The organism is Paenibacillus pasadenensis DSM 19293 (assembly GCF_000422485.1).
In the GTDB taxonomy this organism is placed as follows: Bacteria; Bacillota; Bacilli; order Paenibacillales; family Paenibacillaceae; genus Paenibacillus_O; species Paenibacillus_O pasadenensis.
This window is the reverse complement of the sequence record NZ_AULW01000052.1, coordinates 1-56,208: the sequence shown is the minus strand read 5'-3', so window position 1 is coordinate 56,208 and position 56,208 is coordinate 1. Positions and strand designations below refer to the sequence as shown.

Annotated in this window: 53 protein-coding genes (1 of these 53 only partly in view); 31 read left to right on the top strand and 22 right to left on the bottom strand. The window is 65.6% G+C overall.

Features of this window, described 5'->3' with window-relative positions; translation table 11 throughout:
- Positions 1–1,418 carry the 3' portion of a glycosyltransferase family 2 protein gene (locus H582_RS32775; protein WP_240478967.1) on the top strand. 247 nt of this gene lie to the left of the window's left edge, so the window shows 1,418 of its 1,665 coding nt (coding positions 248–1,665); its start codon lies beyond the left edge, outside the window; it ends in the stop codon at positions 1,416–1,418.
- A gap of 47 nt (positions 1,419–1,465) precedes the next feature.
- Here H582_RS32775 and H582_RS0107865 read toward each other — a convergent pair whose 3' ends face one another.
- Positions 1,466–2,356: an AraC family transcriptional regulator gene (locus H582_RS0107865; protein ID WP_028598101.1), complete on the bottom strand. Its 891-nt coding sequence runs from the start codon at positions 2,354–2,356 to the stop codon at positions 1,466–1,468.
- A 126-nt stretch (positions 2,357–2,482) separates the two neighbouring features.
- Here H582_RS0107865 and H582_RS0107860 point away from each other — a divergent pair, with 126 nt between their 5' ends.
- Together H582_RS0107860 and H582_RS0107855 are read left to right on the top strand one after the other, a co-directional pair.
- The gene (locus tag H582_RS0107860) at positions 2,483–3,304 is read left to right on the top strand and encodes a phytanoyl-CoA dioxygenase family protein (protein ID WP_028598100.1); all 822 of its coding nucleotides are present in this window, start codon (positions 2,483–2,485) and stop codon (positions 3,302–3,304) included.
- Between the two features lie 47 nt (positions 3,305–3,351).
- Positions 3,352–4,134, top strand: a complete 783-nt coding sequence (locus tag H582_RS0107855) for a sugar phosphate isomerase/epimerase family protein (protein WP_028598099.1) — start codon at positions 3,352–3,354, stop codon at positions 4,132–4,134.
- 113 nt (positions 4,135–4,247) lie between these two features.
- Here the strand turns inward: H582_RS0107855 and H582_RS0107850 are convergent, their stop codons facing one another.
- The gene (locus H582_RS0107850; RefSeq protein WP_028598098.1) at positions 4,248–4,916 is read right to left on the bottom strand and encodes a class I SAM-dependent methyltransferase; all 669 of its coding nucleotides are present in this window, start codon (positions 4,914–4,916) and stop codon (positions 4,248–4,250) included.
- A 142-nt stretch (positions 4,917–5,058) separates the two neighbouring features.
- Here H582_RS0107850 and gpmA point away from each other — a divergent pair, with 142 nt between their 5' ends.
- The 6 genes from gpmA to wsfD all read left to right on the top strand — a co-directional run bounded on the left by gpmA (position 5,059) and on the right by wsfD (position 11,648).
- Positions 5,059–5,811, top strand: a complete 753-nt coding sequence (gpmA, locus tag H582_RS26560; protein WP_052333065.1) for a 2,3-diphosphoglycerate-dependent phosphoglycerate mutase — start codon at positions 5,059–5,061, stop codon at positions 5,809–5,811.
- A 242-nt stretch (positions 5,812–6,053) separates the two neighbouring features.
- Positions 6,054–7,097 carry an ABC transporter substrate-binding protein gene (locus tag H582_RS0107840; protein WP_028598097.1) on the top strand — a complete coding sequence of 348 codons (1,044 nt, stop codon included), beginning with the start codon at positions 6,054–6,056 and terminating at the stop codon, positions 7,095–7,097.
- A 23-nt stretch (positions 7,098–7,120) separates the two neighbouring features.
- A complete protein-coding gene (locus tag H582_RS0107835; protein ID WP_043111090.1) occupies positions 7,121–8,071 on the top strand; it encodes an ABC transporter permease in 951 nt (316 codons plus the stop codon).
- Between the two features lies 1 nt (position 8,072).
- Positions 8,073–8,867 (top strand): ABC transporter ATP-binding protein, encoded by a 795-nt coding sequence (locus H582_RS0107830; protein WP_028598095.1) that lies wholly within the window; start codon positions 8,073–8,075, stop codon positions 8,865–8,867.
- Between the two features lie 270 nt (positions 8,868–9,137).
- Positions 9,138–10,187 carry a glycosyltransferase family 2 protein gene (locus tag H582_RS26555; RefSeq protein WP_052333064.1) on the top strand — a complete coding sequence of 350 codons (1,050 nt, stop codon included), beginning with the start codon at positions 9,138–9,140 and terminating at the stop codon, positions 10,185–10,187.
- 12 nt (positions 10,188–10,199) lie between these two features.
- Positions 10,200–11,648, top strand: a complete 1,449-nt coding sequence (gene wsfD, locus H582_RS26550) for a glycan biosynthesis hexose transferase WsfD (protein ID WP_052333063.1) — start codon at positions 10,200–10,202, stop codon at positions 11,646–11,648.
- Between the two features lie 162 nt (positions 11,649–11,810).
- On the opposite strand, the gene H582_RS0107815 is transcribed toward wsfD, so the two are convergent.
- Complete coding sequence (locus tag H582_RS0107815; protein ID WP_028598094.1) at positions 11,811–13,505, bottom strand: PucR family transcriptional regulator; 1,695 nt, start codon at positions 13,503–13,505, stop codon at positions 11,811–11,813.
- Positions 13,506–13,694: 189 nt separating this feature from the next.
- Between H582_RS0107815 and ald the strand changes: the two genes are divergently transcribed.
- Entirely contained in the window at positions 13,695–14,807 is a 1,113-nt protein-coding gene (gene ald / locus H582_RS0107805) for an alanine dehydrogenase (RefSeq protein WP_028598093.1), read from the top strand.
- A 324-nt stretch (positions 14,808–15,131) separates the two neighbouring features.
- Here the strand turns inward: ald and H582_RS0107800 are convergent, their stop codons facing one another.
- The 4 genes from H582_RS0107800 to H582_RS29905 all read right to left on the bottom strand — a co-directional run bounded on the left by H582_RS0107800 (position 15,132) and on the right by H582_RS29905 (position 19,413).
- Entirely contained in the window at positions 15,132–15,554 is a 423-nt protein-coding gene (locus H582_RS0107800) for a DUF948 domain-containing protein (RefSeq protein WP_028598092.1), read from the bottom strand.
- A 3-nt stretch (positions 15,555–15,557) separates the two neighbouring features.
- Positions 15,558–16,307 carry a general stress protein gene (locus tag H582_RS29910; protein WP_084136843.1) on the bottom strand — a complete coding sequence of 250 codons (750 nt, stop codon included), beginning with the start codon at positions 16,305–16,307 and terminating at the stop codon, positions 15,558–15,560.
- A 128-nt stretch (positions 16,308–16,435) separates the two neighbouring features.
- Positions 16,436–17,854, bottom strand: coding sequence for an aspartate ammonia-lyase (gene aspA / locus H582_RS0107790; protein WP_028598091.1), 1,419 nt, complete (start codon positions 17,852–17,854; stop codon positions 16,436–16,438).
- 173 nt (positions 17,855–18,027) lie between these two features.
- Entirely contained in the window at positions 18,028–19,413 is a 1,386-nt protein-coding gene (locus tag H582_RS29905; RefSeq protein ID WP_052333061.1) for a GNAT family N-acetyltransferase, read from the bottom strand.
- Positions 19,414–19,537: 124 nt separating this feature from the next.
- Here H582_RS29905 and H582_RS0107780 point away from each other — a divergent pair, with 124 nt between their 5' ends.
- A complete protein-coding gene (locus H582_RS0107780) occupies positions 19,538–19,969 on the top strand; it encodes a hypothetical protein (protein WP_028598090.1) in 432 nt (143 codons plus the stop codon).
- Between the two features lie 102 nt (positions 19,970–20,071).
- Here H582_RS0107780 and H582_RS0107775 read toward each other — a convergent pair whose 3' ends face one another.
- The 4 genes from H582_RS0107775 to H582_RS0107760 all read right to left on the bottom strand — a co-directional run bounded on the left by H582_RS0107775 (position 20,072) and on the right by H582_RS0107760 (position 24,160).
- On the bottom strand, positions 20,072–21,304 hold the full coding sequence (locus tag H582_RS0107775; protein WP_028598089.1) for a cation:proton antiporter: 1,233 nt from the start codon (positions 21,302–21,304) through the stop codon (positions 20,072–20,074).
- A 2-nt stretch (positions 21,305–21,306) separates the two neighbouring features.
- A complete protein-coding gene (locus H582_RS0107770) occupies positions 21,307–21,801 on the bottom strand; it encodes a cation:proton antiporter regulatory subunit (RefSeq protein ID WP_028598088.1) in 495 nt (164 codons plus the stop codon).
- Between the two features lie 142 nt (positions 21,802–21,943).
- Positions 21,944–22,345, bottom strand: a complete 402-nt coding sequence (locus H582_RS0107765; RefSeq protein WP_028598087.1) for a hypothetical protein — start codon at positions 22,343–22,345, stop codon at positions 21,944–21,946.
- Positions 22,346–22,462: 117 nt separating this feature from the next.
- Positions 22,463–24,160, bottom strand: a complete 1,698-nt coding sequence (locus H582_RS0107760) for a M3 family oligoendopeptidase (protein WP_373864120.1) — start codon at positions 24,158–24,160, stop codon at positions 22,463–22,465.
- 184 nt (positions 24,161–24,344) lie between these two features.
- Here H582_RS0107760 and rbsK point away from each other — a divergent pair, with 184 nt between their 5' ends.
- A complete protein-coding gene (gene rbsK, locus H582_RS0107755; protein WP_255309728.1) occupies positions 24,345–25,376 on the top strand; it encodes a ribokinase in 1,032 nt (343 codons plus the stop codon).
- Positions 25,377–25,589: 213 nt separating this feature from the next.
- Here rbsK and H582_RS29900 read toward each other — a convergent pair whose 3' ends face one another.
- Positions 25,590–26,213: a TetR/AcrR family transcriptional regulator gene (locus tag H582_RS29900; protein WP_052333060.1), complete on the bottom strand. Its 624-nt coding sequence runs from the start codon at positions 26,211–26,213 to the stop codon at positions 25,590–25,592.
- A 241-nt stretch (positions 26,214–26,454) separates the two neighbouring features.
- Here H582_RS29900 and H582_RS0107745 point away from each other — a divergent pair, with 241 nt between their 5' ends.
- A complete protein-coding gene (locus H582_RS0107745) occupies positions 26,455–27,930 on the top strand; it encodes a DHA2 family efflux MFS transporter permease subunit (RefSeq protein ID WP_028598084.1) in 1,476 nt (491 codons plus the stop codon).
- A 151-nt stretch (positions 27,931–28,081) separates the two neighbouring features.
- Here H582_RS0107745 and H582_RS26530 read toward each other — a convergent pair whose 3' ends face one another.
- Both H582_RS26530 and H582_RS0107735 read right to left on the bottom strand, forming a co-directional pair.
- Positions 28,082–28,534 (bottom strand): DoxX family protein, encoded by a 453-nt coding sequence (locus H582_RS26530; protein ID WP_228551270.1) that lies wholly within the window; start codon positions 28,532–28,534, stop codon positions 28,082–28,084.
- Between the two features lie 30 nt (positions 28,535–28,564).
- Complete coding sequence (locus H582_RS0107735; RefSeq protein WP_028598083.1) at positions 28,565–29,536, bottom strand: aldo/keto reductase; 972 nt, start codon at positions 29,534–29,536, stop codon at positions 28,565–28,567.
- A 101-nt stretch (positions 29,537–29,637) separates the two neighbouring features.
- Between H582_RS0107735 and H582_RS26525 the strand changes: the two genes are divergently transcribed.
- Complete coding sequence (locus H582_RS26525) at positions 29,638–30,276, top strand: hypothetical protein (protein ID WP_052333059.1); 639 nt, start codon at positions 29,638–29,640, stop codon at positions 30,274–30,276.
- Positions 30,277–30,343: 67 nt separating this feature from the next.
- On the opposite strand, the gene H582_RS0107725 is transcribed toward H582_RS26525, so the two are convergent.
- Both H582_RS0107725 and H582_RS29895 read right to left on the bottom strand, forming a co-directional pair.
- Entirely contained in the window at positions 30,344–31,786 is a 1,443-nt protein-coding gene (locus tag H582_RS0107725; RefSeq protein ID WP_028598082.1) for a hypothetical protein, read from the bottom strand.
- A 475-nt stretch (positions 31,787–32,261) separates the two neighbouring features.
- Positions 32,262–34,016 carry a C40 family peptidase gene (locus H582_RS29895; RefSeq protein ID WP_084136837.1) on the bottom strand — a complete coding sequence of 585 codons (1,755 nt, stop codon included), beginning with the start codon at positions 34,014–34,016 and terminating at the stop codon, positions 32,262–32,264.
- A gap of 417 nt (positions 34,017–34,433) precedes the next feature.
- Here H582_RS29895 and H582_RS26515 point away from each other — a divergent pair, with 417 nt between their 5' ends.
- From H582_RS26515 to H582_RS0107700, 4 genes are read left to right on the top strand one after another with little or no spacing between them, the layout of a single operon-like run.
- Complete coding sequence (locus H582_RS26515; RefSeq protein WP_084136834.1) at positions 34,434–35,612, top strand: ABC transporter ATP-binding protein; 1,179 nt, start codon at positions 34,434–34,436, stop codon at positions 35,610–35,612.
- Positions 35,612–36,415 (top strand): ABC transporter permease, encoded by an 804-nt coding sequence (locus H582_RS0107710; RefSeq protein WP_028598081.1) that lies wholly within the window; start codon positions 35,612–35,614, stop codon positions 36,413–36,415. Before H582_RS26515 ends, H582_RS0107710 begins: the two co-directional genes overlap by 1 nt.
- Entirely contained in the window at positions 36,412–37,260 is an 849-nt protein-coding gene (locus tag H582_RS26510) for an ABC transporter permease (RefSeq protein ID WP_052333057.1), read from the top strand. The genes H582_RS0107710 and H582_RS26510 overlap by 4 nt, the downstream gene beginning before the upstream one ends.
- Complete coding sequence (locus H582_RS0107700; RefSeq protein WP_028598080.1) at positions 37,257–38,333, top strand: ABC transporter substrate-binding protein; 1,077 nt, start codon at positions 37,257–37,259, stop codon at positions 38,331–38,333. Before H582_RS26510 ends, H582_RS0107700 begins: the two co-directional genes overlap by 4 nt.
- Positions 38,334–38,509: 176 nt before the next feature.
- Here H582_RS0107700 and H582_RS0107695 read toward each other — a convergent pair whose 3' ends face one another.
- Together H582_RS0107695 and H582_RS0107690 are read right to left on the bottom strand one after the other, a co-directional pair.
- Entirely contained in the window at positions 38,510–39,229 is a 720-nt protein-coding gene (locus H582_RS0107695; RefSeq protein WP_028598079.1) for a GH12 family glycosyl hydrolase domain-containing protein, read from the bottom strand.
- Positions 39,230–39,562: 333 nt separating this feature from the next.
- A complete protein-coding gene (locus tag H582_RS0107690; RefSeq protein ID WP_028598078.1) occupies positions 39,563–40,138 on the bottom strand; it encodes a GbsR/MarR family transcriptional regulator in 576 nt (191 codons plus the stop codon).
- Between the two features lie 248 nt (positions 40,139–40,386).
- On the opposite strand from H582_RS0107690, the gene H582_RS0107685 reads away from it, so the two are divergent.
- The 3 genes from H582_RS0107685 to H582_RS32570 are packed head-to-tail and all read left to right on the top strand — an operon-like array spanning position 40,387 to position 43,342.
- Entirely contained in the window at positions 40,387–41,607 is a 1,221-nt protein-coding gene (locus tag H582_RS0107685; RefSeq protein ID WP_028598077.1) for a quaternary amine ABC transporter ATP-binding protein, read from the top strand.
- Positions 41,582–42,427, top strand: a complete 846-nt coding sequence (locus tag H582_RS32575) for an ABC transporter permease (protein ID WP_028598076.1) — start codon at positions 41,582–41,584, stop codon at positions 42,425–42,427. Before H582_RS0107685 ends, H582_RS32575 begins: the two co-directional genes overlap by 26 nt.
- Before the next feature lie 3 nt (positions 42,428–42,430).
- Positions 42,431–43,342: a glycine betaine ABC transporter substrate-binding protein gene (locus H582_RS32570; RefSeq protein WP_028598075.1), complete on the top strand. Its 912-nt coding sequence runs from the start codon at positions 42,431–42,433 to the stop codon at positions 43,340–43,342.
- A gap of 88 nt (positions 43,343–43,430) precedes the next feature.
- On the opposite strand, the gene H582_RS0107670 is transcribed toward H582_RS32570, so the two are convergent.
- Positions 43,431–44,327 (bottom strand): LysR family transcriptional regulator, encoded by an 897-nt coding sequence (locus H582_RS0107670; protein ID WP_028598074.1) that lies wholly within the window; start codon positions 44,325–44,327, stop codon positions 43,431–43,433.
- Positions 44,328–44,457: 130 nt separating this feature from the next.
- Between H582_RS0107670 and H582_RS0107665 the strand changes: the two genes are divergently transcribed.
- From H582_RS0107665 to H582_RS26495, 7 genes are all read left to right on the top strand, one after another.
- The gene (locus H582_RS0107665; RefSeq protein WP_028598073.1) at positions 44,458–45,543 is read left to right on the top strand and encodes a polysaccharide deacetylase family protein; all 1,086 of its coding nucleotides are present in this window, start codon (positions 44,458–44,460) and stop codon (positions 45,541–45,543) included.
- A 32-nt stretch (positions 45,544–45,575) separates the two neighbouring features.
- Positions 45,576–46,793 (top strand): YbfB/YjiJ family MFS transporter, encoded by a 1,218-nt coding sequence (locus H582_RS0107660; protein WP_043111078.1) that lies wholly within the window; start codon positions 45,576–45,578, stop codon positions 46,791–46,793.
- A 207-nt stretch (positions 46,794–47,000) separates the two neighbouring features.
- Positions 47,001–48,356 carry an outer membrane protein assembly factor BamB family protein gene (locus H582_RS0107655; RefSeq protein WP_084136831.1) on the top strand — a complete coding sequence of 452 codons (1,356 nt, stop codon included), beginning with the start codon at positions 47,001–47,003 and terminating at the stop codon, positions 48,354–48,356.
- Between the two features lie 208 nt (positions 48,357–48,564).
- Positions 48,565–48,774, top strand: a complete 210-nt coding sequence (locus H582_RS26505) for a type II toxin-antitoxin system Phd/YefM family antitoxin (RefSeq protein ID WP_043111072.1) — start codon at positions 48,565–48,567, stop codon at positions 48,772–48,774.
- On the top strand, positions 48,731–49,162 hold the full coding sequence (locus H582_RS33325) for a type II toxin-antitoxin system VapC family toxin (protein ID WP_084136828.1): 432 nt from the start codon (positions 48,731–48,733) through the stop codon (positions 49,160–49,162). Before H582_RS26505 ends, H582_RS33325 begins: the two co-directional genes overlap by 44 nt.
- A gap of 38 nt (positions 49,163–49,200) precedes the next feature.
- On the top strand, positions 49,201–50,439 hold the full coding sequence (locus tag H582_RS26500) for a multidrug effflux MFS transporter (protein ID WP_052333056.1): 1,239 nt from the start codon (positions 49,201–49,203) through the stop codon (positions 50,437–50,439).
- Between the two features lie 401 nt (positions 50,440–50,840).
- Positions 50,841–52,148, top strand: a complete 1,308-nt coding sequence (locus H582_RS26495; protein ID WP_052333055.1) for an MFS transporter — start codon at positions 50,841–50,843, stop codon at positions 52,146–52,148.
- Positions 52,149–52,203: 55 nt separating this feature from the next.
- Here H582_RS26495 and H582_RS31675 read toward each other — a convergent pair whose 3' ends face one another.
- Positions 52,204–52,455, bottom strand: a complete 252-nt coding sequence (locus H582_RS31675) for a hypothetical protein (RefSeq protein WP_127464482.1) — start codon at positions 52,453–52,455, stop codon at positions 52,204–52,206.
- Positions 52,452–53,468, bottom strand: a complete 1,017-nt coding sequence (locus H582_RS0107630) for a nucleotide-binding protein (protein ID WP_028598070.1) — start codon at positions 53,466–53,468, stop codon at positions 52,452–52,454. The genes H582_RS31675 and H582_RS0107630 overlap by 4 nt, the downstream gene beginning before the upstream one ends.
- Before the next feature lie 255 nt (positions 53,469–53,723).
- Between H582_RS0107630 and H582_RS0107620 the strand changes: the two genes are divergently transcribed.
- The 3 genes from H582_RS0107620 (at position 53,724) to H582_RS0107610 (ending at position 55,908) form a co-directional block, all read left to right on the top strand.
- On the top strand, positions 53,724–54,137 hold the full coding sequence (locus tag H582_RS0107620; RefSeq protein ID WP_028598068.1) for an acyl-CoA thioesterase: 414 nt from the start codon (positions 53,724–53,726) through the stop codon (positions 54,135–54,137).
- 23 nt (positions 54,138–54,160) lie between these two features.
- Positions 54,161–54,940: a Cof-type HAD-IIB family hydrolase gene (locus tag H582_RS0107615; RefSeq protein WP_028598067.1), complete on the top strand. Its 780-nt coding sequence runs from the start codon at positions 54,161–54,163 to the stop codon at positions 54,938–54,940.
- A 635-nt stretch (positions 54,941–55,575) separates the two neighbouring features.
- A complete protein-coding gene (locus tag H582_RS0107610; protein WP_127464483.1) occupies positions 55,576–55,908 on the top strand; it encodes a hypothetical protein in 333 nt (110 codons plus the stop codon).
- A gap of 72 nt (positions 55,909–55,980) precedes the next feature.
- Here the strand turns inward: H582_RS0107610 and H582_RS32565 are convergent.
- Positions 55,981–56,208: hypothetical protein (locus tag H582_RS32565; RefSeq protein ID WP_043111070.1), on the bottom strand; the 228-nt coding region annotated here is incomplete at its 5' end.

Below are 56,208 nucleotides of genomic sequence, written 5' to 3'. Positions count from 1 at the left end.
TGCTCGTCGACGAGCATAGCGAGGAGGCGCTGCTCTTTTTCGGCCTGACGGAGGAGGACTTCCAGGGAGGCTATCGCTACTCGATCGCCGAGCTGGTCGCCCTTTATCGCTGCCGCACGGAATATCTGCTCCATTATGCGGGCGACTGCATGCTGGAGGAGCCGACCGACTGGCTGCGGCCGTGCCTGGAGCGGATGCGGCTGCAGCGGTCGATCGTCGCGGCGAATCCGGTGCCGAACGGGCGGATGGACGAAGCGGCGCGGGAGGCGCTGCTGACCGACGGCGACTTCCATCTCGGCTATGGCTTCTCCGACCAGTGCTACCTCGTGCGGACGCTCGATTTTCGCGCGCGCATCTACGGGGAGCGCCATCCGGCATCGGAGCGGTACCCGGCTTACGGCGGAGAGCTGTTCGAAAAAAGGGTCGATGCCTGGATGCGCGTATCGGGCTTCATGCGGCTTACGTGGAGGAGGGGCAGCTACTGGCATCGCACGCTGCGCAGCTCCGAGCCGGAGCTGGACCTGTCGGCCCCGGCCTTGGCCTGCTACCGCGCCGGAGCGAAGGCGATGGAGGAGCTTGACTACGAGAGCGCGTCGGTCTGGCTCCGTCTCGCCGAGCTCGCCGTCTCCTGCGAGCGCCAGCTCGGAAGACGGCTGGATCCGGATCTGCGCTGGCTGCCGAGGCTTCAGCTGGCGGTCTGCGACGACCGACTCGGCCGGCCGGAGCTGGCCTGGCTCAGCAACGAAGCGGCGGCGGTCCACGCGCCGCCGGGGCAGCGCAGCATCGAGGCCAATCGGGAGATGATGGCGGAGCGCATGAGCGGGGGCGGCTCGGAGCAGCCGCTGCTGTCCGTGCTGATTCCCTCGCTGCCGGAGCGGAGCGCCTCGCTGTCCGTCCTGCTGGAGCGGCTGCGGGCCCAGGCGCACGGACGTCCGGTGGAGCTGCTGGCGCTGACGGACAACCGGCTGCGGACGACCGGAGCCAAGCGCAACGCGCTGCTGGAGCTCGCCCAAGGGAAGTTCGTCGCCTTCGTCGACGACGACGACCGGATCGCCGACGGCTATGCCGAGCGGCTGCTCGCGGCGATCCGCAGCGAGCCGGACGCGGACTGCATCGTGTTCGACGTGCGGGTGCACGCGGACGGATCGCCTTCCCGCCTATGCCGGTACGGAATCGAGCTGGATCATGGCAGCGACGCGGAGGGGTATACCCGCAAGCCCAACCATCTGATGGCCTACCGCCGGGAGCTGGCGCTGCGGCATCGGTACCTGGACATCGGCTACGGCGAGGATGACGAATGGGCTGCGCGCGCCAGCGCCGACATCGTGGTCCAGCATCGGATCGAGGCGGTGCTCTACGAGTACGATTGGGCGCCCAAGCCGCTGTCCTGGTACGGAGCCGCCCGCTCGCCGTCTTGAGCGCGCGGCCTCGGTCCGGGCCGTATGCTGGCGCCCCTCGGCGCTCCTCATTCCGGCGGGCCGGCTTTTCGGCTCTGCTCGCGGTAAGCGCCGGGCGAGGCGCCCATCCGCGCCCGGAAAGCATGATGGAAGTGGCTGAGGCTCGAAAATCCGCAATAATCCGCGATTTGGGACGCGGTATGGTCCGAGCCGGCGAGCAGCTCCCGCGCATGCTCGAGCCGCAGCTCCATCAGATAGCGATGGGGCGGAAGCCCGAAGCGCTCGCGGAAGACGGCCCGGAAGCGGGACGTCGACAGATGGGCGCGCCGGGCCAGCTCCTCGATGTCCAGCGGGTCGGCCAGATGGAAGGAGAAGTAGGACGGAATCCAGTCCAGCTGAGGGCGGCCCGGCTTGGAAGCGGCGGGATGCGCGTGATCCTGCAAGACGAGGTGCACGAGCCGGGTGGCCGCCGCTTGCGCCTTCAGCTTGGACAGCGGGTCGCGGTCCTGCCAGCTTTCCACCATCTCGAGAAGGAGATGCCGGTAGAGATGGGGCTTCTGCGGCTGCAGCAGGACGGGGATGGCGATGCCGTCGAAGTCGTTCAGCCTCGGCTGCATCAGGTGGGCAAATGAAGCGAGGTCCAGCTGGCCCGGCCGCGTAGGAAAGCTTTTTTCCCGTTGGGGCTCATAGAAGATATCCATATGCGCAAAAGGCGTCTCGTTGGCCCCGTCCGCCCTCAGATCGTGGACCGTGCCCGGCTGGAGCAGGCAGAACTGGCCTTCCTCGAACCGATGGCTCGTCCCGTCGGCCACGACATGGAGCTCGCCCTTGCGGATGTAGATGAACAGGTAGTCGAGCAGCTTGCGGAAGGGGAAATAATATGCCGGGCGGACGGCGAAGTCGCTTTCCCGGATGTAGGGGACGATCGGAAGGGCGGCGGAGTCGGGAAGCAGGTCCATGGCGGCTCCTTTCGCAAGTCAGTCATTTTAGGCAACTCCAATCATCATGCCATGCACATACAGGAAAGTAAAATCGCGATAAACTCCTTTATGAAAGCGATTTTACCGATAAGGAGCGCGAAAGCCATGAGCATAGGGAACCAACTTCCGGAGCTGAACGACACGGTGGAGCTGTCTGCCGCCGAGCGGGAAGGCTATCTTCGCGACGGTCATGCGATCATCCGGCAGCTGGCGCGGCCGGACGAGATCGCCGCCTACCGCGAGGTGATCGGCGAGGTCGTGCGGGAGCACAACTATCACACCAAGCCGCTGGAGGAGCGCGATACGTACGGCAAGGCCTTCATCCAGATCGGCAACGTCTGGGAGCTGAGCGAGGCGGCTCGAAGGTTCGTGTTCGCCCGCCGCTTCGCCAAAGCCGCCGCCGACCTGATGGGCGTGCCTGCGGTGCGCATCTATCATGACCAGGCCTTGTTCAAGGAGCCGGGCGGCGGGCATACGCCCTGGCATCAGGATCAGATCTACTGGCCGCTCGATACGGACAAGACGATCACGCTCTGGATGCCGCTCGTACCGGTGCCCGAGGAGGTCGGCTCGATGACCTTCGTGTCGGGCTCCCACAACAACGGCTACATTTCCAAGCAGGAGATATCGGACGAGTCGCATCGGACGCTGAAGGCCTATATCGAGCAAAAAGGACTGCCGCAGATCAACTACGGCGCGATGGCGGCAGGCGACGCCACGTTCCACGCCGGCTGGACGCTGCACAGCGCGCCGGGCAACCCGACGAGCCTCATGCGCGAGGTCATGACCGTCATCTACATCGCCGACGGGCTGACGATCGCCGAGCCGGACAGCGGCGCGCGCCGGAGCGATCTGGCCCGCTGGTTCCCCGAGCTCTCGCCGGGAGATGCCGCCGCGAGCCGGCTCAACCCGATTTTGTATCCGTAATCAAGCCGGCCGCAGCCGGACTCAAAGGCGTAGAAAGGGGAAAGCCGATGAAGCTGCTGTTTTTCAAGGCGCTGTGGGGGATGGAGGGGACGCTGGAGGACAAGCTGTCCCGTGCCGCCGCCCATGGCTATGCGGGGGTCGAGATGCCTCTGCCGCCGGTCGGAGAGGAGGCGCTGCTGGAGCGGCACGGACTGCAGCTGATCGTGCAGCTGTTCACGGACGGCGATCATGTCGCCTCGTTCCGGCAGCAGATGGAGCGGGCGGCGGCGTTCCGGCCGGCGGCGATCGTGTCGCACAGCGCGCGCGACGCCATGCCGGAGGAGGAGCAGGACCGCTTTTTCGACGCGGCGCTGGAGATCGAGCGGCGGCATGGAGCGGCCGTCTGCCATGAGACGCATCGCGGGCGCGCGATGTTCACGCCGTGGACGACGTCGCGGCTGCTGCGCAAGTTTCCCGAGCTGAAGCTGGCGGCCGACTTCAGCCACTGGATGGCCGTATGCGAGTCGCATCTGGAGAATCAGCAGGACCATCTCGAGCAGGCGATCGCCCGCTCCTTCCATATCCATGGGCGGATCGGCCATCCCCAAGGCCCGCAGGTGCCGCATCCCGCCGCGCCGGAATACGCCCGCGAGCTGGAGCTGTTCACGGGCTGGTGGCGGGACATCGCGGCCGTCCGGAGAGCTGCCGACAGCCCGCAGCTTACGTTCACGGCGGAGTTCGGCCCGCCCGGCTACTTGCCGACGCTCCCTTTCACCCGGCAGCCGGTGGCCGACCTGTGGGAGCTCAACGAATGGATGCGGGAGCATGCCCGCGAGCGGCTGCAGGGCTGAGCGTTTCGGAGCCTGCCGCGCGCCGCGCGTCTGCCCTTTTGCGGCAAAATCGCGTTTCCTCCGGTCCCGGACCGGAGGAAACGCGATTTTTTTGCTGATGCCGGATGCCGGCATCAGCCGCGGGTATAATGCGCCTGCAGCTCCGCGAGCCGGCCGCGCAGCAGCCCGATCGCGGGATGCTCTCCTTTCGGAGCGGCGACGCCGAGTCCGGCCGAGTGGCCGAACGATACGGACGGGCAGCCCGCGGCCAGCTCCGCCCACCATTTCCACACGCCGAAGTCGCCGATCCTCACCTCGATGTCATGCAGCAGCAGCAGCCCGCCGGGAGCGAGCTTGGGCAGCCACGTCTCGCAGTCGTGGCGGACGGCCTCGTACGTGTGGAGCCCGTCGATATGCAGGATGTCGATGGAGTCGTCGGCGAACCGGCCGCACGCCTCGTCGAACGAAGCGCGGACGAGCCGGGCGCCCGGATAGAGGGCGGCGGCGCGGCTGGCGAGCTCATAGACGCCGTGGCCGTAGCGGCCGGCATGGGCATCGCCTTCCCATGTATCGACGGCATGCAGCGCCGTATCCGCGAGCCCGAGATCCTTGGCCGCCTGGCAAAAGCTGAAAAAGGATGCTCCGTAATGGGTGCCGAGCTCGACGACGGCGGCCGGGCGCAGGTTGGCGACGAGGTCGTAGCCGAAGGCGAGATGGCCGCGCCAGGCGGACTCGCTGCGGAACAGGGGCGAGAGCCTTTCAAACTCAAAATCGGGCTCGTGCAGCGTCCAGGTTTCCTTCATGGCTTCAGGCTCCTTTCGCGTGGAGACGCTGCTTCTACCGTATGAAGGAAATCCCCCGGGTAGACGGGGATTGGTCTCATTCCGCCCGGGACGGGTAAACTGAAAGAGAGAGCCGATACAGAAGGAAGGAGGCGGCCTGTAAGTGATCAAAATCGTGCTTGTCCGCCATGGGCAAAGCGAGTACAACGAGCAGAACCGGTTCACCGGCTGGACCGACGTCGATCTGACCGAGCGGGGCAAGGAGGAGGCGAGGAGAGCGGGAGCGATCCTCCGCCAGAACAAGTTCGTCTTCGACATCGCCTGCACGTCGGTGCTGAAGCGGGCGATCCGCACGCTCTGGATCATGCAGGACGAGATGGGGCTGCTGTGGATTCCGACCGACAAGACGTGGATGCTCAACGAGCGCCATTACGGCGCCCTGCAGGGGCTCAACAAGGAGGAGACGGCCCGCAAGTACGGGGAGGAGCAGGTGCATCTGTGGCGGCGCTCGGTGAGCGTGCGTCCTCCCGCGCTGGACAAGTCCGATCCGAGGTACGAGGGGACGGATCCGAAGTACAAGGCGATCGCGGACCGGGTGCCGGTGACGGAGAACCTCGACGACACGGAAGAGCGGGTGCTCGCCTACTGGCGGGAAAAGGTGGAGCCGTCGCTGCACGAGAACCGGCGGGTGCTGCTCGTCGCGCACGGCAATACGATCCGCGCGCTCGTCCGCTACCTGGACGACATCCCGGGCGACGGCATCGCGACGCTCAACATTCCGACCGGCACGCCGCTCGTCTACGAGCTGGATGACAGCCTGCGGCCGATCCGCCATTATTATTTGGAGGAAAACGAGCGCAAGGTGCGCAGCGACGCCGAGGCGGCAGAGGGAGCGCCGGACGTGCGCTCCGAATGATTGGCCGCGAAGCGGGAAGGCCGGGCCGGCCTTCCCGCTTTTTTGCCGCGCGCCGGCGGATCATCCGGACAGGGCGTTGCTCCTGCTCCGAACCGACGCTTCGACCCGCTTGGGCAGTCATGCTTTAATTGACGAATGGAACAAAGGGACTTAAACTGGTGGTACTGAGTTTTACATTTGGTAAAGTTATTGGTGAAAAAATGCTTGTCCTTTCCATTTCATACACGAAAAGGGGATCTGAAATGAACAAGAGAATGTTGGCGGCGGCACTCGTGTCGCTCGCGCTCGTCGCCTCCGGCTGCGGCGCCAAATCGAGCAACGAGGGCGGCGCGGCGAGCCCGGCTCCGACGGCGGCGGCAAACGCCGACGGCAAGTCCTATACGATCGCGATCTCGCAGATCGTCGAGCACCCGTCGCTCGACGCGACGCGCCAAGGCTTCCTTGACGCGCTCAAGGACGCGGGCATCGTCGAGGGCGACAACCTCAAGGTCGACTTCGACTCGGCCCAGGGCGACCAGAGCAACAACCTTTCGATCGCGCAGAAGATCGCCGGCAGCAAGGCGGATCTGGCGCTCGGCATCGCGACGCCGTCGGCGCAGGCGCTCGTGGAGAACGTGACCGCGATCCCGGTGCTGTTCGCCGCCGTCACCGATCCGGTCGCCTCCGAGATCGTGCCGAGCCTGGACAAGCCGGGCGGCAACGTCACCGGCGCCTCCGATACGAATCCGGCGGCAGTCGTGCAGCTGATGGACTTCATCGCCTCCGACTTCCCGAACGTGAAGAGCGTCGGCATGGTCATCAACGAGGGCGAGTCCAACGCGGTCATCATGGCCGACAACGCCGAGCAGGCGCTCGCCAAGCATGACATCAAGCTGGTCAAGGCGCCCGTTACGAACACCTCCGAGGTGAAGCAGGCCGCCGAATCGCTCATCGGCAAGGCCGACGCGCTGTTCATCGCCCTCGACAACATGGTCGTCAGCGGCGTGGACTCCATCATCGAGGTGGCGAACGCGAACAAGCTTCCGTTCTTCTCCAGCGACCGCGACACGGTCGAAAAGGGCGCCTTCGCCACGGTCGGCTTCAAATACTACGACCACGGCTACCAGGTCGGCCAAATGGCCGCCGAGGTGCTCAAGGACGGCAAAAATCCCGGCGACATGCCGGTCAAGATGCAAGAGAAGCTTGATCTGATCCTCAACCTCAAAGCCGCCGAAGCCCAAGGCATCGCGGTGACCGACGCGATGAAGGGCCAAGTGAAGGATCAAGAAACCAATATTATTCAATAAGAGGTGTTTCTGCCGTGGCGATCATGTCCCTCGTCTCCTTCAACGGAGCGCTTGAGCTCGGACTCATCTATGCCTTGATGGCGCTCGGGGTCTACATCACGTACCGCATCCTTGATTTTCCCGATCTGACCGTGGACGGCAGCTTCACGACCGGAGCCGCCATCTCGGTGCTGATGATCAGCCACGGGCAATCGCCCCTGCTGGCGACGCTCGCCGGCATGGCGGGGGGCATGGCGGCAGGCGCCTGCACGGGCCTGCTTCATACGAAGGGCAAGATCAACGGCCTGCTGGCCGGCATCCTCATGATGATCGCCCTGTACAGCATCAACCTGCGCATCATGGGCAAGCCGAACCTGCCGGTCAAGGTCCAGGACAGCCTGTTCGGCGGCTTCATCAAGTCCGATGCCTGGACGATCGGCGGCATCTCGTGGCTGTATCTGGCGATGCTCGCCGTCGTCGCGGGCCTCGTCTGGCTGCTGCTGTTCGCCTTCCTCAAGACCGACCTGGGCCTGTCGCTGCGCGCGACCGGCGACAACAAGCGCATGATCCGCAGCTTCGGCGGCAACACCGACCGGACGACGATCATCGGCGTCAGCCTCTCCAACGGGCTCGTCGCGCTCTCCGGGGCGCTGATCGCCCAGGATGCCGGCTTCGCCGACATCAGCATGGGCATCGGCATGATCGTCATCGGCCTGGCGTCGGTCATCATCGGCGAGGCGATCTTCGGCGCTCGCGGCGTGCTCGGCACGACGCTCGCCGTCGTCGTCGGCGCGGTCGTCTACCGCGTCGTCATCGCGGCCGCGCTGAACGCGGACTGGCTCCATCTCAAAAGCTCCGACCTCAAGATCATTACGGCGGCCATCGTCATCGTGGCGCTCGTCGTGCCGACGGCCAACCGCGCGCTCAAGCAGCGGCGCCAGGCGCGGCGCCGCACGGCGGAGATCGCCTCCGCCTCGGCCAAGGGAGGGAAATGACATGCTGACGATCCGATCCGCTTCCAAGCTGTTCAATCCCGGCACCGTCGACGAGAAGGTCGCTCTGATGGACGTCAACCTGCATCTGGACAAGGGCGACTTCGTCACTGTCATCGGCAGCAACGGCGCCGGCAAGTCGACGCTCATGAACCTGATCTCCGGCGTCATGAAGCCCGATCTCGGCTCGGTGTCGATCGGCGGCACGGACATCACCGTCCGCTCCGAAGCGCAGCGCAGCCGCTGGATCGGCCGCGTGTTCCAGGATCCGATGGCCGGCACCGCGCCGAACATGACGATCGAGGAAAATCTCGCGATGGCGTACAACCGGGGCCGCAAGCGCGGCCTCAGCTGGGCGGTGACGAGCCGCCGCCGCGCCGTATTCCGCGAGCAGCTGTCCAAGCTCGGCATCGGCCTGGAAAATCGGCTCACCGCCAAGGTCGGCCTGCTGTCGGGCGGCGAGCGCCAGGCGCTCAGCCTGCTGATGGCGACGTTCACCGAGCCGGACATCCTGCTGCTCGACGAGCATACGGCGGCGCTCGACCCGGCCCGCGCCGAGCTGATCACGCGGCTCACCGAGACGCTCGTGCGCGAGATGAACCTGACGACGCTCATGGTCACGCACAACATGGAGCAGGCGATCCGCCTCGGCAACCGCCTCATCATGATGGACAAGGGCCGCATCATCCTCGACATCCCGGCCAGCCGCAAGGACGGCCTCACCGTCCAGCGGCTGCTCGGCGAGTTCGAGCAGATCAGCGGCCAAAAGCTGGCCGACGACCGGCTCGTGCTCGGCTGACAGGCAGGCCGAGCCGCCAGACGAGCCGTATCGCAGCGTCCAGGCCCGCCCTCGCAGGCGGCCTGGACGCTTTTTTTGATTGAAGCGACGCGCTGCGGGCAAGGCTGAGCAGAGAGGGCCGGCGCCGCCCGGCAGAAGCGCCGAGGGAGACGATTCCGGCATGCGATGGGGGAAGTTTTCGTCCGTTCATGCATGATTAAGGATTTCTGCCGAAGGATGAGGTATAATTAGGCATCATTTTGCCTCGGGCTCAGAGTAGGAGTGAAAGCTATGTTCAAGCAGCAGCCGATACTCGGCATCGTCGTGCCGTGCTACAACGAGGAGGAAGTGCTGGAGCTGACCGTCGTCGAGCTGGACGCGGTGCTGGCCGGCCTGGAAAAGGAAGGGCTCGTGTCTCCGGAGAGCTTCATCCTGTTCGTCAACGACGGCAGCCGGGACCGCACCTGGCCGCTCATCGCCGATCTCAAGGAGCGCTACCGCCGCGTCTCCGGCCTCAATCTGGCCGGCAACGTCGGCCATCAGAGCGCCTTGCTGGGCGGCCTCATGACGGCGCGGCGCCATGCCGACTGCCTCGTCAGCATCGACGCCGACCTGCAGGACGACGTCCGCGTCATCCGCGACATGGTGCTGCGCTACCGCGAAGGCTGCGACATCGTCTACGGCGTGCGCAGCAGCCGGCAGCGCGACACCTGGTTCAAGCGCACGACCGCCGAAGGCTTTTACAAGGTGATGGAAGGCCTCGGCCTGCGCATCGTGAACAACCACGCCGACTACCGGCTCATGAGCCGCCGCGCGCTGGACGAGCTGTCCCGCTTCTCCGAGGTCAACATCTTCCTGCGCGGCATGGTGCCGATGCTCGGCTACCAGACCGGCATCGTCTATTACGAGCGGCTCGAGCGGGCGGCGGGAGAGTCCAAGTATCCGCTCAAAAAGATGATCAGCTTCGCGCTGGAGGGCATCACCTCGCTGTCGGTGAAGCCGATCCGGATGGTGACGGCGGCGGGCTTCGCCGTGTTCGCCGTCAGCATCGTCATGGCCATCTACGGCATCGTCTCCAACCTGACGGGCCGGGCGGTCAGCGGCTGGTCGTCGCTCATCGTCTCGCTCTGGTTCATCGGCGGGGTGCAGCTGCTCTCGATCGGCCTGATCGGCGAGTACATCGGCAAGATCTACCGCGAGGTGAAGCGGCGGCCGCTGTACATCGTCGAGCGGGAGCTGCCTCCGGCCGTACGGAGCGGCGCGGGCGCTGGCGCGGTCCGCGAGCAAGACGAGGCAGAGCAGGAAGGGGCGTCCGCCGCTCCTGCCCATGCTCTTTCCTAGGGGGTACTACGATTGAACGAACGCATTAAGCTCGAATATGCCGCGGCCGCGGCCGCGATCGGCATCCTGATCGGGCTGCTGTTCGCCTCGCCGTTCGTCGGCATGGCCGACAACGGCGATTTCCTGCGCGTGCTCATGACGGCGGGGCTCGACTACAATCCGGCGGCCGTCAGCTACGAGGACCGGTTTTTCGGCTGGGCCAACCCGGTGTTCGCCTACGAAGGCCTTCGCGGCGCCTACATCACCTCCCAGCTGATTCCGGTCTACATCGCCCGCTCGCTCGGCTGGCTGTACGACCAGACGCTGTTCAACGTGCGCTTTCTCGGCGCGGTCTACTCGGCGCTGCTCGTCTCCGCCGTCTTCCTGATCGTCCGCTCCGGCAGGCGGCATAGCCTGTCCGCGGCGCTCATGCTGGCGGCGGGGCTGCTGTTCGTATTCCTCGACGTCCGGTATGTCGCGTATTTCAACTCGTTCTTCGCGGAGCCGGTGTCGCTGCTCTTCCTGCTGCTCACGGCCGCGTCCGGCCTGAGGCTGGCTCAGCAGGACAAGCCGACGACCGGGGCGGCGCTGCTCTTCTTCGTCTGCGCGTTCATGCTCGCGACGGCCAAGCTGCAGAATACGCCGATCGGCATCGTGCTGGCGCTGTACGGCCTGCGGCTGCTCCCGCTGCGCTGGGACCGGGCGTGGCGGCGCTGCGTGCTGTGGGGCTGCTCGACGCTGTTCCTGCTGTCCGCGCTGCTCTACGCGTTCGCGCCGGACGGGCTCAAGCATATCAACCTGTACCAGACCGTCTTTTTCGGCATCCTCAACGAATCGCCGGACGTCAAGGGCGACCTGCGCGATCTCGGCCTGCCGGAGAAGCTGGCGGTCAACGCGGGCACGAACTTCTTCCAGACGGACGCCCCGATCCAGCAGGAGGCGCCGGAGATGAAGGCGGACTTTTACGACCGCATGTCGCACGGCAAGGTGATGCTGTTCTACGCGACGCATCCGCAGCGGCTGATCGGCCTGCTCGACCGGGCGGCCGAGCGGGGCGTGCAGCTGAAGATCAGCTATCTCGGCAACTACGAAAAGAGCGAGGGCAAGCCGGCGCTCGCGCTCAGCGACCGCTACAGCGGCTGGAGCCGGCTCAAGGCGGAGTTCATGCCGCGCTCGCTGTGGTTCGTAGCGCTGTTCTACCTGCTCTACGCAGCCGTCTGCGTCGTCGAATGGCTGCGCGCCCGCAGCACGGCGGGCCGCATGACGGCGGAGCTGATGCTGCTCGTCGCGTTTGTCGGCGTCTTCTCGTTCGTCATTCCCGTCGTCGGAGACGGGCTGGCCGACCTGGAGAAGCATCTGTTCCTCTACAACGCGGCCTCCGACATGATGCTCGTCGCCGCCGCCGCATGGCTCGTCCACCGGATCGCCGGCCTGCTGCGCAGCCGGCGCGGCCGCAGCGGCTACGGATCGTACCGCTATTAAGCTCGGCGCTCATGCGCGCGAATGCCAAAGAACGTCCCCGCCAGCCTGGCGGGGACGTTCTTTTTATTGGGAAGGAGACTGACGCGCCAACCGCGTTTACTCGGCCTTCGTGGCCCCGCAAGGGAAAAAGTTCCCTTGCTCGCCGCGTCCCTCGGCGAGAGCTTACGCCTCGCCCGGGCCAGGGCCGCGGGCAATGGCGGCTCCGCTCCGGAGCTTGTACGCCATGAGCGCCATCTCCAGGCCGATCCGCTTATGAGGCTCGCGGAACGGATCGCCGATAAGCTCGTTCAGCCGCTCCATCCGGTTGTAGAGCGTCTGCCGGTGGATGAACAGCCGCCGCGCCGTCTCGTGCTTGGAGCCGAAGCATTTGAGGTACATGTCCAGCGTCTCGAGCAGCTGCCGGCGGGCTTCCTTCTCCAGCTGCAGGATCGGGCCGAGATGGTCCTGCACGTAGCCGCCCAGCAGCTGCGCGTCCGGTATCGCCTGCAGCAGCTGATAAGCGCCGAGCTCATGGTAAAAGACGGCCTCTCCAAGCTCCGGCACGCGCCGCGCGATCTCGAGCGCCTGGCCGGCCTCGCGAAATGCGGCGGGCGCGTCGAGCAGCGCTCCGCGGGCCTTGCCCGCGGCGGCGCGCAGCCGCATGCCGCCGAGCTGCTCGCCGGCGTAGCGCAGCGCGTCCTCGAGCACGCGCCGCGCGCCGCCGAGCAGCCGCTGCTCGGCGGCGGCGAACGAGCCGTCCGCCAGCAGCAGCAGCCGCGTCAGCGAGGCCGACTCCGCGTGCAGGCTGCCGCGCAGGCCATGCTTGCGCAGCAGCGTGCGCAGCAGCACGGGCAGGTCGCGCGCCGCTCCCTCGAGCCGGTCGCCGCGATCCTCGCCGTCGTCGGCATCGAGCTCGAGCAGCAGCGCGAGCGCGGCGCCGGCGCCGCCGGCAGGCAGGCCGGCGAGCGAGCGGGCCTGCTCCTCGCTGCGGGCTTTTCCCTCCATCAGCTCGGGGATGAGGCGGTCCTGGCGGCGCGCGTCATGCTCGCGGCTGAACTGCGTGCGCAGCGTCAGCGCGGCCGCGGCGGAGGCGGCCGCCTCCAGATAGGGCGAGCGCAGCTCCGCCTCCTCGGCGTCCTCGACGACGAGCCCGACGGCGGCCAGCAGCTGGCCGTAGCCGAGCACCGGGCGCAGCAGCAGCAGCCCGCCCTGCTCCAGCGGCAGCAGCAGCGGGCCGCGCCCGTCGCCGAAGCGCCCCGCCTGCTCCAGCTCGCGCACGTCGAGCCCGGCCAGCTCGCGCTGCTCCGGCTCGGCGGCAAGCGGCGGATGATGCCGGTCCGGCTCAAGCAGCGAGTAGAACAGCGTCTGCCGGCCGGTGTCGGCATGCAGCAGGCGCAGCACGGCGGCGATGTCGCTGTGCTGCAGCGTCAGCTGCTGCAGCCGCCGCGCGAAGCGGTCGGCCGCATCCTGTTGCCCGCGCCGCCGGCCGAGGATGAGGGCGTGGATATCCTGGGTAATATCGGAGAAACGGACCGGCCGGTCAAAGACGATGACGGGAAAGCCATGCTCCTCCGCCAGCTCCAGCACTTCCTCCGGCACTTCGTCGATGCTCGTGCCGAGCTCGAGGATGAGGCCGGCCGCTTCCTGCACGATCAGCTGGCGGACATAGTCGAGCCGATCCTGGATCGACTGTTTGAGCCACAGTCCTGTGGTAAGAATAAGATCATGGCGGCTGACGAAAGGCGCGTTGCGCACGATCTCGATCACATGCACCCACCCGACCGGACGGCCGATCCCCCGGCCGCCCGCGGCCAGCCTGGCGCCTGCGAACAAGGGGCGCTGCAGAATGTCCCGTACTTGCAAGTCCGTCACGTTCATGGAGGGACAACACCTTTCCGTGGAGCATATAGTTGAAGCAAGGAGACGCCTTCCGGTTCATGTCAGCTATCGGCAACACGTCGACCCGCGGCGGCGAAAGCTTCGACAACGTGTAAGATGCCGCCCGTCCCGCGCTGCCGTACCATAGAAAAAGGAAAACAACCCTATTATAGACGAGGTGCCTGTCCCATGAAAATCGGAATTCCGAAGGAAATCAAAAACAACGAGAACCGCGTCGCCCTTACCCCGATGGGAGCGGCCGAGCTGATCCGGGCCGGCCATAGCGTGCTGATCGAGCGCGGCGCAGGCGAGGAAAGCGGATTCGCTGACGCGCTGTACGAGGCGGCTGGCGCGTCGATCGCGCCGGAAGCAGCGGAGGTATGGGGCAGGAGCGAGATGGTGATGAAGGTGAAGGAGCCGCTGCCGGCCGAATACGTCTTCTTCCGGGAAGGGCTGCTGCTGTTCGCCTATCTGCATCTGGCGGCCGAGCCGGAGCTGGCGGAGGCGCTGCGCGCGTCGGGCGTGACGGCGGTCGCCTACGAGACGATCCGCGTGAACGGCGCGCTGCCGCTGCTCGCGCCGATGAGCGAGGTGGCCGGCCGGATGGCGGTGCAGGTCGGCGCGCAGATGCTGGAGAAGGCCTACGGCGGCAAGGGCAAGCTGCTGTCCGGCGTGACCGGCGTGAAGCGCGGCAAGGTGACGGTCATCGGCGCGGGCATCGCCGGCACGAGCTCGGTGCAGCTGGCGGTCGGCCTCGGCGCGGATGTGACCGTGCTCGACACGAACACGAACCGGCTGCGCGAGCTGGCGCTCGTCTTCGGCAGCCGCCTGCAGACGCTGCAGTCGACGACGCACAATCTGGCGGAGTCGGTGCGCGAGTCGGATCTCGTCATTTCGACCGTGCTCATCCCAGGCGGCAAGGCGCCGAAGCTCGTCACCGAGGAGATGGTGCGCTCGATGGAGAAAGGCTCCGTCATCGTCGACGTGGCGATCGACCAGGGCGGCAGCGTCGAGACGATCGACCGCATCACGACGCATGACGATCCGGTATTCGAAAAGCATGGCGTGCTGCACTACGCCGTCGCCAACATCCCCGGCGCGGTGCCGTACACATCGACGATGGCGCTCACGAACGCGACGCTTCCGTTCGCGCTGCAGCTCGCCTCGCTCGGCGCCGCGGCCGCGATCCGCGCCTCCCAGCCGATCCGCGAGGGCGTCAACGCGATGGGCGGCCATATCACCTACGAGGCGGTCGCCCGCGACCTCGGCTACACCTATAAGCCGGTGCTGGAGCTGGTGTAGCGGACTCGTCCGCATGTGAGTCCAGCAGGTCCGTCGGGAGCAGGATGGGATGTGTCCTCCCTTCCTCTGAACGGCGGCGTCGGGGAGCGTAAAGCGCCTCGGCTCATGCCAGTGGTTTCCTTGCACGCCCCAGCGGCCCGAAAAAGCCCCTCTCGCATCGCGAGAGGGGCTTTTGGCCGGTCGGCGGAAGCGCGGCCGGCGACATTCGGGCTGCCGTCTGCGTCCGACGCTTCGGCCTCGCGAGCCGATCCGCTACCGGCTGCGGCGGAAGCGCGAACCGCCCTTCCGCTACCGGCTACGGCGGGAGCGCGAACCGCCCTTCCGCTACCGGCTGCGCGGACCTGGAGCTGCCGAAGGGCCGCCGATGCGGATCGAGACGGCTTCGCCCGGGAGCGGGCGGCTCGGGCGCGGTGCGGCGCCGGGACGGGAGCCGCCGCTTTTTTCGGCCATTGCCTGCTTGAACGATTCGGCGACCTGATGGATGACGTCGCCGACGTCATGAGCGCTGTCCAGCAGCGGATCGACCGTCGTGATGCGGCCTTTCACCTCGCGGATCGTGCTGTTCGCCGTCCGGACGAGGGAGGTCGCTTCGCCCGCGAGCGGATCGATCCGGCCGCGCAGCTCGGCTACGGTCTGCTGCACCTCGTCGAGCGTCGAGCGGAGCTTGCGCAGCGACTGGATGCCGAACCAGGCGACTGCGGCCAGGGAAAGGGAGGCGAGCGCGGCGCTTGCTCCTGCGAGCGTCATCGCTTACTCCCCCGCCGGAGGAATCGGCACGATCAGCTCCTGCGCCGGAGCGGGAGCGTCGACCGTGCTCTCGCCGGGCCGCGGACCGATCAGCACCCGCACGTCCTCGGCCGCTGCGCCCGATGCGGCTCCGGCCGCGGCGGCGGATTCCTCCCGCACCCGGTTCAGGCGGACAGCGCGGTCCGCCGAGCCGGGTGCCGCGGCCTCGTCTCGCAGCCGGCCCCTGTCCAGCGCGAGCGCCTCCGTTGCCGCCGATTCGGCGGCAGCCCCTTCGAGCGAGCCGCATGCCGTCACGATCCGCTCCGCCAGCGCCTGATTGCCTGCGTCGGCCGTAGCGATGACGAGCACATGGTCCTGCTCCACGAGCGTCCGATACTGCTCCGCTTGATGATCCGGGATGCCGAGGCCGGCGAGGCCGCCGACCAGCGTGCCGGCGCTGCCGCCGAACGCCGCTCCGGCCAGCACCGTAGCGATCGGGCCGGCCGCCAGCAGCGGCCCGATGCCGGGCACGAACAGCAAGCCCGCCGTCGCCAGCACGCCCGCCGCCCCGCCAAGCACGGCCCCGGCCAGCCCCCCGGACACCATGCCCTCCGAAGCGTTCGTTCCCGTCTGCGACTCGACCCGGCAAACCTCCTCGCGGGTCCGCCGTATGACCGAAAGCTGCTCCTTGCTCCAGCCGGCGGCCTTCAGCTCCTCCATCGCATGCAGCGCATCCTTCTCCGTCCGGAATATCCCTACCACTGGTGCCGTCATCTCGATTCCTCCTCGGTTGGTCGAATGTCCTCTCTGTCAGCTCGAGCTACTCAGAACATCACCAAGGGGACAAGCGGCGCAAACAAGGCGGACGGGCAGGGCGGCAACATTTATTTTAGAACCGGAATTTACTTCGCGTCCTCCAGCAGATGCTCGCCGGCGATGCCGGGCGAGGTCATCGCGTACGGATCGAGAATCTCGGTCATCTCCTCCGGCGTGAGCAGGCCGCGCTCGAGGATCAGCTCGCGGATCGTCAGGCCGGTCGCGAGCGCCTCCTTGACGAGCTGGGCCGCCACCTCGTACCCGAGATGCGGGTTGAGCGCGGTGACGATGCCGAACGAGTTCGCCACATAGCTCTCGCAGCGCTCGCGGTTCGCCTGCATGCCCTCGACGGCATGGCGGAGGAACACGTCGACGCCGTTGCGCAGAATCTTGAGCGACTGCAGCAGGTTGAAGGCGATGACCGGACCCATGACGTTGAGCTCGAACTGTCCCGCCTCGCATGCCATGCACAGCGTATGGTCGTTGCCCATCACCTGGAAGGCGACCTGGTTGACGACCTCGGCCATGACGGGATTGACCTTGCCCGGCATGATCGACGAGCCCGGCTGGCGCGGCGGCAGCGACAGCTCGGCCAGGCCGACGCGCGGACCGGAAGCCATCAGGCGGATGTCGTTGCATATTTTGGACAGGTTGACCGCGCACACCTTGAGGGCGGCCGACAGCTCGGTGTAGGCGTCGCTGTTCTGCGTGGCGTCGACGAGATCGTCGGCGGCGCGGATCGGCAGCCCCGTCTGCTCCTGCAGATGGGCGATGACGGAGGAAATGTACTCCGGCTTGGCGTTAAGGCCGGTGCCGACCGCCGTCGCGCCCATGTTGACGGTCAGCGCATGAAGGGCCGCGCTGCGGATGCGACCGATGTCGCGGCCGAGCACGGCGGCGTAGGCGCCGAATTCCTGGCCGAGGCGGATCGGCACGGCATCCTGCAGATGCGTGCGGCCCATCTTGATGACGCCGTCGAACTCGTCGCGCTTGGCGAGGAAGCCGTCCTGCAGCGCCTGCAGCGCCTCGAGCAGATGCTGGGTCAGCGTATAGGCGGCGATGCGCAGCGCGGTCGGGATCGCGTCGTTCGTCGACTGCGACATGTTCACATGGTTGTTCGGACTGCAGTGGAAGTAGTCGCCCTTTTCCCGTCCGAGCAGCTCGAGCGCCCGGTTGGCCAGCACCTCGTTCATGTTCATATTGATGGACGTCCCGGCGCCGCCTTGAATGCTGTCGACGATGAACTGGTCGAGCAGCTGCTGCTCGATCACCTCTTCGGACGCCTTCACGATCGCTTCGCCGATCGACGACTGCAGCAGATGGACGTCCATATTGGCGCGTGCGGCGGCTTTTTTCACATGGGCCAGCGCGACGAGCAGCTCCGGATGGATCGGCACGCCGGTGATCGGGAAGTTTTCGACGGCGCGGAGCGTCTGGATGCCGTAATAGGCGCTCTCCGGAACTTCTTTTTCTCCAAGAAAGTCATGCTCGAGTCTAAACGCCATCTTCTATTCATCCCTTCTGCATATCCTTCTCTCGTACAAGCCGAGGGTGAAGCCGGGCAGATTCTACCATGCGCCCCGCCTTTCCGTCAAAAGCTCGCGCTAATGCTCTGCCGCGAAACAGAAAGCGTCCTTCGCGGGCAGCAAGGCGCACGGGCGAAGGACGCAGGAGCCGGTCAAATATAGCTGAGTCCGGCCGTATACGGAAACGGGAGCGGGAAGTAGGTCCGCAGCAGCCGGGCTTCGGCATCGGTCAAAGGCAAATGGCGGCTCGTCCCGCTCGAGGGGCGGGGGTCGGCCGGGCATTCCGCCGCGGCGGAATTGCCGGTGCGGCCCATGGCCCGAGCCCGGCTCGAAGCGCCGCCGCCCTCGCTCGCGGCCGCCGATTCGGCCTCGGCGCTGCCGCCGGAGGCGCCGGCGAGCGCCGGCAGCAGATCCGCCGAATCGCGTTCGCGCTCCGCGGCCTGCTGCCGGACGAAGGCGTCCGGACCGTCATCCGGCTCGGCGTCGGGTCCGTCGAACAGGAGCAGCGTCCAGTCGCGCGCGCTCAGCGGAATGAGCCGCCCGTCCAGCGCGAGGGCATGCTCGCCCTCGGCCAGCCGCTCGACGGTCCAGTCCGGGAGCCGGCTGCCGGCTGCCGCCGCTTTCGCCTCGAAGTAAGGCTGCAGCTGCCGCCAGAGCAGCGGCAGGTTCATGATGCGGACGGTGCCTTGGTTGTGGCTGTCGGTGTAAGGATGCCCTTCCAGCAGCTGCATCATGCGGCGCTCATGGGCGGAAGCGAACAGCAGCAGGGAGGACAGCTTCAGCTGCGCCATCCCTGCGCGCGCGAGCGGCAGGACGTCGGCGGCCTTGCCGCCCCATTCGACGACGAACGGCTCCAGGTCGGAGCCGTCCGGGATCGGTCCGGCGGCGATGACGACATAGGCGAGCAGCCGACCGGCAGCCTCGGCGACGAGCACCTCGTGATGGAAGCCGTACATCGCCGCGACCGCTTCGCTCGCCAGCTCGGACGCGAAGTCGGGGATGCTGCGCAAATAGCCGGCCGGCTTGGCGTCGGCAAGCTCCTTGAGCCGGAACCAGTCGTCGGCCGCCATCGGCCGGACGCGCATGCCCGGCGGCAGCGTCTGCGCCATGTCCGTCGCGGCGGCGAGACGGTAGCGGCGCACCGAGCCGAAGGCGTGGCAGCCGCCCCGCCGGTAGAGGGAGCGCGTGCCGGAGACGAGCATGAGCGCCGCTTCCATCCGCTCCGCCTGATGGAAAGCTTCCTGGAGCAGCACGCTGGCATGTCCCTGCCCCCGATAGTCGGGATGCGTGCAGACGGAGCCGAGCGCGCAGACGCTCAGCAGCGCGGGGCCGATCCGGATCTGATGGGGCACGAACCCGATGAACGAGACGAGGCGGCCCTCCTCGGCGATGCCGATCGACAAGCCGATCGCCGGATCGAAGATGCGGGGAAAGCTCGTCCCCATCGAGGGCTCGCCTTCCTCGCGGAAAATCCGGTCGGCGAGGGCGACGGCCTCGTTCAGCTCCTGTCGGTTCAGGCGCTTGCGCAGCTGCTTCATGCGGACTCACTCCTTTGGCGGCAAGATGCGGATGGAGAGAAATATGGCGCGGCGGGCTTCCATCCATTCCAAATCTAGAAACCTATCATATGCTATCCTATCCTCGTTGGAAAGGAGGGTTCCTATGTCCCGCTTCCTTGATCTCAAGACTAGCCAGAACGCCAGCTTCGCGAACTCGATCGCGATTCCGATCACGATCATCAACCAAAATCAGCTTATCGCCCAGCAGACGCTCGACCTGACTACCGGAGTCTCCGGTCAGACGCGGGTCGATTTCGTCGGCATGATGGCCATCCAGCTCGGCTTGCTGCCGGTGGCGACGACGGTGACGATCAGCGTCGTGCGCGGCACGCTGCCGACGGATACGCTTGTCTTCTCCGCTGCCCAGGTGCTCGACATCAGCCTGCTCGGACCGCAGCTCATCAATATCGCCGGCTCCGACTTCTTCGCTCCGAACGCCGTCCAGACCTATACGGTATTCGCCTCGGTCACGGCTCTCGGCGCCACGCGCGTCGGACCGGAAAGCTTCAACTTCATCGGCTCCTCCGACACGTAGGGCAAGCCGGCAAAAAAGAAAGCGGTCAGCAGCCTAGGGCTCTGACCGCTTTTTGGCGAGTGGAGGGACCGGCGCGGCGGCAAGGCGCCGGCCGGCGAATCGTCAGCTGCTCGTCTCCGGAGCCTGCTGCTGCCGGCGATCGTAGCGAGCGTTGAACTTGAAGATCGGATCGAGCACCCGGAACACCCACTTGCTCTCCTTGGTCAGCAGCGGTCCGAGGATCGCGAGGATCAGCACGTACAGCGCGGCGAACGGCTGGATGATGGCGGCCAGTCCGCCGGCCATCGCCAAATTGGCCATGATGATCGAGAACTCGCCGCGCGCGACGATCGTCAGGCCGATCTTGGCGGAGGCGTACGGCGGAATGCCCGCGCTGCGGCCCGCGAGCATGCCTGCGGCGAAGTTGCCTACCAGCGTGATCGCGACAGCGCCGAGCGCCATCCATACGGCTCCGCCAAGGGCGGTCGGATCGATCGTGAGGCCGAAGCTGAAGAAGAACATCGCTCCGAAGAAATCGCGGAACGGAAGAATGAGCTTTTCGATGCGGTGGGCATGCTGGGTCTCGGCCAGGACGAGCCCGACGAGCAGCGCGCCGATCGCCTCGGCGACGTGGATCGTCTCGGCGAAGCCTGCGATCAGGAACAGCGAGCCGAATACGATGAGCAGGAACAGCTCGTTGGAGCGGATGTCGAGCCAGCGGTTCAGCTGAGGGACGAGCTTGCGTCCGACGATGAGCACGCCGAGCATGAACACGAGCGCGATCAGCGCCGACAGCAGCACGCCGCCGAGGCTCGAGGACGAGCTGAGCACGAGGCCGGATACGATGGAGATGTAGAGGGCCAGGAAGACGTCCTCGAACATGATGATGCCGAGGATCATCTCGGTCTCCTGGTTGGCGGTCCGCTTCAGGTCGACGAGCACCTTGGCGACGATGGCGCTGGAGGAGATCGTCGTGATGCCGGCGATGATCAGCACCTCGGACAGCGGCAGGCCGGTCAGGAAGCCGTAGAGCAGGCCGAGCGTGAAGTTGATGCCGATGTAGATGCTGCCTCCGACGACGATCGACTTGCCCGACTTGATGAGCCGGCCGACGGAGAATTCAAGGCCGAGGTACAGCAGCAGGAACAGCACGCCGATGCGGCCGAAGAAGTGGATGAGCTCGGCGCTTTCGACGAAGCGGAAGTCGAAGTGTCCGATCTTGAACGCATGCGGGCCGACGAGCATGCCGACAATGATGTAGAACGGGATGACGGAAAACTTGAGCTTGGCGGACAGGATGCCGGCAAGCGCGACGAGGCCGATGGCGAGGCCGATTTCCATGACGAGATGGTCCATCGTCACTCACATCCGTTCTTCAGGATGTCGCGGAACGCCTTTTGCTGGCTGCGTTCGCCGGCTACGATCAACAGTGCCTCCTCGGTGAGGACCAGATCGGGTCCCGGGTTGATGTGCTTCGTCGCTCCGCCTTTCTCGACGACGGCGAGCACGCTGGCGCCGGACCGGTTGCGGACGCCGAGCTGCCCGATGGAGCTGCCGACGCTCTTGTAGGTCGGCTCCACGCGATACCATTCGATGATGAGATCGTCGAGCACCATCTCGATGTTTTCCAGCGCGCGCGGCTTGTATTGCATGCCGCCGACGATGGAGGCGAGCATGCGCGCCTCGTCGTCGTCGAGCGAGAAGACGGGCTTGAAGTCGTTGTCCCGATCCGCTTCCATATAGCACTCGCGGCGGCCGTCGTCATGCACGACGACGATCAGCACGTCGCCCCCGCGCGATTTGATCTGGAACTTTTTGCCGATTCCCGGCAGGTACGTCTCTCTGATGTCCATACATCTACCTCCTGTAGTGGGTTCTCTCCTCTAGTGCGTTAGCTTGCCGAAAAAAGCCGAATCCTATCGCTCCCCGCCGAAAAAGCGGAGAGCGTCCGCACCGCGCGGCGACAGGCCGGGCGGGCGGAGGTCGAGCCTTGCGTCAGGCGGCATAAGAGGCGCTGCGGACAGGAGCGAGCAGGCAGCGGATGAGCCGGCGGGAGACGGATGGCGCGGTGCGCAGCTTGCGCGACCAGGCGGGAGCGGCGAATACCGCGGCCAGCATCAAAATCGCGGCGGCCAAGGGCGGCGCGAGCGCGGACGGAGCTTGCGACGGAGGATCGGGACGATGGAGCGGACCCGACTGCTCCCGTTCGGCCGCATAGGAGCGGGCCGTCACGGGCACGCCGGTGTCGAACGAACGGGACATGGCGCTTTCGGCGGCCGTCCCGGCGGAGGCCGCTTCCGGCAGCAGGATCGGAGGGGTGGGGGTGGAGCAGATCAGGATCAGGGCGACCAGCAGCAGCGTAAGCCAGCGTGCGGGCGAGCCCGAGCGATTCATCATGACCTTTCCCCCCTTTTTGTTAGCTAATTACCCTTATTATACGGAATAAAAGCGATTTGGTGGCAAAAAACAGCCCTTTTCCTTGAAATTCAAGGACAGGGCTGCGGGAAAAAGGGCTTAGAAGCTGCTGTCGTCGACGTTGTCGAGCCAGCTGCGGATCTCGCCGATGACGCTCGTCACGGAGCCGTCCTCGAACGGAGAGAGCAGCCCCGCGCTAGCGGCGAGCGCGGTGAAGGACTTGCTGCCGCCGAGCCGGCAAAGCGCGAGGTAGTGCTGCCAGGCGGCGTCGAAGTCCTCCCTTGAGCGCTTCCAGAACTGGAAGGCGCACAGCTGGGCCAGCGTGTAGTCGATATAGTAAAACGGCGTCTGGTAGATGTGGCTCTGGCGCTGCCAGCGGCCGCCGCCTTCGAGGTAGGCGTTGCCGTCGAAGCTGCGATGCGGCGTGTAGAGACGCTCGATTTCCCGCCACTTGGCCTTGCGCTCGGCCGGCGTCGCCTCGGGATGCTCGTAGACGAAGTGCTGGAACTCGTCGACGCTCACGCCATACGGAATGAAGCTGAGCGCGGAGGCGAGATGGTCGAAGCGGTATTTGTCCGTATCCTCCTGGAAGAACAGCTCCATCCACGGCCAAGCGAGGAACTCCATGCTCATGGAGTGGATCTCCGCCGCCTCCATCGTCGGCCACAGGTACTCCGGCACGTCGAAGCCGCGGCTCATGTACACCTGGAACGCGTGGCCCGCCTCATGCGTCAGCACGTCGATGTCGCCGGAGGTGCCGTTGAAGTTGGCGAAGATGAACGGAGACTCGTAATCGAAGATATAGGTGCAGTAGCCGCCGCCTTCCTTGCCCTTCTTGCTCAGAAGGTCGAGCAGCTCGCGCTCGGACATGAACGTGAAGAACTCGTCGAGCTCGGGGCTCATCTCGCGGTACATGCGGCGTCCCTGCTCGAGGATCCAGTCGGGATCGCCCTTGGGCGTCGGGTTGCCGCTCTTGAAGCGGAAGCCCTCGTCGTAGTAATGGAGCTTGTCTACGCCGATGCGGGCTTGCTGGCGCTCGTACAGGCGGGAGGCTACCGGCACGATATGCTCGCGCACCTGGCGGCGGAAGTTCTCGACCATCGCCGCGTCGTAGTCGGTGCGGCCGAGGCGGTCGTAGCCGAGCTGCACGTAGTTCTCGTAGCCGAGCTGGCGGGCGATGCGCGTGCGCACCTGGACGAGCTCTTCATAGATGCGGTCGAGCTCGGCCTCGTTGCCGGCGAGGAAGCCGAAGGCCGCTTCGCTGGCGCTTTTGCGGGTGGCGCGATCCGTCGATTGGGTATACGGCGTCAGCTGGGACAGCGTGCGCTCCTCGCCGTCGAACGGAATCCGGGCGGAGGCGATCAGCTGGTTGTATTCGGTGCACAGCTTGTTCTCCAGCTGGAGGTCCTCGATGATCTCCGGCTTGAACGTCTTGAGCGCGAGCTCGGCCGTGCGCAGCAACTGCGTGCCGTACTTCTCCTCGATCCCGCTGCGGAACGGAGAATCGGTCAGGGCACGGTAGTAGTCCGTGACGTACTCCTGCAGAATGGGGGACGTCTCGTCGGCGTAGTCCTGCTCGGCTTTGTAGAAGGCATCCTCGGTGTTGATGGAGTGGCGGATGGTGACGAGCTGGAACATCGTCTCGATCTCGTTGCGCAGCTTGTTCACGGCGGAGATCGCCTCCAGCTGCTCCTCGAGGCTGGCGGCGGCGCGCATGGCGGCGATTTTTTCCTTGAAGGCATCGGCTGCCGCTGCGCGGTCCGGCCGTTCGTAGCGGTATTCGCTGAATTTCAACACGAGGGACACCTCTTTCATTATCGTTGTCGTCTACAGGAAACAATCTCCATTATACCGAATCGGCGATGGCCGGTGGAGGCGAATTTCCTTATAGCCGTGCTTTCCCGCCATCGCTCCCCTGCGCAGGGAGCTTGAAATGAGCTAGAATGAGAGAGGCTGAAATGAAGGAAAGGTGCGTGTAGGCATGATGAAGCAAGGAGCGGACGAGAGGAACGGAGCGGCTCCGGAAGCGGCGGCGCAAGAGCGGGACATTCAGGGAGGCGCGGCGGCAGCGCCGCGCGTCGCCGTGGCCGGCAGCCTCAATATGGATCTGGTCATCAGCATGGGCCGGATGCCGCTGGCCGGAGAGACGATCAGCGGCAGCGCGCTGCATACGCTGCCCGGCGGCAAAGGCGCCAATCAGGCGGCCGGCTGCGCCCGGCTTGGAGCGGCGACCGAGATGATCGGCCGCGTGGGCGATGATGCCTTCGGCAAGCAGCTGCTGGAGCAGATGCGGCGGATGGGGGTCGGCGCCTCCGGCATCGGCGTCCACCCGAGCGAGCCGACCGGCGTCGCCTCGATCTATCATACGCCGGAGGACAACTGCATCGTCATTGTCGCCGGCGCGAACGGGGAATGCGGCGAGGCGTGGGTGGAAAGCCGGCGCGAGTCGATCGAGCGCGCGCAGGCGCTGCTCGTGCAGCTCGAGATCCCGCTGGAGGGCGTGCGCGCGGCGCTGCGCATCGCCCGCGAGGCCGGCGTCGCGACGGTGCTCAATCCCGCGCCGGCGCAGCAGCTTCCCCGGGAGCTGCTCGAGCTCGCCGACTACATCACGCCGAACGAGACCGAGTTCGCCGCCTTGACGGGGGCATCCGCCGAGTCGGAGGACGAGCTGCGCGAGGCGATCGCCGCCTGGCAGGCAAGCGTCGGCGGCCGCGTCATCGTCACGCGCGGCGCCGCCGGCTGCTCGTTCCTCGGCGAAGACGGACGCCTCGTGACGGTGCCGGCGCCGCGCGTCGAGGTCGTTGATACGACCGGAGCCGGCGACACGCTGAACGCGGCGCTGTGCGTCAAGCTCGCGGAGCTGGCCGCGCAGGGAGCCGCCGCGGGCGACGCCGAGCTGCTGGAGGCGCTGCGCTTCGCCGTGCAGGCGGCCTCGCTGGCGGTGACGCGCTTCGGCGCGCAGGACGGCCTGCCCTCGCGCGAGGAGGTCGAAGCGGCGCTGCAGCAGGCTTGAGGCTTGAGGCGCGTTCGCGCCAGCCGGCTGTGCCCTGGCGACAGCAGGGTTGGCTTCGGCCGCCCCGACCGTTCTTCCGAACGGCCGGGGCGGCTTTTTCGCGTCGGACCAAGGCGATGCGGGAGGACGCCGACAGAAAAAATCCGAAGCATCGCGGGCGCGATGCCTCGGATCGGGGAAGCCGCGCGTGTGAAAAAAGCGGACGGCGCGGCGCTACTCCTCGCGGAACAGCGGCCGGATCGCGGTGCAGACGATGCGCCGGACGATCTCCTCGGGATCGACCTCCAGCTTTTCGTGCAGATGAAGCAGCGACTGCGGCGAGAACAGCGAGATGAGCAGATGGGCGCTCACGGCCGGATCGACCGCCTCGATCGTCTGTCCCTTGGTCCGGGCCTCGTCCAGCAGCGTCTGGATCGTCTCGTACAGGAAGCGGTAGGGAGGGCTCTCATAGAACTGCTCGATCTCCTTGAACGTGTTGCGCCCGTTGTAGATCGCCGTGTGCATCGCTTCGACGATGCGGCTGTCCGCGATCAGATGCTCGACGACGAGCGTCGCCAACGCCGCCAGACGCACGCATGGAGGCTCGCCGGCGAGCGCTTCCAGCCGGACGAGGATCGACTCCCGCAGCCTGTGGAACTCCTCCTCCATCAGGCATAGGCACAGGTCGCCCTTCTGGGCGTACCGGCGGTACAAGGTGCCCTGGCCGACTCCGGCCGCCTTGGCGATCTGGTGCATGCTGACCGCATCGACGCCATGCTCGGCGAACAGGCTGCGCGCCGTATCCAATATGGATGCGCTCAGCTCGCGGGATCCTTTTCGTTTATCCGGAATCGGCATGCGCTTTCATCTCTTTCCTGAAAAGTTTACAACTAAAAAACGTCGTTGACAGGCGGACAATTGTCCGCTATAGTCAAAACGTTTCCCATAAGCGGACAATTGTCCGCTTGCCGTACCGGACGGCTCGAAGCCGCTTGCTGCCTTATTTTATCCCTTCTGCGGGCAGGGGTCAATGAAGGGCGGACCGCGGCGGGCGCCTCCGGGCGGAGGGAAGGAAAAGAGAGATGAAGGAGTGGAGAGCATGTCGCAAGTCGCAGGGGGCGGCCCGGCCGGACCGGAGCTGTCGATGCGGGCCATACTGGCGCCGCTGGTGGCGATCATCATCGGAATGTTCATGGTCATTCTGGACGGGACGGCGATGAACGTCGCCGTGCCGAAGCTGCAGCAGGACTTCGGAGGCGCGTCGCTGTCGCTCATCCAGTGGACGATCACCGGCTACGCGCTCGCGCAGGCCGCGGTCATCCCGCTGGCCGGCTGGCTGTCGGACCGGTTCGGAGCCAAGACGATCTTCATCCTGTCCGTCGTGCTGTTCACGCTCGGCTCCGCGCTGTGCGCGATGGCCGGCAGCGCGGAGCAGCTGATCGCGTTCCGCGTGCTGCAGGGGCTCGGCGGGGGCATGGTCGCGCCGATCGCGATGGCGTTCACGTACCGGATCGCGCCTCCGGGCAAGGTCGGCGCGGTGATGGGCATGATCGGCATCCCGATGCTGCTCGCTCCGGCGCTCGGTCCGGTCGTCTCGGGCTGGCTCGTGGAGTACGTGTCGTGGCACTGGATCTTCCTCATCAACCTGCCGATCGGCGTCATCGCCGTCATCGTCGCGCTGCGCACGCTGCCGGTCATCCAGCGCCAGACGGTGCCCGTGCTCGACATGATGGGCATCGTGTTCGGCCCGCTGGCGTTCGCCGCGCTCGCCTACGGCGTCTCCGAGGGCGGCACGGACTGGACGTCGGCGCGCACGCTGACGGGCCTCATCGTCGGCGGCGTCGCGCTCGTCGTCTTCATCCTCGCGGAGCTCCGCCGCTCGAACCCGCTGCTCGAGCTGCGCGTATTCCGCTCGCCGAACTTCACCAAGGGCATCCTCGTGCAGTGGATCTCCCAGGCGGCGCTGTTCGGCACGATCTTCCTGCTGCCGCTGTTCCTGCAGACGGCCAAAGGCTACGGGGCGCTGGACACCGGCCTCATCCTGCTGCCGCAGGCGCTCGCCGCCGGCCTGTTCATGCCGATTGGCGGCAGGCTGTACGACAAGGTCGGAGCGCGTCCGCTCGTCATGACGGGCATGGCGCTCGTGAGCGTGGCGGCGTTCCTGCTCTCCGGCATCGAGGCGGACACGGGCGTCGGCTCGCTCATCCTGCCGCTCGCGCTGATCGGCGCCGGCATGGGCCTGTCGATGATGCCGCTCAACACGCATATCATCCAGTCGGCTCCGGCCCAGCTGGTCGGCCGCGTCACCTCGCTGACGGCGGCGGCGCAGCAGGTCGTCAGCTCGTTCGCCATCGCCGGCCTCTCGACCTACCTGACCGGCCGCATCAAGGACAACGGTCCGGAGCTGGGCGCGCAGCCCGCCGAGCTGCTCAGCGCCTCGTACGGCGACACGTTCGCGCTGCTCATCTGGATCGCGGCGACCGGCGTCGTGCTTGGCTTCCTGCTGAGCCGTCCGAGGCCGCAGGAAGGCGCCGCGTCTTCTTCCGAGCCGAGCATGATGATGGGCGGGCACTGACGCTTCGCTTCGTCCATGAAGCAGGTCCGCAGCAGCAAAAAGGCGCTTCGCGTCCCCTTGCGGGGAGCGAAGCGCCTTTTTGGCGGAGCAGGGCCCGCATGCGGTCGTCAGGCGGACCGGGGCGCGCTCATGGCCAGCGGCCGCAGGGCGGTCAGCGGGCTTTGCGCGGCGGGCCTTTGAGCGACGTGTCGCGGGAAGGGTAGCGGGTGCACCAGAGCGCCCACCAGACGAGCAGCGGCTGGGCGGCGACGCGCAGCCAGAGCGCCGTCTTGGAGGCGCTGTCGCTGCCCGGAGCGGGAATGCCGCGCGCGGCGGCGTAGACGTTGGCGACGACGATCACGACCAGGTAAAGCGCGGCGAACAGGCCGGTCCAGCCGCGCGTCGCCGGCACGAGGACCAGCGCGGCGATGGCCAGCTCGAGAATGGCGGTCGCGTAGACGATCGGCAGCCGCAGCGGCACCCAGTCCGGCAGCATCGCCGCGAAGCCGTCCGGCTCGCGGAAGTGGTACAGGCAGGCCGCGACCATCAGCGCGGCGAACAGCAGCAGGCCGATCAGCCGCGGCCAGGTCGTCTGGAAATAGCGCAGGTCGGAAGCGGATGTCATGAGCTTCGATTCCTCCTCATCGGTGGCGCGTCAGATCCGGTAGCGGGCGAACGGCTCGCCGTAGCGGAACGGCCGGCTGATGCGCTCCAGCTCGTCCTGGATGGACGGCTCGAGCGCGAGCTCGAGGCTGCGCAGATTGGCCGTCAGCTGCTCGACGCTCGTCGCGCCGGCGATGACGGTCGAGACGGCCGGCTTGTCCATCAGCCAGCGGATCGACAGCGCGGCCGGCTCGCAGCCCGCCTCTTCGGCCAGCTCGGCGACATCCTGGCCGAGGCCGATGACGTCGCCTTTCAGGAAGCGGCCGAACGAGCCGTCCTTGTCGAGCCGCGAGCCGGGCGGGGCTTCCGCTCCGGCGGCGTATTTGCCCGTGAGGATGCCTCCCGCGAGCGGGAAGTAAGGGATGAGTCCGATGCCTTGGTCGAGGCAGAGCGGCACGAGCTCCAGCTCCGGCGTGCGGTCGGCGAGCGAGTAGCTCGTCTGGATGGAGACGTAGCGCTCCAGCTGCAGCCGGTCGCTGATGCCGAGCGCTTTCATCAGCTCCCACGCCTGATAGTTGGACGCGCCGATGTAGCGGACCTTGCCGGAGCGGACCATGTCCTCGAGCGTGCGCAGCGTCTCCTCCAGCGGCGTCTCGGGATCGAACGTATGGATCTGGTACAGGTCGACGTAATCGGTGCCGAGCCGGCGCAGGCTGCCCTCCAGCTCGGCCGTCAGATGCGACCTCGACGCTCCGCGCTTCCCCGGCCCTTCGCCGCGCGGCAGGCCGGCCTTGGTCGTCAGTACGGCATCCGCGCGGCGGCCGGCGAGCGCCTTCCCGATGATCGTCTCGCTGAGCGTGCCCGCGTAGATGTTGGCCGTATCGAGGAAGGTGATGCCGGCGTCGAGCGCGGCGTGGACGATGCGGATGCTCTCCTCCTCGCCGGTCCGCTTGCCGAAGGCGTTCGTGCCGAGGCCGAGCGCGGAGACGGTCAGGCCGCTCGCGCCGAGCTTGCGGTACGTCATGGTCATGGGAACGTTCCTCCTCCTGATTCGAGGTGATGGATGATTTTCCAGCCTCCTATGCATACTACCGCTAGGAAACGACTGGAAGGGTGAAGCGAGCGATGTATTCCCGATTGAAGAAAAAGCTGCAGGAGCTGCTGCGAGGCAAGGCTCCGGGAGGGCTGCTGGCATGCCGGCTGGCGGCGCTGCCGGCGGTGCTGGCGGTCGCGGCGGCCGGCGCGCTGGCGGCTCCGGGCACGGCGCAGGCGGCGCCATTTCGGCTCGACCAGGATGTCGTGCCGGAGCAGAGCCAGGCGAGCGCGTCGGAGCTTGTCCGCCATGCGGACGGCATCGCCGTGGGGAGCTTCGGCGAGAGCGACCGCATGGTGCAGACCGGCCAGAACGCCCCTCAGGGCAGGCTGGTCAACTTCGTGCAGAAGTTCACGGTCAAGCGCTGGATCAAAGGCGGCGGCAGCAACGAGCTGACGGTCGTCACGACCGGGATCGAGCCGCTGCCGCCGCCGTCGCAGCTGGAGGCCAACGAACGCTATCCAGGCGCATGGGCGACGGGACCGGATTACCTGCTGTTCCTGCACAAGCTCGAAGGCACGGACAGCTATGTGCCGCTCGGGCTGCTGCAGGGCGTCTACCCGATTCAGGGCGGACGCACCGTCAGCCTGGAGGACAAGGGCTTTCCGCAGCTGAACGGCATCGCCGAGGCCGGCGTGCAGCAAGCCGTGGACCGATTGGCCGGCAGCTGATGCCGGACCGGCCGTTCCCCCGATTATAGCATATCCCGAGGCCTGAGGGCTGCCGGACGGCAGCCGCTCAGGCCTTTGGCTTTGGCCGGGCGGCGGGGCGCCTCAGCCGCGCCACCCGCGCCGATGGGGCGCCGCGGCCAAGTGGACGCAGCAGCTGCGCGCCCCTGCCCGCGGCGCAGGGCAAAAGCAGCGTGACGTCCGCGCTCGGAGCGCCGTGCGACGCGCCGAGCGCGGCGTCCGCCTCATGCCCCGCCGGCCCCGCGAGCAGCAGCAGCCGCTGTCCCGGCGCGAGCAGCAGCAGGCGCTGCAGCTCGGGCAAGCCGGACCAGCCGCGGCGGGCGAGCAGCACGGAGCCGGGGAGGCTGCCGCTTTCCGCGCCGTTCGGGATAGCCGGATCGACGGGGCTGGACGCTAGAGCCGGGGCGGCAGGAGGAAGCGCGGAGGCTGGAGGGCGCGCCGTAGCCGGGTGCAGCGCCGCGGCCGGGAGATTCGGACCGCATGGAGCTTCGCAGCCGGGTGCCGTCTCCGGCGCCTGCGAGGGCGGAGCCGCCTGCCGCCGCAGTCCGCGTGCGAGCCAGCGCGCGGAGAGCGCGGTCAGGAACAGCCGGATGTCGCTTTGCAGCCGTTCGAGAGCGGCCTCCTCCGGTCGCGCCAGCGCAGCCGGATCGATGTCGATGCGCGCCCCGGATGCGGCCGGAGCCGGCTCGCCGCTGCCGAGCACGAGCGCATAGTCGGCGGGCGCCTGCCGAACTTGAGCCGGCAATTCGCGTGCAGTCGGAACGCCCCCCGGCAGCGCGCTCCAGCCGCCGGGAGTCGCTGCCGCAGGGATGCCGGTCAGGGCGATGAGCTCGCCCAGCTCCGCCGCCGCTCCGGCATGAAGCACGCCGCCGCCGACGACGATCAGGGGCCTCCGAGCGCGCGCGAGTCCGTCCGCGATCCGGTCCAGCTGCCCGTCGCGGATCGGCGGCTCGGAGACGAGCCGTTCCATATAGTCCTCGCTGTCCTCGTAGGCGGGCATGGAGAAGGGAGGGCGGCGCGAGCGCCCGCCGGCGAAGGAAGGAGCCAGCCGCACGAGCGCAGGACCCTTCCGGCCGTGCCGCGCCGCGAGGAAATAAGCTTTTTCCAGCGTGCTGCGGCAGTCGTCCTCGTGCCGCAGCAGCGCGCTCGACTTGAAGCCTGAGCCGGACCGCGACGGCCTGCCCGCGCAGCCGGGCAGCAGCAGCAGCAGCGGCACGCTCGCGGCCGACAGCGCCCGGATCGAGGCCGCCTCGGCGCGGGACAGCTCTGCGCTTGTCCCGATCGCAGCCGCCGGGGAGCCGGAGGCGAGCGCATAGCCTTCCGCAGCGCTCAGCGCGGCTGCCAGGCTGGAGCAGCCGTGGACGGACAAGCCTGCCCGCCGGCCAGCCCCGGCCAGCTCGCGGACGAAGGATGAGTCCGACGCGCGGTCGCAGTAGATCTGACGCAGCCCTTTTTCCGCCCATATGGTCATGACGACGTCCGATCCGTTCATGTGCCGATCTTCCACTCCTTCCGCTCTATCTCTTACCATATGAACGGCCGCGGCAGTTGGAAAGGGACAACAGGCGGGGGGAGCGCGGAAAAATTCGGACTTGCAGGGGCGGCTGCGCGCGAGCGTCTAAAAGGAAAGAGGTCAAGGCCGGCTCGGCATCTTTCTTTGGCTTGGGAGGATGAAGCGAATGGGGCGATTGCGGCGAAATGATGAGGATGGCGGGTTAGGAATAGCGAGGATTGCGCGAAACATGCTGGATGACCGCGAACAAGGGAAAAAGCTCCCTTGCTCCATGAAGGGAAAATGAAAAAACGAGCCGAGTCGGAGCCTCGCTCCGCTGCGTCTCGTTCGTCTATCAAGGCATCGGCAGCCGGCGCCTCGCCAGGGGGCCGCCGGCCGCCAGCTGCGCCAACTGCCGCCCGAGCCGCCCACGGCGTCGGCTATCGTCGCTTCGCCGGCGAGCCGGCGCCAGCCGCTACCAGGTGCGCGGACCGATCAGGTCGGCGAAGGTGGTCGTTTTCGGATACGACTTGGAGAGGCCGACGCCGCTGCGGTATTGGGCGCGCACGGAGACCAGCTCCGGCTTGGCGTAGAAGAAGAGGATCTTCTCGTCGCGGCGATCGGCGGGCTTGGCCGGCTTGTCGTACAGCAGGAACGCGGCCCAGGCGTCGGCGATGTCCTCCTGCGCCTGATAGGCGCTCGCGTCGCGGAAGAACAGCTTCGTATAGAGCGTCGTCATCGGCTTGCCGGCGCGCGCCGCGGAGGCGACCTCGGCCGGCCAGAACTTGCCGTAGTAGGCCGTCAGGAGCGAGTCCTTGCGAGCATAGAGCCACTGGCTGCTGCCGGCGGTGGGACCGGCGAAGGCGCCTCCGACCAGGCCGCCCGCGCCGCCGAGCGCGGATGAGGCGCCGCCGAGATGATCGAGCTGCGAGCCGGCGGGACCTTGCTGCGTGACGAGCTTGCCGAGCTCGCGAGCGAGCGACCAGCGCGTCTTCTGCACCGCTCCCGGAGTCAGATCCGACGGGTCGAGCACGAGCCGCACGCTTCCTTTGGCAAGCGTCTCCACCCGGGACAGGCCGCCGCGATGGACGTCCAGCCGCAGCTCCTTGACGAGAGCGAGATAAGCCTTCGGATACGCGGCCTGCACCTGCTTCCACAGCTGCTCCGCGGCGGCGCGCTGGGAAAGCGTGACGGAGTAGCCGCTCTCGTTCTTCAGCTTCAGCTCTCCGTTGTCCGCGACCGTGTACAGGCCGGCGGGGATGGAGGAGCCGTACAGCTCGCTGCCCTTGATGCCGATCCGGCTCCGCGCGTCGGCAGGGAGCGACTCGACCTCGTCGATGATTTCCTCATGCGCGGCGAGCATCGCCGGGTACAGGCCTTGCTCGTATTGCTGGAAGGCGAGCTCCGCCTTGTCCGCCAGCCGGTTGTAGGCGGAGGCGTCCAGAACGGGCTTGGCCTTGTCCAGGAACCGGGAGACGGAGGCGAAATAGACGTTCTCCCGCATCGCGGCGCGCGTCTGATCGGGGCCGGCCAGCCCGTTGCTGGAGCCGGAGCCGCTGCCTGCGCTCGTCCCCGAGCCTGTGCCTGAGCCTGCGCTCGTGCCCGACCCGCCTCCTGCGGATGGCGCCTTCTCCGTCATGCGGCGTGCGCCGGCATACCGCTCCTGCCAGTAGGCGGAGGCGAGCGACGAGCGCTTGACGCCGTCGACGGTGGCGGAGACGAATTCCTTGTTGCCGATGTAGATGCCGGCGAAGGAAACGGCCGACCCGCTGCGGAAAAAGACGGCGTCCCCGGGCAGCAGCAGGCTTTGCCCGCCTACCGGCGCGCCGTTCTCGAACTGCGCGGCGATCGTGCGGGGCAGCTGGACCTCGGCGGCGGAGAAGCGATAGATGTACTGCAGGAAGCCGGAAGCGTCGAAGCCGGCGGGCGAAGCGCCGCCGTACTGGTAGGGGGTGCCGACGTAGTCGAGCGCATAGTCGGCGATCGCGCCGCCGAGCGCCTGAGGGGTTCCCCGCTCCGAGAAAGGCGCGTCGGCTTCGGCGGACAGGGAAGAGGGCGCGCCTGCGCCGGCCATGCCGGCGAGCACTCGAGCGGAGGCGGCATCGGCATAAGGGCTGCCGTAAGGGGAGCCGGATGGGGATGGGAGGCTGGCTCCGGCGGGTGCTGCGGCTCCCGCTCCTGCCGCTGCGAGCAGGGCAAAGGCGGTGCCGGTCTGGATCAAACGTCGCATGAACTCACTCCTGGTCTCGTCATGATGTAAGGGGGCCAAAAGGGCCGGATCAACCTGAATTATAACAGGATGTCGAATTCTGTTAATCGGACTTGCGTCACGATAGTTGCGTCATTTCGATTTTCATCTATCCCCTTCGAAAGTCCCTGTCCGCTCTTCTTATCCCGATAGATCGGGGCCGAGAGGGCCGGCGACGGCAAAAAATCAAACGCCGGACGGTCCGGGCTGGGCCTTGCGGCCTGCGGCGTAAGGCTCCGGTCGGCTCCGGCGTCCCGCCGGAGGAGCCGCATCTGGCGGAAAAACGTCCCAGAGCGCGCCGTTTGGGGTATAATGGGGGCATGATCAAGCCTGTCCCGCAGCGGCTCGCAAAGCCGGGCGGACAGACGCACAGGCGCTGAACAGGAGGGAAGCTGCGGCATGGAGCAGGTACCGGTCATTTCGTTCCGGGGAGTAACCAAGCAATACGAGGACGGCGTTCCCGTGCTGAACGACGTATCCTTCGACATCGAGAGGGGCAAGTTCTACACCCTGCTCGGCCCGTCGGGCTGCGGCAAGACGACGATCCTCCGCCTCATCGCGGGCTTCATGGAGCCGACGAGCGGCGAGATCCGCATGGACGGCAAGCTCATCAACGACCTGCCCGCGAACAAGCGGCAGGTCAATACGGTGTTTCAGGACTACGCGCTGTTTCCTCATCTGAACGTGTTCGACAACGTCGCCTTCGGCCTGCGCATCCGCAAGCTCAAGAAGGACGAGATCGAGCGCAAGGTCGAGGAGGCGCTGCGCTTCGTCAACCTGGAGGGCTACGGCAAGCGGGAGATCCGCGAGATGTCCGGCGGCCAGCGCCAGCGCGTGGCGATCGCCCGCGCGATCGTCAACGAGCCGAAGCTGCTGCTGCTCGACGAGCCGCTGTCGGCGCTCGACCTCAAGCTGCGCACGGAGATGCAGTACGAGCTGCGCGAGCTGCAGCGCCGCCTCGGCATCACGTTCATCTTCGTCACGCATGACCAGGAGGAGGCGCTGGCGATGTCGGACGAGATCTTCGTGCTCAACAAAGGCATCATCGAGCAGAGCGGCACGCCGACCGACATCTACGACGAGCCGATCAACCGCTTCGTCGCGGACTTCATCGGCGAGTCCAACATCGTGCCGGGGCGCATGCTCGACGACTACCGCGTCGAGTTCGCCGGCAAGGAGTTCGAATGCGTCGACCGCGGCCTGCGGCGCGGCGAGCCGGTCGAGATCGTCATCCGCCCGGAGGATCTGGAGATGACGGCGGCGGGAGCGGGCAAGCTGGCCGCGACCGTCGACACGCAGCTGTTCCGCGGCGTGCACTACGAGATCATCTGCATGGACGACTCCGGCAACGAGTGGATGGTCCACTCGACCCGCAAGGCGGTCGTCGGCGAGGCGATCGGGCTGGACTTCGACCCGGAGGCGATCCACGTCATGCGCTTCGGCGAGTCGGAGGAGGACTTCGACCGCCGCCTCGAGGGCTATGAGGAAGCGGAAATTGCCGAGGAAGCCGCAAAGCGGCGCGAGCTTGGCGAAGGGCCGCCGATCGTCGAGACCGGCCGCCCGGGAGGGAACAGCTAGTGTCCGCCCGCAGCCGCAATCTTTTCCTCGTGCCGTACACGCTGTGGATCGTGCTGTTCGTGGCGGCGCCGATCGCGCTCATCGCGTACCGCTCGCTGTTCGACGTGGAGGGCGCGCTGACGCTCGACAACTACGCGCGCTTCTTCACTCCGGTGTACTTGCGGATGACGGTCAGCTCGTTCTGGTACGCGCTGCTGATCACGCTGTTCTCGCTGCTCGTCGCCTATCCGGCGGCATGGGCGCTGACGCGCGCCAAGCACAAGCAGCTGTGGCTACTGCTCATCATCCTGCCGACATGGATCAACCTGCTGCTCAAGGTGTATGCGTTCCTCGGCATCTTCGGCACGTACGGCTCGGTCAACCAGCTGCTCGAGCTCGTCGGCATCGGCACGCAGCAGATTCTGTTCACCGACTTCAGCTTCGTGTTCGTGTCGGTGTACATCTTCATCCCGTTCATGATCCTGCCGATCTTCAACGCGCTCGAGGAGCTCAATCCGTCGCTCGTGTTCGCTGCGCGCGATCTCGGCGCCTCGGCGTGGACGACGTTCGCCAAGGTCGTGTTCCCGCTGACGATCGACGGGGTGAAGGCCGGCTGCCAGGCGGTGTTCATCCCGGCGCTGTCGCTGTTCATGATCACGCGCCTCGTCGCCGGCAACCGCGTCATCACGCTCGGCACGGCGATCGAGCAGCATTTCCTCGTCACCCAGGACTGGGGCATGGGCTCGACGATCGCGGTGTTCCTCATCCTCGTCATGGTCGCGATCATGTTCGCGGCCGGACAGCGCAAGGGGGTGATCCGATGAGCGAGAGCAGGCGCTGGCGCTGGTCCAACCTGTATCTGATTGCGGTATTCGCGATCATGTACGCGCCGATCTTCTATCTGATGGCCTATTCGTTCAACAGCGGCGGCACGATGCACGGCTACGACGGCTTCACGCTCGACTGGTACCGCGAGGTGTTCGCCGATACGCGGCTGCTCATCATCGTGCTGAACACGCTCGTCATCGCCCTGCTGTCCGGGCTGCTGTCGACCGTGCTCGGCGTGCTCGGCGCGCTGGCGATCCACGAGGCGCGCCGCCGCCGGACGAAAAACGCTTTGCTCAGCTTCAACAACGTGCTGATCGTCAGTCCCGACGTCATCATCGGCGCGTCGTTCCTGATCCTGTTCACGATGATCGGCATCCGCCTCGGCTTCGTGTCGGTGCTGCTCGCGCACATCGCCTTCAGCGTGCCGATCGTCGTGCTGATGGTGCTGCCCAAGCTGCAGGAGATGAGCCCGACGCTCATCGACGCGGCGCGCGACCTCGGCGCAAGCCGCTGGCAGGTGCTGACCGGCGTCGTGCTGCCGTTCATCAAGCCCGGCATCTTCGCCGGCTTCTTCATGGCGCTGACGTATTCGCTCGACGACTTCGCCGTCACGTTCTTCGTGACGGGCAACGGCTTCTCCACGCTGTCGGTGGAGATCTACTCGCGGGCGCGGCAGGGCATCTCGCTGTCGATCAACGCCTTGTCGACGCTCATCTTCCTGTTCACGATGCTACTGGTGGCGGGATACTACTTCCTCACGCGGCGCAGCGGCACGGGCGCGCAGGCGGCGGCCGGCCGCGGCGGCGCGGCGCGCGGAGCGGCCAAGGAGGGAACGCCATGAAAAGCCTGATCCGCTCGTTCGCGGCGATCCTCGTCGTCGCGCTCGGCTGCCTGTACCTCACGTCCTGGCTGAACTCCAGCCAGGGCTACTCGGGCGCCAATACGCTGACCATCTACAACTGGGGCGACTATATCGACCCCGAGCTGCTCGAGGAGTTCCAGGAGGAGACGGGCATCACCGTCATCTACCAGACGTTCGACTCCAACGAGGCGATGATGACCAAGATCCAGCAGGGCGGCACGACGTACGACGTGGCGATGCCTTCGGAGTACGCGATCGACAAGATGAAGCAGGAGGGGCTGCTGCTGCCGATCGACCACGCCAGACTGCCGAACCTGAAGCATATCGACGAGCGCTTCCTCGACCTGCGCTTCGATCCGGGCAACGGCTATTCCGTCCCGTACTTCTGGGGCACGGTCGGCATCGTCTACAATCCGGAGCTCGTGCCGGACGGGCTCGTGTTCGACAGCTGGGACGATCTGTGGGACCCGCGCCTGGGCAACGGGCTCATGCTCGTCGACGGCGCGCGCGAGGTGATCGGCTTCGGCCTCAACAGCCTCGGCTACTCGCTCAACGATACGAACGAAGCCCATCTGCAAGAGGCGCTGGCCAAGCTGCAGAAGCTGACGCCCAACGTCAAGGCGATCGTCGGCGACGAGATCAAGATGCTGCTGGCGAACGAGGAAGCTACTGCCGGCGTCGTCTGGTCGGGCGACGCGGCCGAGATCATGGACGAGAACGACAAGCTGGACTACGTGATTCCGAAGGAAGGCTCCAACGTCTGGTTCGACAACATGGTCATCCCGCGCACGGCCCGCAACCTGGACGGCGCGTACCGGTTCATGGACTTCATGCTCGAGCCCGAGCATGCCGCGCGCAACGCGGAGTACGTCGGCTACTCGACGCCGAACAAGGACGCGGTGCCGCTGCTGCCGGAGGAGATCCGCTCCGACGAGCGCTTTTATCCGCCGCCGCAGCTGACGAGCCGGCTCGAGGTGTACGATAACCTCGGCAAGCGCATGCTGTCGCATTACAACGAGCTGTTCCTCGAGTTCAAGATGCATCGCAAATGAACCGCCCGAAGCCGCCGCTTCCCTTGCCGGGGAAGCGGCATGGAAAAAGGGGCTGTCCGCAAGGCCGATTCGATTCGGCCTCGCGGGACAGCCCCTTTTTGGCTTGGGAGCGGATGACAGTGCAGAGGCGGCGGCGCGGAGAGCGGCTCAGCTCCGCCGTGCTCGTCGGCTGCGGCTTACGAGAAGCTGACGGAGTAGCTGTTCGTCGTGAACGTGGCGTTCGGCGCGGAGGTGATCTCGTAGCCGAACTGCACGCTGTTGACGATCTCGTTGCCCATCCAGCCCTTGGACTTGCACCAGTTCAGGATGGCGAGCACGTCGACCGTGCCGGAGCTCGTATTGCTCGTGCGGACGAAGGAGAACACGTCATTGGAGCCGTTGCTGCCCTTGTACACGTTCCACGTATGGCCGCCGACGCTCACGTTCGTGAAGTTCGCGACCGGATTGCCGTTTGAATCCCAGGAGCCGGCGATCGGACCGACGGCGCCCTGCTTGTTCATCCACAGCATGATCTCATGCGCGTTGTTGCCGCTCCAGATGTCGTAGGCGGCGACGAAGCTCGAGCCGCTCGAAGGCACGGTGATATTGAAGGAGCTCTTGAGGCTGGACAGCGCCGCCAGCTGCGTGTTGATCGGCCGAGTGCTGTTCGGGTACGATTTGATGCCGCCCGTGTTCGGATGGTTGGCGGTCACGCCCCATTTGCTGTACGAGTCGGCCCAGATCGTCTGCGTGCCGGCGCCGCTGCCCCAGATGTTGTTGTAGACGGTGTAGCCGCCGTTCGACCAGTTGCCCCATTGGGCCGAGCTTGTCCAGACGGCGGCGAAGGCGGTGGCGGACAGCAGCAGCGAGCCGATCAGCAGGGTGAGGAAGGCGGTCAGGCGCGTTTTGGTTTTCATTACGTTCATCTCCTTTGATAATAGGTCGTTTGAGCGGGCTTGCAAGGCCGGAAGCGGCGGTCGGCTGTCCTCCCTTCCCATGGAATGGCGCGCGTCGCCTTCATTTGGAAGCGCTGTCATAAAGGCGCATCTGCATTTTAGCATGAAGGAAGGAACAGGAAATACCCGCAAAAATAGACGAAAAATCCCATTTAAATTAGAGGTCGGAAGGCGCAAAAAGGCATGCCGAAAAGCGGGGACGGAAGCTTCCTTCCGTTCCCGCTCTCGTTCGCGCAGGCTCAAGGCTCGGGACGAGCCGCTGCCCGCGCGGGGCTCGTCCGTCCGCGCCATGCCTCAGTCGGAGTCCGGCTCCTTGGGCACATGCTCGTAGATGCCGCCGGATTCCAGCAAGTCGATGACCCGGTCCAGCCACAAGTAATAGGCGATCGCCTGGCCGATCTTGTCCAGATCGCCGGCCACGGCCGCCCGCACCGGCTCGGCGGTCTCCGCGGACGCTCCTTCGGCAAGCTTGACGAGCTCGTTCTGCGAGCGCCGCAGCGCCGTCAGGTTCATCTCCACCGCTTTTCGCCATTTCAAGACGAAAAAGTCCGCGAACGTCTGATGCCAGTCCCGCTCGACCTCGTACAGGTCCTTGCGCGAGCCCTTTTCCCACACCTTGTTGACCATATTCAAATCGACCAGCGTCCGGATGCCCGTGCTCATGCTGGTCTTGCTCATCTCCATCGCCTGTCCCATCTCGTCGAGATTCATCGGTTTGTCCTGGAAAAACATGAGGCCGTACAGCAGCCCGGTCGATTGCGTGATCCCGTACAGATCCATGTTCTTGCCGATGGACTCGATCACCCGCTTGCGGGCTTTATGGATCGCCTGCTCCTGATCTGGCTCCAGTCCGGCAAATTTGTCGTTCATCTTGTCCGCTCCTTCATCGCCTTCTCGGCTGACAAAATAATTGTATGAGACAAATTCCCCAAAGTAAAGCGACGCGATGGGGAGGATCGGTAAGGAAACGGGAGTATTTGGGAGATAATCATTGTACAGTAAAAACCGTACATACTAAATATACGGAATTAACGGTTGACGATTTCGGGTTTCATTCGCTAGACTGGTTCGAGTGAATGCCCGGCCGATGGGGCCGCGGCGCAAGGAGGTGCAGGCATTTGCCCATCATTGAAGTCAAGGACCTGACCAAGGTATTCGGCGAGGATCCGAAACGGATTTCCGCCCTGCTCGGTCAGGGCTGGTCGAAGGACCGCATTTTCAACGAGACGAAACATACGGTAGGGGTCAATCGGGTGTCCTTTTCGGTGGAGCCGGGCGAGATCTTCGTCATCATGGGGCTGTCCGGCAGCGGCAAGTCGACGCTCGTCCGGCTGCTCAACCGGCTGATCGAGCCGACATCGGGCATGATCGAGATCGACGGGCAGGAGATTACGCGGCTCGGGGCGGATCAGCTGAGGACCGTGCGGCAGAAAAAGATCAGCATGGTGTTCCAGAAGTTCGCCCTGTTCCCGCATCGCACGCTGCTCGAGAACGTGGAGTACGGGCTCGAGGTGCAAAAGGCGCCGAAGGCCGAGCGGGAGCCGAAAGCCCGCGAGGCGCTGAAGCTGGTCGGCTTGGAAACGCGGGCGGACAGCTATCCCGACGAGCTGAGCGGCGGCATGCAGCAGCGCGTCGGGCTGGCCCGCGCGCTGGCGAACGATCCCGACATCCTGCTCATGGACGAGGCGTTCAGCGCGCTCGATCCGCTGATCCGCAAGGACATGCAGGATGAGCTGCTCGATCTGCAGGACACGATGAAAAAGACGATCGTCTTCATCACGCATGACCTCGACGAGGCGCTGCGCATCGGCGACCGGATCGCCCTCATGAAGGACGGCGCGATCGTGCAGATCGGCACGCCGGAGGAGATCATGGTCAATCCGGCGAGCGAATACGTCGAGCGCTTCGTCGAGGATGTCGATCTGTCCAAGGTGCTGACGGCGGCGCATGTGATGCGCCGGCCGGAGACGATCGGCATCGACCGCGGCGCGCGGGTCGCGCTGCAGCTCATGCGGGAGAGCGGCATCTCCAATCTGTTCGTCACCGACCGCAGCCGCCGGCTGATCGGCGTGCTGACGGCGGAGGACGCCTCGGAGGCGGCGCGCCGCGGCTTGCCGCTCGAGGACATCGTCATCCGCGACGCGCCGACGGTCGCTCCCGGCGTGCTGCTGAACGAGCTGTTCGAGCTCGTCGGCAGCAGCAAGGTGCCGGTCGCCGTCGTGAACGAGACCGGCCGCATCGTCGGCGTCATCGTGCGCGGAGCGGTGCTCGGCGCGCTGGCCGGACATGTGCCGGGACGGGAGGTGGACGGAGATGCTTCCGAAACTACCGCTGGATAAATGGGTCGACGCGGCGGTCGACTGGATCGAGAGCAGCCTCGGGTTCGTGCTCGATCCGATCGCGGCCGGCATCGAAGGCGCGGTCGAGGGCATTTCCTACGTGCTGCATCTGCTGCCCGCGCTGGCGATGATCGTGCTGCTGGCCGCTCTCGCCTGGCGGTTCATGCGCTGGAAGATGGCGCTGTTCACGCTCGTCGGACTGTTCCTGATCGACAACCTCGGGTACTGGGACCATACGATGGATACGCTCGCGCTCGTGCTGACGTCGGCGATCGTAAGCATCGTCATCGGCATCCCGATCGGCATCGCCTGCGCCCGCAGCAAGCGGACGCAGCAGATCGTCACGCCGATCCTCGACTTCATGCAGACGATGCCGGCCTTCGTCTATCTGATCCCGGCGGTGACGTTCTTCAACCTGGGCGTCGTGCCCGGCGTCATCGCCTCGGTCATCTTTGCCGTGCCGCCGACGATCCGGCTGACGAACCTCGGCATCCGCCAGGTGCCCGCCGATCTCGTGGAGGCGGCCGACTCGTTCGGCTCGACGCCGGCGCAGAAGCTGGTCAAGGTGCAGCTGCCGCTGGCCGTGCCGTCCATCATGGCGGGCATCAACCAGACGATCATGCTGGCGCTGTCGATGGTCGTCATCGCGTCGCTGATCGGCGCGCAGGGCATCGGAGCGGACGTCTATCGGGCGGTCAGCCAGATCAAGACCGGCAAGGGCTTCGAGGCGGGCCTCGCGATCGTCATTCTGGCGATCTTCCTCGATCGTCTGACGCAGCATCTGGTCAAAGGAAAAAGACAAGCAGACAGGAGAGGGTAAATCTTGAACAAGAACTGGATGAAAACGCTGGGAAGCGCTGCGGTCGCGGCGGCGCTCGTCGTGGCGGGATGCTCGTCGAACGGCACCGGGAACGCGGATGCGGAGTCCGGTAGCGGCGGCTCTGTCGGCGCAGCGGTGAGCCACAAGATCATCGGCATCGACCCCGGCGCCGGCCTGATGGCTGCGGCGGACCGCGCCGTCACGGACTACGGCCTGACGGACTGGACGCTCGTCGAAGGCTCCTCGGCGGCGATGGCCGTCGCGCTCGACAAGGCGGTCAAGAACGAGGACCCGATCATCGTCACCGGCTGGACGCCGCACTGGATGTTCGCCAAGTATGACCTCAAGTATCTGGAAGATCCGAAGAAGTCGTTCGGCGAGGACGAGGAGATCCGCACGGTCGCCCGCCTCGGCCTCAAGGAAGACGCTCCGTCGGCCTATGCCTTCCTCGACCGCTTCGAGTGGACCGACGCCGACATGGCGAAGGTGATGGCTGCCGTGCAGGACGGCCAGGAGCCGGCCGAGGCTGCCGCCGCCTGGGCGGAGGACAACGCCGCCCTGATCGACGGCTGGGTCGACGGCATCGAGCCGGGCGCCGGCGAGACGATCAAGCTCGCCTACGTCGCCTGGGATTCCGAGATCGCCAGCACGAATGTCGTCGGCTGGGTGCTCGAGCACCGGCTCGGCTACAAGACCGAGCTGATGCAGGTCGAGGCCGGCCCGATGTGGGCAGGCGTAGCCGGCGGCGACGCCGACGCGATGGTCGCGGCCTGGCTGCCGGTCACGCACAAGGACTATGCGGAGCAGTACGAGGGCAAGTACGAGGACCTCGGCGCGAACCTCAAGGGCACGAAGCTCGGCCTGGTCGTGCCGTCGTACATGGACGTCTCGTCCATTGAGGATCTGGCCGACTGAGGAGCCTCGGCGGCAGGAAAGCCGTTTCGAGCCATGGAGACATGGATCGGAACGGCTTTTTTGGCATCCGGAGGCGAGAGCCCGGAGCTTACCCGGCGTTCGGGACCGGCTCTCCGATGCCTCGGACCGCCTCCATCAACGACAGGGCCGCCTTGCCGAGCAAAGGCTTGGTTCGGGAAGCGAGGCCGACCTGCACGACGGGCTCCAGATCGGCCAGCGGCCGGATGGACAAGGAGCCGTCCTGCTCCAGCCCGCTGTACATCGGGACGATGCCGATGCCGAAGCCGGCCTTGACCATTTGCTGGATGACGTAGAAGCTTCCGACCTCCCGGCAGGCGATCCGGTCGCGTCCCCTAGCACCGATCGCCTTGTCCCAGAGCTCCCGATAGATGCAGGTCGGCTCCTTGACGAGCACGGCATGGCCCGCCAGATCGCGGGCCTCGATGCGGTCCCGGCCGGCCAGCGGATGGCTCTTGCGCAGCATGACCCCCAGCCTCTCCTCGATCAGCGGCTCGAACTCCAGCAGGAGCGCGGCCGGCGGGGCCGAGCAGACGCCGAAGTCCAACTCGCCGTCCCGAACCCGCTCCGCGATCGACCGGCTGCCGCTTACTTCCATCGACACGTCCACGTCCGGCCGCTTCATGCAAAAATCCGCGACGACGGCCGCGAGCTGCTGGCTGGCGACCGGCTCGATCGCGGCGAAGCGCACCGAGCCGCTCTCTCCCGCCGCAATATCCGAAACGGTCTGCCTCATCGTCCCGATCGACTTCAGCAGCGCCGCGGCCTCCTGCTGCAGCCAGCGTCCGGCCTCGGTCACGATCATGCGCTTGCCGTCGCGCAGGAACAAGGAAGCGCCGAGATCCGCTTCAAGGCGCTGGATCTGCAAGGTGACCGTAGAGGGAGCGTATTGGAGCTCCTCGGCGGCTTTCAGGAAATGTCCGAGACGCGCGCAGGCCTCGAAGGTTTTTAAGGCACGAAGATCCATGGCTCTCTCCTTTGTTTGCGTTTATCGAATGAATCGTTCATATTATTCAATTTTACAAAACATTCCTCGCCTTTTACAATAGGGCCGACGGCATCCGCATGGAAGCGATGCCTCCAAAGGGGGATGCACCATGACAGCGGCAACAATAACTCGCGGCAATCCGGAGGCGGCTCTATGCGCCTTTACGTTCGATGACGGTCCGATGCGGATCTCGATCGACGCCTGGCTCGAGGCGCTCGAGCAGGGGGGCGCGCGAGGGACGTTTTTCCTGACGGGCGAGTGGTTCGACCGCCATCCGCAGAAGGCAAGGGAGCTGCTGGCCAGAGGCCATGAGCTCGCCATGCATACGTACCATCACCGCCGGATGGCGGAGGTGAGCCAGGACGTCTTTTTCGAGGAGCTGCAGCTGGCCGAGCTCGCTTATCAGGAAGCGACGGGCCGGGCGGCTCCGGCGCTCTTGCGGTTTCCTTACGCCTCTTATCGGGAAGAGAACCTGGAATGGCTGCGGGAGTGGGACTATCTGCTCGTCGAAGGGGAGGATACGGTCGACTGGTCGGGACCGCCGAGCGCCCAGCTCGAGGAGCGGGCGATTCCGGCGCTGGTCCCGGGGGCGATCCTGGTGTTCCATGCCAACGAAAACGCCAAAGAGACGCCGCAGGCGGTCCGCTCGCTCGTCAGCCATGCCCAAGCCGAAGGCCTGGCCTCCGTTCCCGTCTCCGAGCTGCTGCAGGCGGACGGCATCCCGATCCGCGAGCGCGCCTGGCAGGTCCGCTTCAAGGCGGCTCCTTCGAGCGCGTTCCTGGGCGAGCAGTGGAGACGGGTGGAGGAGGGCGAGGAGCTGCGCAGGCTGGCCGCCGATTCGCTGGAATGGGGAAATCCGAAAGCTCCGACGGGAGCCGGCGCTTATGGGAAATGGCTGGAGATGCTCTCCGCCGCCGTCCAAGCGGAGGGGGAGACGCGGTTCGCCGCCCGCAGCTTCGCCGGCCAGCATTGGGCGTACGCGCATGCTTCGGTCAAGGGCGGCACGTTCGTGCTGGAGGACTTCGCGACGAAGGAAGCGCATGCCGATGCCTTGGTCCATGTGCTGCAATGGGCGGCTCATGAGGCGTCCGCCGCAGGCTGCGAATGGATCTCGACCGCGCTGGACATGCGCCGCATCCGCAAGCTTTGCGAGCAGATGGGCATCGAAGCGGAGATCGTCCGGTTGAACGGATGACGGCTGCGGCGGAGCAGGGGGCCGTCCTGGAGATGCGCTCCGCGTTGAATCCGCTCACGCTCTGGGCGTCGCTGTTGTTTGCCGTCATCCTCGGCTTTTCCCGGCTGTCCTACGGCATGCTCCTGCCGGGCATCCAGAGGGCGATCGGGGGAAGCTACGGCCAGCTGGGGACGCTGGGCACCGTCAATTTCATCGGGTATTTGGCCGGGACCTTGAGCCTTCCTCTGCTGCTCGCGCGGTTCCCCGGCCGGAGGGCGGCGATGAACCGGGCGTCCTGCCTGCTGCTCGGGCTGACGCTGATCGGCTCGGCGTTCAGCGAACGGCTCGTGCAGCTCGGGCTGTGGCGGCTGGCGATCGGCTGGCTGTCGGCGTTCGCGACCGTGCTGGTGCTGTCGATCGCGCTGGATGCCGTCCGGCCGGAGGAAAGAGGGACGGCATCGGGCCTCATCTGGCTCGGCGGCTCCGCCGGCATTCTGCTGACGGGATTTCTCGCCCCCTTCGCCATCGATCCCTCGCGCTTGCAGGGATGGCGCCATGCCTGGATGCTCATGGGCGCATTCGGCATCGTGGCCGCCTGCGGATTCGAGCTTGCCGCGAGAAAAGCCGCAGCCATATCCGCGGGCTCCCGGCTGGAGCCGCAGCGGCATCATGGAAGCGAAACGGCCTTTCGCCTTCTGTTGAGCCCGAAAAAGCATCTGCTGCTGGTCGCTTCGTATTTCTTTTTCGGCTGGGGCTACATCATCTACTTCACGTATCTGATTCCCTATGTGACGAGCAAAGGCGTTCCGCCCCTCTATGCGGGGCTGGTCTGGTCGGGAATCGGCTTCGCCGGCTTGTTCAACGGATGGATCGGAGGCAAAGCGATCGACCGGTGGCCGAGCGGGCATACGCTTGCGATCGGATTGGCGCTGGGGACGCTCGGCGCGGGCGGAGCGATTTTCGACGAGATGTGGGTCACCGTGATGGGAGCGGCAGGGGTCGGGCTCGTGTCGTTCATTACGCCGCCGCTCATGACGACGGCGCTGCTTCGCCGGCAAGTCCCGCCTCATGCGTATGCGGCCTGCCTGAGCCTGGCGACGGCTTTTTTCGCCTCGGGCCAGATCATCGGCCCGCTCGTCGGCGGCGCGGCGGTCGAGCGATACGGGCTGCAGGCCGGGGTCGCGTCCAGCGCCGTCTTCATGGCGATCGCCGCCGCGCTGGCGGCCGGGTACGGGCGGCAGCAGCGGCGGGAGCGGGCGGAGAAGTCGTGACGGTCAGCGGTGAGGCGGCGAGGCGAGATCGGAGTGTACAGCAAAAGCGATTTCATTTGCGATCAGGCTCCTTCCACGACGCGCAACCTTTTGCCGGATGGCTCGTCTAGATATGGGTGCAACTGGAAATGGGAGTCGCCCTATTAGACCGATCAGGCCGTTCGAAAGGCTTCTTCTTCGGCCGGTCGTGGAGAGGAGTCATTTTAAATGATTGATTTTCGCAGGAAGAAAATGGCCTCGAAAGCTTCTCGTCGAGCCGGCTGCGCCATCCTCGGCGCCGCGCTGCTGCTCGTCCCTGTCCTGTCTGCTGCGCCGGTGCGAGCGGAAACGCCGTCGCTGTCGGTTTCGGGCTATGCCCCGGCGGAGCGGACCGCTCCATTGGCGAAGCCCCTATGGACGGCTTCCATCGATGTACCGGGAGCGGACGGCTTTTTCTATGAAGGCAACGCGGCGGCAGAGAACGGCATCGTGTACGCGATCTCCGGCTCGAAGCTCGTCGCCCGCAGCGCGGCTGACGGCAAGGTGCTTTTTTCTTACGGAAAGGACCTGAGGCCTTTCGTCAAGCTGGCCTCGGATCTGGCGGTCGTCGTCCATAAGGACGGCCGCATCGCGGCGCTGTCGGCTGCCACCGGCAAGAGGAAATGGATCTCCGAGGCCGGCATGCAGGCGGACGGCCGAACTCCGTTCATCGGAAAGGACCGTATCTATGCGCTCAACGACGATGGCCTGACCGCGCTGCGCGCCTCCGACGGGAAGCGGTTGTGGGCGGACGTCAAGGAGCCGATGGGCATGGGACCGTACAGCTTGTCCGAGCATGATGGAGTGCTGCTTTTGACGTATGTCGTATCCGGAGCGATCACCTCGACCCAGCTCAATGCGGTCGACGCGGCGACGGGCAAGCTGCTGTGGACGGCGAACCGAACAGGCGCGCCTCTGCTCGTCCGGGACGGGCTCGTTTATACGGTGAAAGAGATGTGGATGCTCGCGGACATGGATCGTACGCCCGAGCGGCAGATTGAGATGCCGGTGCTGAGCCTGAGGAGCGGAGCCGTCAAGGGAACCCGCCTCTACGACTATGAAGTGGAAGGCTCGCCGCCTTATCCGATCCGCAGCCCGATCCTGGCGCTGGATAAAAACGACCTGTACGTGGACGGGGGCGGCGCGAAGCTGTTCAAGTTTGATTTCAAGTCTTATGCGGCAGGCGCCAAGCCCGTCGAGACCTACTTCAAGCGGAATGAGCGGATGCAGCTGGCCGGGCCGCCGCAGGGAGGGCGCATTTTGCTGGTCAGCCAGGATAACGGCGGCTTGTATGGAATCAAGACGGCCAACGGCCATCCGGTGACGTGGCTGGCCGACAACCCGGTCGTGCGCAGCGAGATTTACGGGAACCGCATCTTCAGCGCGCAGTCGGACGGGTATCTGTACGGCTTCGACCTGCAGACGACGGAGCCGCTGCTCAAGGTGGCGACAGGCTCGCGCGAGTACGGGCCGACGCTCAAGACAGGCGATGTGCTGATCGTGCAGACGAAGGGCAGGCTGATCGCGGTGAAGCTGCCTCGCTAGAGGAAGTTCCATGGATAAGGGCCGGTTGAACTCTCCTGGTGGAGACTTCAACCGGCCCTTTGCTTCCTCATGGGACAAGCTTATGGAGCTCGCAGAAACGGCATCTCATGGGGCCAGCGTAGCTTCCATTTTGGGCGAATGAAACGTTACGATGTGCTATGCTAATTATAGTTAGACAGTCTAGCCAATTTCGATTGGGGAGATTTTCATGATGCAGTGGCAGCTTCAAGACGCTAAGAATCAATTAAGCTCCGTCGTGAAGAAAGCAGCCGATGAAGGCCCGCAAATGATAACGGTACGGGGAATGCCCGCAGCAGTCGTTCTGTCGATGGAAGAATATCAACGTTTAACGAAACCGAAAACGCGTCTGACGGATTTTTTCAAGGACTCTCCTCTGTACGATCTCGATTTGGATTGAAGCAAAGAAGGAACCCGATTCAGGCGTCCTACGCTGGATTGATGAACGAGACGAATCCACACTATTCTTAAGCGTCATCACGTTTGGAGAATTACAAAAAGGGATTTCCAAATTAAGCGACAAAAACCGTGCCGAACGATTGCAAGCCTGGATCGACCAGGACTTGAGAAGCCGGTTTGACGGGCGAGTTCTCCCCCTTGATCTGGATACCCTGCTTGCGTGGGGCAGCATCCAGGGACAAGCGGAAAGAAACGGAACGCCGCTGCCGGTCATGGACAGCCTGATTGCAGCTACAGCCATTGCCCATCATTTAACGGTTGTAACCCGCAATGTGCATGGCTTGGAGCGTTGCAAGGCTTCCGTTTTCAACCCATGGATAAACAAGTAATCCAAAAAGCATCGACAATCCGAAAGAAGGAACTTGACTTGAATCCATCAAACCCGCCGAATCCAGCTGAAGCGTCCGTCGCGGCATCGGCGCCCGCCTCGCGCAACTGGGGGCTGGCCGTCATGCTCGGATTGCTGACGGCGATCGGCCCTTTCTCGCTCGACATGTACTTGCCGGCGCTCCCGGAGCTCACCCGCGATCTCGGCGCCTCCGAGTCGCTCGGCCAGCTCAGCCTGACCGCCTGCCTGGTCGGCCTCGCCGCCGGCCAGCTACTGGCGGGACCGCTCAGCGACGCGCTCGGCCGCAGGCGTCCGCTGCTGCTGGCGCTCGGCATCTACGCGGCCGCCTCGCTGCTTTGCGCGCTGAGCCCGACGATCGGCATGCTGCTGCTCTGCCGGCTCGTGCAGGGGCTGTCGGGAGCGGCCGGCATCGTCATCGCGCGCGCCGTCGTGCGCGACCTGTATTCCGGCCGGGAGATGACGCGCTTCTTCTCGCGCCTCATGCTCATCAACGGAGCGGCCCCGATCCTCGCGCCGATCTTCGGCGCCCAGCTGCTGCGCTTCACCGACTGGCGCGGCACGTTCTACTTCCTGACGGTCCTCGGCGTGCTGCTGCTCGTCTCGGCGGCGCTAGCGCTGCCGGAGACGCTGCCGCGGGAGCGGCGTACGACCGGCGGGCTGGGGCAGACGCTCGGCAACTTCGGCCATTTCCTCCGGGACCGCTCCTTCATGGGCGTCGTGCTGACGATGAGCCTCGTGTCCGGCGCGATGTTCGCCTACATCTCCGGCTCGACGTTCGTGCTGCAGGGCGTGTACGGCGTCAGCTCGTCCGCGTACGGCTTCATCTTCGCGGCCAACGGGATCGGCATCATCCTCGCCTCGCAGCTGACCGGCCGGCTCGTGCTGCGCTACAGCACGGAGCGGCTGCTGCGGACCGGCGTCTGGTTCGCGATGGCCGGCGGAGCCAGCCTGCTGCTGTCGGCGCTGCTGGACCTGGGGCTGTGGGCGGTGCTCGCCTCGTTGTTCGTCGTCGTCTCGAGCGTCGGCATCGTCGGCACCTGCGCTTCGTCGCTCGCCATGGAAAACGCCGGCCAAGCCGCCGGCAGCGCCTCGGCGCTGCTCGGCATGCTGCAGTTTCTGACCGGCGCGCTCGCCTCGCCGCTGTCCGGACTCGGCGGCGTATCGAGCGCGCTGCCGCTCGCGCTCGTCATCGCAGGCGCCCAGGCGCTCGCGCTGCTGGCGATGGCGGCGTTGCTCGGCTGCCGACGGGCGGCCTGAGCGGTGATTCCACCGCCTTCACGGCGGAGATACGCGGAAAAACCGAGCAACTAGGCTCGAATAGGTGCCTTCACGGCGGAGATACGCGGAAAAACCGAGCAACTGGGCTCGAACAGGTGCCTTCACGGCGGAGTTGCGCGGAAAAACCGAGCAACTAGGCTCGAACAGGTGCCTTCACGGCGGAGTTACGCGGAAAAATCGGGCAACTAGGCTCGAACAGGTGCCTTCACGTTTTTTGCCCCGTCCCCGTCCCCGTCCCCGCCTCCGCCTCGGGACCGAGTCCCTTCGCAGGCCAGGGAACGAGCGCGGATTCATCCCCGCGCCGCTTCATCGGACACGGCCTCCCATCCTATACTTGGAAGCAGATGAACGACTTCCCCGGAAAAAGGATGGGATCCGCCATGATCGAATTGTTCCGCAACCGCACGTTCGCCCGCTTGTTCTTCGCCACGGTCTGCTCGCAGCTGGCCGCGACGATCGGCATGATGGCGTTCGCGTTCTACCTGCTCGACCGCTTCTCCAGCCAGCCCGCCTACGCGACGGTCGCCGAGATGATGTACTCCGCGCCGACGCTGCTCGTCTTCCTGTTCGTCGGCGTGTTCGCCGACCGCTTCGACCGCAAGCGGATCGCCGAGAACTCGCTCTGGATCCGCGCCGGCCTGTCGGCGCTCATCGTCGGAGCCATCGCCTCCGACGTCTGGATCCCGATGATCTTCCTGCTCCTTTTTCTCCGCAGCGCGGTGACGAAGTTCTACTATCCGGCGGAAAGCGCCATGCTGCAGGGCATCCTGCATGACAGCCAGTACGTCAGGGCGGCCGGCCTCAACCAGTCGATCATGGGCGTGTTCATGCTGTTCGGCACGGGACTCGGCGCGCTCGTCTACCACTCGGTCGGCGTGCTCGGCGCCGTGACGGTCGATCTGATCGGCTTCCTGATCGGCGCGCTGCTGCTGCGGGGACTGCGCGTGCCGGAGGCGGTCCGCCTGCCGAACGGCCGCAGCCGCCTTTCCTCGCTGCGCCTGCCGTCGGTATGGGGCGATTTTCGCGAAGGCCTCCGCTACATTCTGAGCCGCAAGCTGCTCGCCTCGCTGCTCGCCGGCTTCATCCTGTTCGGCCTCATCAACGGCTGCTTCGCCATGCTGCCCATGCTGACGATGAAATACAAGCTCGCCGGAGAGAACTATCCGTTCTACGTCTCGATGTTCTCGGTGTTCATGGGCGTCGGCTTCCTGGTCGGAAGCACGATCGGCTCGGTGCTCGTCGGCAAGTTCGCCCTGCACAAAGTCATCATCGCCTGCATGTCCGCTGCGGCGGTCTGCGTGTTCGGCCTCGGCTGGTCGACCTCGCCCTGGGCTTACCTCGCTTTCACCTTTGTCGCGGCGCTGTTCCTCGCTCCGTTCAACATCGCGATCGGCGGCTGGCTGCCGAAGCTCGTCGCGCCGGAGAAGATGGGGCGGGTCAACGCCTGGATCGACCCGATCATGATGGCCGGCCAGACGCTGATGCTCGGCCTGATCGCCTGGCTGTTCCCGAGCCTGTTCTCGGTCGAGGGGCTGCATCTGTTCATCGGCGCGCTGCTGCTGGTCGCCGCCGCCATCTATTTGGCGACGCTGCCCCGCTTCGTCCGCGAGGAGGAGCGGGAGGCGGCCTCCGCGGTCGCCGCTGCTCCTGCCGCCGCCGCTGCGGGCTCGACTGCCGTGTCCGGCTGATCTGTCCGCCAAACGAAAAGAGCGCGTGGCCGAGGCCATGCGCTCTTGCATTTCGTTAGCGGGCGAAGGACGGCTTCCGTTCGGAAACCGGGCCCCGTACGATCTCGATAAACTCCACATCGGCGCCCTCGACGGAAGGCCCGACAAACACCCGGCTGCCGACGACCGCTGCAGGGTCCTCCGCCAGGCTGCCCATCATCGGTCGGAGCCGACGGGCGGCTGCGGCCCGAGCTCCTGCCTGGCCGGCGCGGCTGCGGCCGTTGATGGATCCGAATCCACGACTATTCGACTTGCCGGTACGCTTCATCTCGAATCGCCTCCGATCAGGCTGCGGACGGTCGCCAGAAGATCGTCGTTCATCTCGACAATCTCCTTCAATCGGGCGGCGGCCAGAGGCCGGCTGCCCGAAAAATGGACCGACAGAACATGTTCACTACCCAAAGGATAACACAGGACATGCACGTCAGCAATCGCCCTGCGGCTGAAGAAGCTCCAGCGTCCGTCCAGATGGACCCTGACGACGATGATCGGCTCGTCCTCCGCGGATCTCCCCTCGTCGGCGCGGATCGGGAACGTCCGGCCGCGGCCTACGTTGCCGCCGACCTGGCGGATATGCCCGTCGTCCGTGAGCTTCCAGAGCGCGGCGCCTGTCGTGCGGTAGCCGGCCGGAGGGAGGATGGAATTGCGGATCGCCTCGGCGTAGGCGGCATAGCGCTGCTCCGCATCCGCGATGTCGACGTTTTTGAGGAACTCCCAGAAAAAATGCAGCACGCTGTCCTTGCGCTGGACGAGCGTCTCGCTCTCGGCGAGAATCTCATGGCGCTGCTTGAACGGGCCTTCGCTGCGCATCGCCGTCAGGATCCGCCCGCATGCCGTGGATACCCCGCTGTGCGGACCTCGCGAATGAGCGGCGTCATAGCGGAGCAGGGTGAGGCCGTCCAGATCGGACGGCAGATGGATCGAGGCCGGGCCGGCCTCCTTCGGCTGCGGCACGACGCTGGGCACGAGGCAAAAGACGCGCCTGCGTCCGAGCCGCCCCCAGAACAGCCCCATTTCATACAAGGTGTTGTCGCGGGTGATGAAGTGCGTTTCATTGCGGATGGTGGCGACGTCCTCGGCGGCAAAGACGAAGATGCCGAAGTCGTTCGCATCCAGCTCGCGCTCGAGCGCCTCCATCGTATAATCGTTCGCTTGGAACGTATTGGCGTACCAGGCGTTCACCTCGACCTGCCTTTCGATCGCTTCGGCGACCGCCCGCGCGATCGGGATCGCTTCGGCGGAGCTGCCGATGAACGCCCTCGGCCTCCTCGATATCGTCATTCAAGCATCCCCTTCAAAGGCATGAACTTCCAAAACCGCTCGCAAAAGTAAGTATACAGGCCCGTCCCGATGCGGGAAAGAGCCTGCTCTCGATGCCCGGCCTCGAAGAGCGCCCGGGGAGGCGCTTTGCCCCTGTCCGGAACCTGTGTTATCCTGTCTGTGATTGGCCCGCTGGGCGGCAACGCTTTCATGATCCATCCGCCGTCGGCGGATTTTTTGCCGTATCCGGCGGAGTGGCGGGGAGGAGGGCTCGGGATGCCATCGGAGCTGGAGCTGGTCGTCCGCTCGACGGAGATCGACGTCAACGGGCATGTGAACAACGCGAAGTATCTGGAGTATCTGGAGTGGGGCCGGGAGGACTGGTATGAGCGCGCCGGGCTGGATTACGCGGCTTTTCTGGAGCTGGGCATCCAGACGGTGACGGTCAACGTGAACATCAACTACCGCCGCGAGTGCGTGCAGGGGGAAAAGCTCGTCGTTCGCACGTCCGCGCTGCGGATCGGACGCACGAGCTACGCGCTCCGTCAGGAGCTGCTTGATGCCGGCGGCGCGGCGCGCGCTGATGCCGAGGTGACGAGCGTCTGCCTGGACGCGGCCGAGCGCCGGAGCCGGGAGCTGCCGGAGCGGCTGCGCGCGGCGCTGGCGGCGGACGGGGCGGTCATGGCTTAAGAGACATTCAAGGGGGACTATCGATGACAGGCAAACTGATTTTTTTCGACGTGGACGGAACGCTGCTCGATCATGACAAGCGCATCCCGGCTTCGGCCAAGCAGGCCGTGCGCGAGCTGCAGGACGCCGGACACGAGGTGGCGATCGCCACGGGCCGCGGCCCGTTCATGTTCCGGGAGATCCGCGAGGAGCTCGGCATCGACTCGTACATCAGCTACAACGGCCAATTCGCGGTGCGTCGGGGAGAGGTCATCCTGCGCAATCCGATCCGTCCTGATCTTGTGCAGAAGATCACCGAGCGCGCGCTGGAGCTCGACCATCCGATCGTCTACATGAACGACGAGGCGATGAAGGCGAACATTGAGCGCCACGACTACATCGAGGAGAGCATGGCCTCGCTCGAGCTCGTCGACAAGACGATGGCTTGGGACAAGGACTACCATATCGGCCGCGAGATCTACCAGTGCCTGCTGTTTTGCACGATCGGCGACGAGATGAAGTACCGCGAGGAGTTCCCGGAGCTCGGGTTCATCCGCTGGCATCAGTTCTCGATGGACGTGCTGCCGCTCGGCGGCTCCAAGGCGCAGGGCATCGAGACGTACCGCAAGCTCGCCGGCGTGCGCCCGGAGGATGTGTATGCATTCGGCGACGGGCTGAACGATATCGAGATGCTGCAGACGGTGCACAACAGCGTCGCCATGGGCAACGCGGTCGAGAGCGTGCAGAAGGCGGCGAAGCATGTGACGAAGGATGTGGCCGAGGACGGCATCCGGCATGGGCTGGAGCTGGTGGGGCTGCTGTAAAGATTGGGAGTTGGCGGGGCTGCTGTAAAGGATGGGGATCGGGCTTGGGCGCGGAATGGCGCCTGGGCCTTTTTTGTTGGGAGGGCCGCCGGCTGCGCGGGCAGCCGAGAGCGAACCCCGCTGCGCGGGCAGCCCCTCCGCTCCACGTTCCCGGCATGCCGCCTCCCCCACCTCCAGTTGGGAGAGAGGAGGGCGCGGCTCCGGGCAATCTCCGGTGCCGTGCCTGCAAGCAGGGCGGTCTGACCGCCGCATGCTTCGCAGAGCGGTGAAGGCTAGCAACTTGTTGAAGCGCCGGAATCATGTCGAGGGCCTGTCGCGCAAGGGGATCAGGGCTCTTGGCGACGCATGACGAAAAAGAATGAAGCTGCTTGTGTGATTAATCACACAAACTTTGATCTCATGGAGAGCATTCAGAGCGTTTTGTGTGATTTCTCTTACAAATTCGACCGTCTTGGAAATCCCGTTGGGGATTTTGTGTGTTTTATCGTACAAATGGGTCGGAATCAACCTATTTCATAGAGGATTTGTACGACGTTTCATACAAAATAGTAGTCGAGTTCGTAGTATCCCATCTGTTCTTGAAAAGGTAGGGAATTGATCCGACAATGGAGGAAAGTCCGAAGGAGCTGATACCATTGAAAAGATGGGCCAGCTGCATGTTGGTGTTGCTTCTGCTTTGCGGCTGCTCGGTTTCAAGCTCTGACTGGGCGTTTCATTTCGTCATCTACAGGGATCATATCTACGAACTGAAGGACTCGATCCCCGCCGATCAATTGCAGGAGAAGCTGGGCCGGATCAAAGCCTACTCCGATCACGAAGCAGCCGAGTCCGGCAATTTCGGCTCCAATCGGTTCCGGACCGGAGCGGAGGTCTACTCCATCCGTGACATAGACCCGCAGGAAGCGATCGCCGTCGTGGAGGATGGAGTCGTCTATCGGCTGCAGAACCGTGGTGCTTTTGGGAAATAGATTCCAAAGGGATGAGCCGATCTTCATTCTATTGAACGGAAGGCGGCTCAATTAGGGGCTGCCCGGCAGCCGCTAAGCCGAGTTCCTGCCCACGAAGGAACTTTCGACTCCCTCGTCGAGAAGCCGCACCGATTTCCTGCCCGCGGAGGTACTTTCGACTCCCTCGTTAAGCCTCTGCGCCGGATTCCTGCCCGCCAGGGCACTCTCGACTCCCTCGTCGAGCCCCTTTGCCGGATTCCAGGCCGCGAAGGTACTCTCGACTCCCTCGTTAAGCAGCTGCGCCGAGTTCCTGCCCACGAA

Excerpts from the sequence above, each read along its gene's own strand:
- H582_RS0107800 (WP_028598092.1), bottom strand. The coding sequence starts at position 15,554 with ATGACGCTCGCAGGAGCAAGCGCCGCGCTCGCCTCCCTTTCCCTGGCC.
- H582_RS0107700 (WP_028598080.1), top strand. The coding sequence starts at position 37,257 with ATGAAAAGCCTGATCCGCTCGTTCGCGGCGATCCTCGTCGTCGCGCTC.
- H582_RS0107655 (WP_084136831.1), top strand. The coding sequence starts at position 47,001 with ATGATTGATTTTCGCAGGAAGAAAATGGCCTCGAAAGCTTCTCGTCGA.
- H582_RS0107660 (WP_043111078.1), top strand. The coding sequence starts at position 45,576 with ATGCGCTCCGCGTTGAATCCGCTCACGCTCTGGGCGTCGCTGTTGTTT.
- H582_RS29905 (WP_052333061.1), bottom strand. The coding sequence starts at position 19,413 with ATGAAGCAGCTGCGCAAGCGCCTGAACCGACAGGAGCTGAACGAGGCC.
- H582_RS26555 (WP_052333064.1), top strand. The coding sequence starts at position 9,138 with ATGTTCAAGCAGCAGCCGATACTCGGCATCGTCGTGCCGTGCTACAAC.
- H582_RS0107835 (WP_043111090.1), top strand. The coding sequence starts at position 7,121 with ATGTCCCTCGTCTCCTTCAACGGAGCGCTTGAGCTCGGACTCATCTAT.
- rbsK (WP_255309728.1), top strand. The coding sequence starts at position 24,345 with ATGATGAAGCAAGGAGCGGACGAGAGGAACGGAGCGGCTCCGGAAGCG.
- H582_RS0107690 (WP_028598078.1), bottom strand. The coding sequence starts at position 40,138 with ATGAACGACAAATTTGCCGGACTGGAGCCAGATCAGGAGCAGGCGATC.
- H582_RS0107620 (WP_028598068.1), top strand. The coding sequence starts at position 53,724 with ATGCCATCGGAGCTGGAGCTGGTCGTCCGCTCGACGGAGATCGACGTC.
- H582_RS26525 (WP_052333059.1), top strand. The coding sequence starts at position 29,638 with ATGTATTCCCGATTGAAGAAAAAGCTGCAGGAGCTGCTGCGAGGCAAG.
- H582_RS0107615 (WP_028598067.1), top strand. The coding sequence starts at position 54,161 with ATGACAGGCAAACTGATTTTTTTCGACGTGGACGGAACGCTGCTCGAT.
- H582_RS0107855 (WP_028598099.1), top strand. The coding sequence starts at position 3,352 with ATGAAGCTGCTGTTTTTCAAGGCGCTGTGGGGGATGGAGGGGACGCTG.
- H582_RS0107780 (WP_028598090.1), top strand. The coding sequence starts at position 19,538 with ATGTCCCGCTTCCTTGATCTCAAGACTAGCCAGAACGCCAGCTTCGCG.
- H582_RS0107865 (WP_028598101.1), bottom strand. The coding sequence starts at position 2,356 with ATGGACCTGCTTCCCGACTCCGCCGCCCTTCCGATCGTCCCCTACATC.
- H582_RS0107630 (WP_028598070.1), bottom strand. The coding sequence starts at position 53,468 with ATGACGATATCGAGGAGGCCGAGGGCGTTCATCGGCAGCTCCGCCGAA.
- H582_RS0107670 (WP_028598074.1), bottom strand. The coding sequence starts at position 44,327 with ATGGATCTTCGTGCCTTAAAAACCTTCGAGGCCTGCGCGCGTCTCGGA.
- H582_RS0107665 (WP_028598073.1), top strand. The coding sequence starts at position 44,458 with ATGACAGCGGCAACAATAACTCGCGGCAATCCGGAGGCGGCTCTATGC.
- H582_RS0107765 (WP_028598087.1), bottom strand. The coding sequence starts at position 22,345 with ATGATGAATCGCTCGGGCTCGCCCGCACGCTGGCTTACGCTGCTGCTG.
- aspA (WP_028598091.1), bottom strand. The coding sequence starts at position 17,854 with ATGGCGTTTAGACTCGAGCATGACTTTCTTGGAGAAAAAGAAGTTCCG.
- H582_RS0107735 (WP_028598083.1), bottom strand. The coding sequence starts at position 29,536 with ATGACGTACCGCAAGCTCGGCGCGAGCGGCCTGACCGTCTCCGCGCTC.
- H582_RS26505 (WP_043111072.1), top strand. The coding sequence starts at position 48,565 with ATGATGCAGTGGCAGCTTCAAGACGCTAAGAATCAATTAAGCTCCGTC.
- H582_RS31675 (WP_127464482.1), bottom strand. The coding sequence starts at position 52,455 with ATGAAGCGTACCGGCAAGTCGAATAGTCGTGGATTCGGATCCATCAAC.
- H582_RS29900 (WP_052333060.1), bottom strand. The coding sequence starts at position 26,213 with ATGCCGATTCCGGATAAACGAAAAGGATCCCGCGAGCTGAGCGCATCC.
- H582_RS0107725 (WP_028598082.1), bottom strand. The coding sequence starts at position 31,786 with ATGAACGGATCGGACGTCGTCATGACCATATGGGCGGAAAAAGGGCTG.
- H582_RS26495 (WP_052333055.1), top strand. The coding sequence starts at position 50,841 with ATGATCGAATTGTTCCGCAACCGCACGTTCGCCCGCTTGTTCTTCGCC.
- H582_RS29895 (WP_084136837.1), bottom strand. The coding sequence starts at position 34,016 with ATGCGACGTTTGATCCAGACCGGCACCGCCTTTGCCCTGCTCGCAGCG.
- H582_RS0107830 (WP_028598095.1), top strand. The coding sequence starts at position 8,073 with ATGCTGACGATCCGATCCGCTTCCAAGCTGTTCAATCCCGGCACCGTC.
- H582_RS0107850 (WP_028598098.1), bottom strand. The coding sequence starts at position 4,916 with ATGAAGGAAACCTGGACGCTGCACGAGCCCGATTTTGAGTTTGAAAGG.
- H582_RS0107840 (WP_028598097.1), top strand. The coding sequence starts at position 6,054 with ATGAACAAGAGAATGTTGGCGGCGGCACTCGTGTCGCTCGCGCTCGTC.
- H582_RS32575 (WP_028598076.1), top strand. The coding sequence starts at position 41,582 with ATGCTTCCGAAACTACCGCTGGATAAATGGGTCGACGCGGCGGTCGAC.
- H582_RS0107860 (WP_028598100.1), top strand. The coding sequence starts at position 2,483 with ATGAGCATAGGGAACCAACTTCCGGAGCTGAACGACACGGTGGAGCTG.
- H582_RS0107745 (WP_028598084.1), top strand. The coding sequence starts at position 26,455 with ATGTCGCAAGTCGCAGGGGGCGGCCCGGCCGGACCGGAGCTGTCGATG.
- H582_RS0107775 (WP_028598089.1), bottom strand. The coding sequence starts at position 21,304 with ATGGACCATCTCGTCATGGAAATCGGCCTCGCCATCGGCCTCGTCGCG.
- H582_RS29910 (WP_084136843.1), bottom strand. The coding sequence starts at position 16,307 with ATGACGGCACCAGTGGTAGGGATATTCCGGACGGAGAAGGATGCGCTG.
- ald (WP_028598093.1), top strand. The coding sequence starts at position 13,695 with ATGAAAATCGGAATTCCGAAGGAAATCAAAAACAACGAGAACCGCGTC.
- H582_RS26510 (WP_052333057.1), top strand. The coding sequence starts at position 36,412 with ATGAGCGAGAGCAGGCGCTGGCGCTGGTCCAACCTGTATCTGATTGCG.
- H582_RS0107770 (WP_028598088.1), bottom strand. The coding sequence starts at position 21,801 with ATGGACATCAGAGAGACGTACCTGCCGGGAATCGGCAAAAAGTTCCAG.
- H582_RS26530 (WP_228551270.1), bottom strand. The coding sequence starts at position 28,534 with ATGACATCCGCTTCCGACCTGCGCTATTTCCAGACGACCTGGCCGCGG.
- H582_RS0107815 (WP_028598094.1), bottom strand. The coding sequence starts at position 13,505 with ATGAACGTGACGGACTTGCAAGTACGGGACATTCTGCAGCGCCCCTTG.
- H582_RS26515 (WP_084136834.1), top strand. The coding sequence starts at position 34,434 with ATGGAGCAGGTACCGGTCATTTCGTTCCGGGGAGTAACCAAGCAATAC.
- H582_RS0107695 (WP_028598079.1), bottom strand. The coding sequence starts at position 39,229 with ATGAAAACCAAAACGCGCCTGACCGCCTTCCTCACCCTGCTGATCGGC.